We start from the raw sequence: 57,671 nt of genomic DNA, 5'->3' as shown, positions 1-57,671 counted from the left end.
ATTGAATGCAAAAGACAGAGCAGCAATCTCCCGGGTACCAGTGCTTTCCAATCTGACAGTCAGATCACCAGTACCATTAGAAAAACTTCTCAATGAATTTGTAACACGCAGGAGGGAATCTGAAACACCGCGCTGAACAGGAATTGATATTCCAATAGACAAACAAATACTAACCAACCCCAACACAACGCCTTGTGAGATTACTTTTTCACTTTTTGAACGCGCTAATTGGATATTTGCAGTAAGATTTTGATTTATTTCGTTGCGATAACTCGCATATTCCGTCTTGAGCGTCTCTAACAGCTCATTCATTTTCGCTCTATCCTGACCTGTCGGGATATAACCTGAATCTGAACTATCAATCAACGCCATCACCAGGCGTTTCGACAACGCAAAATAGTTTTCAAGAGCGTTTACCTGGCGTGAAAGAAATTCACTTCTTTCCAAATCCAAAGAGATCAAACTGTTGTTGACTTCTGATAACTCACTATAAAAAGCCTCAGCTGTAGCAACAGCATCCGAATCTGCAGTGATAGCTGCTGAAACAAAGCTTTCAGAAACACTTTTAAGTAAAGCTACTCGCTTTTCTGCCAATTGAAGTTTCGGATAATCATTTGATTCCAATGAACTCAATAATGCGCTGGAAGCTAAGCCATTAACTGTCACGCTGATTAAAAAAATCAAAAAACATATCACTCCAACAGTAGGAATAATATAAATACGTGCGGCAATACTATTGATTGTAAACTTTGGCTTGGCCATTTGATTTTCGTTCCTGAAATTGTCCCGGGAAAGGTAACAATCTTGAGGCACACCTAAAATCACAGATAGTTCAGAAAACATAGCCAAAAGTTCAAATTAAAGTAAAAGTTAAAAATCCCCCTTAAATTCGGTAACAATACAAACCAAAGTGTAATTTTTTACACTCATAAAAACTTAAATTCAACTCGAGGAATAACGAACCAATACTAGAACTTTATAAATTGTGATCATTGCAACATAAATAAGATATCAACAAATTTAACTGTTAATATTTGTGCAATAAAAAACAACGCCAAATGCGAATAAGTTAGGTAGGAAAATAAATCCAGGAACAGAAATGACCAGAACTTCGGACAATCGGGTAACCACGGCTTCCGCTCCAACACCGATAATTTTCGATTCACCGTTTAACAAATGATTTAAACTCTCTACGATACTTATTGCTTCACGATTGTCAGCGTCTATTTTGATATATGTAGGTAGGATACCGAGAAGTTTAATAGTCAGCGGATGTTGAAACAGCAATACACCACAAATCATTTTTGTCTGCGCGCCACCACCACCAAACGTCAATGTCTCATAACGTGCAGAAACAGCTTTTATTGGTAAAGCATTTAGATTGGTATACTGTTGACAAGTACCATCAGAAAGTCGATGACCTTCGCCTTTAGGAAACAGTATAAAATCCCCGTACTCAAATCAAATGTTTCACCTTCAATCTCAAAATGACTCTTTCCACTAAGCACAAGGTGAAACATCATACAGTTCGGCATGGCGGGCAAATCTATACTCCATGGACTGGAAAAACTAGAATCCGTAAAAAAAGTCCGCTCCATCTTTAAACTATCAAGAAGCTTTCCGATTGGTTCATCACTAATATGAGTTTCAATTCGTTTTTTATATTCAAACGTCATACTGCTTCCCAAATCCTTTCTGAGTTAAGAAAGTAAATGATTGAATAGTAGCTTCGATACGATGAATGAGAACGGTTATAACACCAACAGAAATCCAGTCATAATCGCGGCAACAGTTCGAATATTATTCCAAAAAGTCCATTTTTCAAGGTATATTTGCCAATAATTAGGACTGTTGGTCTGGCCATGTTCTGACTGTAGCGTTTTATTTAATGGCACATTTTTAATGACGGTTACAAATGTTGTACCTAGCAGAAAAACCACACCAGCAACAATATCACCAGTATTTCCAAACGAAATAAAATACAGAGAAGCAATTGCTGATCCCATAAAAAACAACAAAAAGACAGGATTTATAATCTGCTTGTTTATTTCCACCATTACCACTGCACCATTGTCTGATCTTTTTAAAACATTCATAACAGTGTTTGAAAACACAAAATACAAGCCAATCATTGTTAGCATGGCAAGTTTCAATACTGCTTCTACAATCGGTATTCCATCAACTGCCATAGTGTTACCCTTCCTTTAGAAAATACGCAGCATTATCAATGATAAACTGACTGAAATTTTTTGGCTGCCTGCCAAGAGCCTCTGTAATTCCATTTTTTATACTCTCATTTCGTCCATCGAGCACCTCTGTGAATAGATAGCTGAGCGCATCTATAGTGTTTTTTTCAACACCACTCCTTGCCAGGTTATTTTGGTATGCAGACAAACTAACTTGCTCAAAAGTGATAACTCGGTTCAGTCTTTGACTAAAACGCTCCGCAATTTGTGCAAAGCTCAATAATTCTGGACCTGTAACTTCGTATAATTTGCCATTGTGTTTGTCCGTAGTTAACGCTGCCACTACTATCTCAGCGATGTCGTCAATATCGACAAAAGGTTCTTTTGTCTCTCCGACAGGTAAGGCAATTTTGGATTGCTGAATATATTGCCTGAATAACCCTTCACTAAAATTTTGGTTAAACCAGGCGGCACGAACAATTGTCCAGCTGATGCCTGATTGTTTGACTATATTTTCAGATAGTTTCGCCGCAGGCTCGCCTCTTCCGGAAAATAGCACGACACGCTGTACCCCTTTAATCTTTGCCAGAGCAATAAATTGCGAAATATCTTCAGGAGCTTTGGGTACCGCCAGATCAGGGTAATAAGTTATATAAACTTGTTTAATTCCGGTAAGTACTTTGGCCCACGTTACAGGTTCGTCCCAATTAAAATAAACGTGCGATGATCAGGAAGCGCATCTGGGAGAATATCCCATTTCCCGCAATTTTTGTTCGACCCGAACACCCGTTTTTCCTGTAGCGCCGATAATCAGATGTTCATTAGATAATTTAACCATAGCATTCAGTTCACTAAAAAAGACAAATAGTTATTTTATTTTACTGCTCCCCTATCAAAATTTATTGCTTAGAGTTCAACAAACATTGCAGAACGGTTGTTTAATTGAGCGAGTAGTATTTCAGTGTTTAATCCAGGCCCAAAATAGCGTCATATTCATTTTCGTCGTGACAGACCAGGTCCATGGTTTTTAGTACTAAGAGGTAATCAGCACCGTTTTCAGGTACGCAGTGCAGGTCATGTATTTGCACTGGTTTAATAGCAACAGGCTCTTTTACAGCGCCTGATTTTGACAGGTTAAAGCCACCCAACTCTGACATAATATTTTCCTCGTTTTCAAATCATCAATCACAAGAAAAATATTAAATTATCAGAGACTTAAAGCAATATTATACGATTATTTAATAACCACCAAACCCTGACTCATAGTGCAGCCTCGCGGTATTCTGGTCAGCTTTTTTCGGGTAGCTTTGAAACTATCAAGTGCACTGATAATTACTCATCAGCAACGAAGTTCAAGGGGCTCATATGAAGAGTTTAGAGACGAAATACCTTTACGGAGGAATCTAATGACAGGGATACCTTATCCAGTTCCTGACTCGAATGCGTCAATTGCTCTGCAATGCTGGCAGTTTCATTGGTTAACTCGTTGATACCTTCGACGTTTTCTTCCAGGTCTGCCACCACCGTCGATTGTTCTGTAGTGGAATTTGCCACCAGCACAGTTTGCTCCAGGATATCCATAACATTACTACTGATTTTCTGTAATGCCTGCTTAGCCTTATCCGCATATTCAACAACAAAATCGCTGCGTTCACGGCCTTTTTTAATGGCTTCAACAGCTTTGCCAGAGTCGTCTTGCAGACGATTAATCACCGTCTGAATTTCCTCGGTTGATTCTGTGGAGCGATTTGCCAATTTGCGCACTTCATCCGCCACAACGGCAAAACCACGGCCTTGCTCCCCGGCCCTGGCGGCCTCAATCGCGGCATTTAAGGCCAATAGGTTAGTTTGTTCTGAAATCCCTCTGATGGTATCAAGCATTGCACTGATATGATTCACGGATACAGCCAGGGACTGCACCACATCTGTGACTCCGTGCAGCTCATCCGCCAAGCCTGAAATATAAACCCGGGTTTTGGCGACGATATTATCGCCTTCGTGACACGTCAGTTTTGCTTTTTCGGCCAGGTCAGCACTAATAGCCGAATTGCTTTCCACCTCTTTAACCGTAACGCTGAGCTCATTAATGGCGGTGGCCACCTGTGAAGTGCGATCTCGTTGAAACAGACAGTTGTCACCTGTGCTCTTTGCCAGTTCTGCGGTGGCTTTAGTGGATATGGTCAGCGCTTTTGAGTTTTGCTGTAGATTAATCACCGCATTTTTTACCCCTTTCAGGAACGCATCAAAGCTGCTGGCAATTTGTGCCAGTTCATCCTTGCCTTTTAATCCTATTTGTTCTGACACCGACATAGTGCTTGCGGCTCTGGCCATGGATTCCCTGATATGCCCCACCCGAATGCGCAACTTATTGGCAATAAAAAAACAAATCAATACACAAAATAAAAGCGACAACCCGAGAATCAGCACTGTGCTGCGCAAAGATTTCTCGTATGCTTCGGTACTTTCAGCGTTCAGTTTTTTAGCCTGTTGCAGTAAGGTATCCAGGATGTCGTTGTTGGCTTTGCGCATCGCAATATAGGAACTGGCGTATTGTCGATAATAACCACTGGCTGCTTCCATATTTTCTCTGGACAAGGCATCCAACATTGGATTTAGCTCCGTCACCACCATATTTTCGAAAATATCTGTCAGTGCAAGCGCCTTCTGTTTGAGCCTCTCATCCACCTGAGTTTCCACGGCTCTTGCCAGTTCTTTACGCATGATGGGAATGTCTTCTATTTTAGTTTCTTCAACCCGGGTATGAATGCCTCTTGCATCTTTAAGTGGCGTCATTTGTAAGAACATCATATCTATTCCCACCCGCATACGTGGGATCCTTGATGCAATTGTAGCAACAGCCCGCATCGGCTCAGCGGTATTCAGATACAATTGCTCAGTATGGTGAATTAGCCGGGATTGATAGACTGCACCAATCACTCCAATGCCCAGCATGGCAGCACAAGGAATCAATATGGCCAATAACAACTGATTTCGAATGGTAATGTTGGATAAATTCATGGACACCTCACAACCTATACTAAAAATTGCAAATACCAGAGCCTGTTAAGTTTTGATTGTTTGTAAAGCGCTGCTCTCAACAGAGAAAAAACAGCGCCCAACACTCACTAACTAACGGCTAAACAGAGCAGCACCAGGGCTGCCGCCGAGAAGATAAACCACAAGGGCAATACAAACTTGAACCAACGTGTCCATGAAATGCCCGCCGTGGCCAGATAAGCCAACAAAGTGCCAGAGGTGGGGGTCAGCAAATTGGTAATGCCGTTACCAAATAAAAACGCTGTGACGGTTTGCTGAGAAGTAACACCAGAAAGTTGCCCCAAAGGGCTCAGAATTGGAATACTTACGGCCGCCTGTCCGGATGTTGATGGGATCAACACATCCAGTAATAACTGGCTAACAAACATACCGGTAACAGCGGCGTATTTATTCCCTTCGCCAATGAAGCCAGACATCCAGTTCACTATGGTATCCAACACATAAGCATCACTGAGCACGATTGCCACTGCCGAAGCTACACCAATTAAAAAACTGGCTAACAGCACTTTTTTCATGCCCTCAACAAACACTTGGGCCGCTTCCGATGGCTTGTAACCACTGATCAGCGCCAAAAGAATACTGATCAGAATGTAGTAACTGGTGATTTCCTGATGCTTCCACTGCCATTGATTGGAGGCGATGGCCAAAAAGATAATGCTGATAAACATCACTGCCAACATCAACACATGGCGAAACGGAATGGTAAAATGAGGGGTATCTATACTTATCTGAGAAGCTGAATTAGCTTTGCGCAATTTATAGATCATAAAGCCAACACCCAGCACCAGAAACACCACAAAATATATGCTGCGCTGCATTGCACCGCTAAAAATGGGCAACCCCACCAGTGGTTGTGCAATCGTGAGTGGCAGCGGATTCAGAATAGACGCGATGTAACCCACTTTGACTGAAATAGTCAAAATGGCAAAACCGTATATGGGATCCAGCCCAACCTTTCTGGACAGCGCCACCATAATGGGGATCACTAACAAATACTCAGATGCCAGCCCCAGCATGGTGCTGCCAAAACTAAAAACCGTCATCAAAATGATGGTCAGCGCAAATATGTTGCCCTTAACCAGTCCGATAAGCTTGTGTAAACCGTTATCAATAGCGCCTGATGATGTGAGAATGCCAAACATGCCGCCAATCACTAACACCATGAAGATAAGTCCGGAAGCCTTATCCAGCCCTTTGGGTATAGCCTGTAACAGATCGGCAACACTGGCCGGAGTAGCGCCCTCAATTTCCTCTTTATCCCTCACCGACAATAAATGGCTTAAGGAGGTATCTTTTTCAATGAGCTGAAAGGTGCCGGGAATAACCACCTTACCATCGCGTTGATAGCTCCCCGAGTTCACCAGGTAAGTGAGCGCACCGGCAATAAGTAAAATAAATAACAGAATAACCAGCGGATTTCCTTTTACAGAAGGCTCCTTTGCTACCTGACTGTCAGTATCAACGGCACTTTGACTTTTCATTAGGGAAATCTCACTCATATCAATACACCCACCCGGGATATTTAAAACAACTATCTAAAATCACAAAACGAAACTTTGCGGATGGGTTTAAAATAACCCACCCGCCGTGGTTTCGGCTTTAAAAGCGATAACTCACCTTGGTATACATAAATCGACCAATGGCGTTGTAAGTGTTTTGATCAAAATTAATGTTGGCATTGGTTCTGGATGTAGGTGGTTGTTTATCACCGATATTGTTCACCCCTACAGTCCACGTCCATTGCTCATCAAACTCATATACAGCATTAATGTTGTGATACACAGTAGTACCTATGTGCAGCTCCTCACCCTGGAAGGTTTCTGTTGTATCACCGATATGGCGCAGCGAGTAAGCTAACGTCATAGGCCCTCTCTCATATCTTGTCGAGAATGAACTGCGCCATTCAGGATAAGCTTCGCGGCTGCGCGCTTGCCCCAACTTGTCATCCACCACGGTTGAACCATCAGACAGTACCGAGGTTTCTTCATAAGTGCTTAATTTTGAAATGGTTAAACTGAAATCCCAGTCACCCTGCCAGAATGAATCGGTATAGCGGATCACGCTATCCACTCCAGCCACTTTGAGGCTGTTCAGGTTGATAGGACCGTCGATAATTTCCAAGATTTCGCCACTGCCATCACGGGTAATTGAGTCACAGGCCCGCCCGGTATTAGCACAGGTATCCAGAATGCTTTGTGCCCCCACAGTGGTAATAGAGTTATCGATTTCAATATCAAACCAATCCAGGGTAATGCTAAAACCGTCAATTGACGCCGGTTCGTAAACGATACCATAGGAAATGTTTTCTGACGTTTCAGGTTGCAGTAAACGATTGCCCCCGGTTCTTAATTGCACGTTGGAATCGGGCTGAACATAGGAAGCGGGTACACCTGCACACCCCACCGAGGAATTATTGCCGGAGCACGGATCAATTACCGCAGAAAAAGTAAAGCGCTCTCCTTCATATAACTCAAGAATTGACGGTGCTCTAAACCCCTCAGCCCAGGTGGCACGCAAAGAGACATCTTCGACGGGCTTGTATTGAATACCCGCTTTACTGTTCGTCGTGCTACCAAAGGTACTGTAGTCTGAATATCGGGTAGCAACAGATAACTCTAAATACTCTGCCATGGTAACTTCGCGCAATAAAGGGATCGCCAGTTCGACATAGGCCTCTTTCAGATTGTAACTGCCATCTGTGCCGTAGCGCGGCGATGAGGAGGTAGTTCGGTAAGTGTTGAGTAAAGGCGCATCATTAATTGTGCTGTCAGGGGTATCCACCCCTTCTTCCCGACGGTATTCGATACCGGCCGCCAGAGCCACTTCACCGGCGGGTAACTCAAACAACACACCTGAGATGTTAGCGGTAAAATCCAGTTGTTTTGCTTCGTTCTCGTCTCTTCCGGTAAAGTTGATGTAATCAATCACTTCATCAGACAACGGGTTAAACAAATTAATCGGTACACAACCCTGGGCCAAACTGCCTACATCAACATCAAAAGCAGATGCGTCACAGGCTTGTAAACCCAATGCCAGTTTATCTAAATGCAATTGATTGTATGAAGTAAACTCACCTTTGTTACTGGCCACCGACAAAAACGCATCCCAACTCCAGAAATCGCCCAGGTCCACCTCACCTTCAAGGCCAACACCAAAACGCAGCGTTTCCACAACCTGTGCATTAACCCGATAATCATTTTCAGTGATAAAGGAAGTATGCTGAAAATCACTGCCACTAAACTCCACACCAAATGGATTAACCAGCGGATTGTTAGGGATAGAAAATCCTCTGGAGCCTCTTACCACAGATAACACAGGGGAAAACTGCTGGTCAGATTCGCGACGATTGTACAGTGCTTCGACGCGCATTTCGGTGCTGTCAAAGGGTATGATGGCTTGCAGGTAAGTAGAGAACAACTCCTGTGGCCCTACTACGTAGTTATTATCGTAGCGATTGTAGGTGTCACCAGAAGTGGCCGCACGCCAGGAGTCCAGGTCACTGCCATCCTGACCAGCGTTTCTGGTGATCCCAAGTGTCGGAATCTCGAAATCTAATACTGATGCTAAATTAGCTTCTCTGAAAAGCCCTTCTGGTGTTCCAGATGATAAACCGTTAAGAGGAACTGCTGTTAATTCCCGAGCTTGAGTGTAAACCGGCTCACTGTCTGAATAGCTCATCGAAAAGAGTACATTGGCATCACCGATGTCATTGCCCCAGAGCATATCCAGGTTCAGCGTTTCTTTGTCACCATGACTGGTTTCGCCATAATAAGCTGATATCTCGGCTCCCACATATTCATCATGGGTGTAAATGTTCATTACGCCGGCAATAGCGTCCGCACCGTAAATTGCGGTAGCGCCGTCTTGCAACACTTCAACCCGCTTTACAATCGCCTTAGGAATGGTATTTAAATCAACAAAATCCCTAAAACCCCGGGTACCGGCACCATTTACCCATCGGTGGCCATTTACCAGAATCAGCGAGCGGTTTTCACCTAAACTACGCAAATTCAAACTACTTGAACCATGACTGGTGCCCGCTGAACCATTGCCGTTCAGACTGGCACCCACTGAGGGTAACTCCTGCAGAATTTCTCCCAGAGAAACAACACCTTTTTGATTCAAATCTTTCAGCGAAATATCCTGCACAGGACTGGGTGAGTCACTACTTCTTTTGATGCGGCTTCCTGTCACCTGAACCCGCTCTGGTGCATCTTCATGGTTTTGACCATGCTCAGCAGCAGAAGTACTTTCCTGAGCGAATACGCTGTTGTTTAATCCCAGCAAAATACTCAGGGCAATGATACTCAACCGAGGTTTACGTACATTCATTTTCTAACTCCGATTTGGTTGTGTTGTTTTTCTGTTCGTTTCACCGATTAAACCGAATATAGAAAACGCAAAAACCTCATGCAATAAAATTAATTTACATCATAACTTGATAACTTTTTGTTATACACGAAAAGTCAGTGAGCTTAAGCCAACCTCACTAATTAAGGATAACAACTACCCACGACCTCCATACCGGCCTCTCGTTCAACATTGAAATTCAACTTACACTACCGATAACTTTTTATCATAAATCAATCAATATAAATCATATTATTGAATAGAAATATGACAGGGCTAACCTAAATAGTACGATTAACAACCAGTGTTTTTCTTTATTAAAAATACTGGCATAAACGCAGTTATCGGCACTGAAAAAGCAACCATTGCAGGCCACAACAATAACCTGACAACGCACAGTGTGGAATGACTAAAACACCTGAATAAGGTGGCGTAAGACATTTTAGTTAGGTAGTAGCAAATGGAAAATAGTGTTATTCAAGACAGTGGTAATCCCCAATTTAACGAGGGGATGAAAAGCTTTGCAATCATCCAACCTGAAACTGATGAATCTGTCATTCCGCTGCTTATTGACAGTCCACACAGTGGCCGTGTTTTACCCGACAACTTTAAAACCAGTGCCTCTAACAACGCACTGTTATCCGGATGGGACGCCTGGATAGATGAGCTATTTGGTGATTGTAGCTATTTTGGCGCCACCCTTATCCATCAACACATATCCAGAATGGTGATTGATTTAAATCGCAAGTACGACGATATTAATCCTGAATTACTCAGCGACAACGCTGCAACAAGTGGACTGGCTATTAACCCTAGCGCATACAGCACAAGAGGCATGGGACTTATCCGTCAATTTGCATTGCCTGGCATTCCTGTCAGTGAGGGAAAGCTGTCCGCTCAGGAAGTAAAAAGCAGAATTGATGACTATTACTTCCCCTATCACAACGCGATAGAAAGCAAACTAACCAACTTCAGGCAACGATTTGGTGCTGCCTGGCATATTGATTGCCACTCCATGAAATCCATTGGCAATGCCATGAATATTGATGCGGGCCTGCCGCGTGCAGATATTGTGCTTAGCGACAGAGACGGCGCTACGGGTGATCCAGCGCTGATGAATTTAATGGCTTACCACTTTCGTGACCTGGGTTATCAGGTTGCATTAAATAACCCCTACAAAGGTGGCTACCTGGTACAAGCCTATTCTGATCCCCAAAACCGTATTTATTCAATGCAAATTGAATTAAACCGGGCCCTGTACATGAACGAACAAGCGTTCAGCAAGAAGACAGAGTACGAAGCTCTCAAAGCTGATATCAATAACGTTTTACAGCAAGCTGCAAACTATATAAAACAGGCAATATCATAGCAATGTCACTCGTAAACCGATTAATAAGTGCAGTTATGCTTTTGCTCGCCTTCACTGCGAGTGCCAACCAGAAGGACATTACTTTTGCCTTCTCAGAGCAGCCCCCCTATGTAGTGCTAGACAAAAACGGATACCCCTCCGGAGACTATGTTGAGCTGGCAATGGCAGTAGCGAAATCACTGAAACTCAACTTCGGGTTCTGGAGTTGCCCTTTTGAACGCTGCCTTGAGCTCATAAAAAATGCAAAAGCAGACATTATGATTGGCCTCGAAAAACACCCGGAAATGCAGCGCTATATGAGTTTTATCGCATTTTCAGATAGCCCCTCTGAAACCCTGTATGCATATTATCAAAAAAGCTCACAGCCCTTTTCTCTATACCTTGACGATTATCTTGAAGTAAGGCCAAGAAACCTGCCAGGCGGAGCACTGTATTTTCATCATAATGGTAATAATATCAGCTATTACAAAAGCCTCAGCGCCACCACCATTCCTCAATACTTCAGGTTACTGGCTTCCGGCAAAATAGACATGATAGTCAGCGCCAAAAGCATAGGTGATTATCTGTTAAAACAACCTTTGGCAACACAGGATGTATACGCGTTCCCAATCAGTAACGCCACCTGGCAAACTGTGCCGATGATAGGCATAGCCCGTAATTCGCCACTTCATCAGCAAATGCCGGATCTGCAAGAGCAGTTTAACAGACTACGTTCTAAAACCGTTGCGAAGAATGATTTTGCTTATGCTGATATAGGTCAGTAGCATCCGGTATTATTTCGTTGCTGGACGCAGGCATATCACTTAACATCGGCAAAGGCTTTAAGCAAGTACACCAGATAAGCAGAGCGAATCACGAGACTTTCATGAAACTAAACAGCAACTTAAACCTCAAAAGTCTGGAAGCCTTTACCACAATCGTAGAAACGGGTTCGGCAACTGAAGCGGCGCGTGTTCTGGGTTTAACGCAACCTGGTATCAGCCGGCAACTGGCCAGCCTGGAGGAAGTTGTGGGGTTTCAGTTGTTTTATCGCGAAAAGAGTCGCTTACTGCCCACCGAAGAAGCCCATATTCTCTATCAGGAAGTCACCTTATTCCTCAATGGTGCCAACCGCCTGACAGAGCTGGCGCACAATCTGTTTTTCTCCAACTCGGGAACCTTGAGAATTGTTGCTCCCAGCTCCTTTATCACCGGTCCGCTGCAAGACATAATCGCGAAGTTCATTGTGAATAACCCAATGGTAAAGTTTGTACTAGATACACAAAGCCCGGCCTCCGCCAGAGAGCTAATAGCCAGACGCTCGGTAGATTGTGGTTTTGTACAATTACCCGAAGAACACCCCGGCATAAAGACCGAACCATTAATCGAAAGTAAGGCGGTTTGTGTATTGTCAAAAGACCATCCACTGGCCAGCCTGGAAAAGATCTCCATTGAAAATCTGCGGGGCCAAAACCTGATCGTACTGGGCAAAGGCAGAAGCTCGCGGGAACGCATCGACGTGGAATTCAGAAAGCTCAATGCCCGCATGAAAATCATCCTGGAAGCACACACTGTCGCCGTCGCCTGTAGCTTCGCCAAAAAAGACTTGGGTATTGCCCTGGTCAATGAACTACTGGCACAGCAATACCTGAATGACGACCTCGTAGCCCGTCCCTTGCTGCCCACCATCAAATACAGCTACGGCTTCGCTACTTCTGAACAAGGTAAAATGAGCCGCCTTACCGAATCATTTTTAAAATTCTGCCAGTCGGAGTTTAAGCAACAATAACCAGCAACCTTATTTAACTGCATAACAACAGGCAATCAGATTTGGTTGCATGATTGTTATACCTATTTACTCCGCAGCAGTGCTCCCACGCTCCCAGATATTCCTATCCAAAACCACTGATACTCAATTTGGCAAAGTGCCATATAGTAAACTGTAATTTGCGATATTTAGTGGCGACCCACGTCACAAAAGGTATTTATTTTTACCAACACAATGCGTATCTTGAACTTCCGTTTAAGTTGTCACCAGTTAAAAAAGGATTTTTTGCAATGATAGATTCAACCAGCACGACATCAGAAAAACCAAATAAGCCAATAACCCGATTCAGGTTAATTAAGCACAAAGAAGTACTTATTCCACTGATAACGGCAGTGCTTGCTACCTATATTCATTTTTGGGGATATGCCTATCTGAAAGGAAAGCTGCAAATGGTCGGACTGGGTGATATTGAAATTCAGTTGTCCATTTTGGAATCTGTGTATCAGGCATCACTGTCCTTCAGGGATATCGTCAAGGGAGTGATAGGGATTGAGTTATCTACAGTACTCCTGACACTTCTTGGCGTTATATCTGCTTTTTTAGTTTATGCCTTAATGTTTTCTTTAGGTGATTTCATTGGTGATTTTATCAAGGAAAAGCAAAAACAAGAGCCAATAAATACTGATGGTAGCAACGGCATAATTAAGGCCATGAAAACAGGAACGACAAAGAGTTTCGAGGTTTGCGCAGTCTTTGTCATTCTGGTCTTTTTATTCTTTGTTTTTTCCTCAACAAGCTCTCTGCTCTTAAACATCCCCAGAAGCATCGGACAAGCAACAGGCAAAGCCTTAATAGAAAACCCGGTATGCAAACCCGTGCCATGGAAGGAAATGGAAAAAGACAGATTAATCTCCTGCACCCGACTCAAAACACAAGATGGAGAACAACACTCAGGTGTGATTATTTTTAAAAACAATCAATACACTATCCTGGTTTCTAATCAGAAAAGTTTATTGCTGGGCCCTCAAAATAAAATTATTGCCTGGTCTGAAGTTTTTGAGCGCCCTGACAAAACTGAATGAAGCAATAGACAGCACCGTTGGAGCACTCCTAAGTGCGTAGTGAGCAAGCATCCCACTTCATTTGGTTTTTCAAATCACATTTTGATTTGATTAGGACAGTTAATCGCATCACAAAATGATGCGATTAGCTGACCTACCCACTATCAACGACTAAAACAAACGCAATAAAAAACCAGGGCTAAATGGCCCTGGTTTTAAAATGGCTTTGAAGTAGCGTTTTGGTCACTACCACACAATTGTAAATTATCGCTTATGAGAATCTGTGTGTTTCACTTCTTCAGGTTTATATTTATCTCATAAATAGAGCGGAATACCGCCCGCCTCCACGCGCTTCATTTCAGCAATAACGTAAGGCCAAAATGTTTGGCTTACCTTTCAAACCAATAAGCTAATTCGTTAGTCAGTCAAAAGTTTTAATTAAGCAACACAAACTTCATTCGAAACTGACAAACGGTTGCCAAAATCGTTTTGTATTTAATGCCTTTCTTGTCGCCCAACCGTAATATAGTTCCAAACTTCTCGTACACTTCTCGCTTAATTGATTTGCTAAAAACCTACTGTTACTTACTGATATCAGAATCAATATTTTTAACTCTAGCTTGATGCTTTTCGGGGGCGAGGTTGCTAGACAAAATCCCTACAAAAACCACATTTCTGTCACGTTTGAGGTAATAAAATACATGTTTACCGTCGGGGAAACGGTAAGCGTTGCTGGAAACTTCTTCAATCAACAATCCGGATTCAGGATTATTTGCCAAGGATTGCATCCGGTTGCGCAAAATTTCCTTGTATTTTAACCACTGGGGCTTACCCCACTTTCTAATTGTGTATTGGCGAATTGATTCTAAATCCCGCCGGGCATGGCCTCGCAGTAAAAAAGGGATGTCTCCCACTAGTCGTATTTCCCGGAATCTAACTCATCCAGAAAACGATTACCTTCCTGCAAATCATCTTCATCAATATTCTCAAAGCGAGATTTTACCAACTCCATCTTTAATGTTTCCATGCGCTCGTACTCCGCAGTTGAGAGGACAACTGCGACTGCAGTTCCGTTCTTTTTAATCTCTACCGGCTCAGATTGTACTTTTAGAAGCATCTTACCGAAGTTGGTTTTGGCCTCGTTAGCATTTAAGGTAAACATAGAAAAACTCCTAATAGGATTTCCACCATATTACCTCACAACACGAAAAGTTCAAATCGAACGATTCAACCGAAGTTATATTTGTAAATTTGGTGACTCATCATTGGTGACTATTAGTTTATTCCGGTTAATTAAATCACCTTTTGATGCAATTAGCTGCCCTACCCGCTAACTACGACTAAAACAAACGCAATAAAAAACCAGGGCTAAATGGCCCTGGTTTTGGGAAGATTTCGAATAAGCGAATCGCTTATTCTTCTCTGTACGTCTCTACACTCGGGCAGCTACATACCAGGTTTCTGTCACCGAATACGTCGTCGATGCGGTTTACCGTTGGCCAGAACTTGTTGCGGGCCACGGCTTCGGCTGGGTAAGCAGCCAGCTGTCGGTCGTAGCTGCGGTTCCAGTTACTGTCGCAGATGTCGGCCAGGGTGTGTGGTGCATTGTGCAGTGGGTTGTCGATGGCATCCCACTCGCCGCTTTCTACTTTGGCGATTTCTTCGCGGATGCTGATCATGGCATCGCAAAAACGGTCCAGTTCCGCTTTGGCTTCAGATTCAGTGGGCTCAATCATCAGCGTACCCGCTACCGGAAAGCTCATAGTTGGCGCGTGGAAGCCGTAGTCATTTAAGCGTTTGGCCACATCCATTTCAGTCACACCGCTGGCTTCTTTCAGCGGACGCAAATCAATAATACATTCGTGGGCTACGCGGTCGTTGCGGCCACGATACAAGACTTCGTAATGTCCGGTAAGGCGTTTGGCGATGTAGTTAGCGTTAAGCATTGCCATTTCAGTGGCTTTTTTCAGGCCTTCGCTACCCATCATCTGAATGTACATATAGCTGATTGGCAGAATTGATGCACTACCCCATGGCGCTGCCGAAACGGCACCGTTGCCTTTATTGCCTTCTACCACATTGATTACGGCGTGGTCTGGCAAGAATGGCGCTAAATGGGATTTAACACCTATAGGTCCCATACCTGGGCCGCCACCACCGTGTGGAATACAGAAGGTTTTGTGCAGGTTTAAGTGGGAAACATCTGAGCCAATCAGACCAGGCGAAGTAATACCTACCTGGGCGTTCATGTTGGCTCCGTCCATATAAACCTGACCACCGTGCTGGTGCACGATGTCGCAGATTTCTTTGATGGTTTCTTCGTAAACACCGTGAGTAGACGGGTATGTCACCATAATACAGGACAGGTTTTCGCTGACCTCTTCGGCTTTGGCCTTCAGGTCTGCCATGTCGATATTACCGTTCTTATCACAGTCAACCACCACTACTTTCAGGCCAACCATGTTGGCAGACGCTGGGTTAGTGCCGTGTGCTGAGCTTGGAATTAAGCAAATGTCACGGTGAGCATCACCACGGCTTTGATGATACTTTTGAATCGCTATCAAACCAGCGTATTCGCCCTGAGCACCGGAATTTGGTTGCATACACAGGTTGTCGTAACCAGTGATTTCAATCAGCCAGTTGCTCAATTCGGTGATCATCTCCTGATAACCCTGAGTCTGATCGACAGGGGCAAATGGGTGAACGCTACCAAACTCAGGCCAGGTAACCGGGATCATTTCGGCAGTGGCGTTCAACTTCATGGTACATGAGCCCAGTGAAATCATAGAATGGTTCAACGCCAGGTCTTTGTTTTCCAGTGACTTGATGTAACGCAGCATTTCAGTTTCTGAGTGATACTGATTAAAGACTTCGTGGGTCAGGATATCGCTGGTACGCTTCAGCGCTTCAGGAATTGATTTGCTACCCTGAGACACAATGCGTGCATCCAGTGCGCCCACTTCCAGACCGTGATTTTCACCACAGAATACGTTGAACAGATCTTCCACGTGACGGCGAGTGGTGGTTTCATCAAAACTCACACCCAAAGCGCCGTCTACGTCGGTTCTTAAGTTAATACCGGCATTTAACGCGTTAGCAATAATGCTGGCTTTTTGCTCTTCGCTGACGTTAACACTGATGGTGTCAAACCAGGTGTCATTGCGCAGCCCGAAACCTTTTTGAGTTAAACCTTCAGCCAGAATGTCAGCAAAGCGATGAGTACGGTTGGCGATAGTTTTCAGGCCTTCCGGACCGTGGTATACCGCATAAAACGACGCCATGTTGGCTAACAATACCTGTGCTGTACAGATGTTAGAGTTAGCTTTTTCGCGACGGATGTGTTGCTCGCGGGTTTGCAGCGCCATACGCAGTGCGGGACGACCGCGGGTATCTTTAGAAACACCGATAATACGGCCCGGCAGTGAGCGCTTGTGTTTGTCACTGGTGGCAAAAAATGCGGCGTGTGGACCGCCATAGCCCATAGGTACACCAAAACGCTGTGCTGAACCTAACACAACATCAGCACCGAGCTCGCCAGGCGCTTTCAGCAGTACCAAACTCATGATATCCGCAGCAACTGCCACGATACCTTTATTGGCCTGAACGGCAGCAATCAGGCTGGATAAATCGGTAATTTCACCAGTGGTGCCGGGATATTGTAATAAGGCACCGAAATAATCACCGTCAGCGGCTTTTTCAGCAGCGGCGATTTCCACTTCAAAACCGAACATTTCAGCACGGGCGCAAACTACGTCGATAGTTTGCGGATGCACGTTGTCAGCAATAAAGTAGGTATTAGATTTTTTGTTTTTGGAAACACGTTTAGCCAGTGCCATCGCTTCAGCTGCGGCAGTCGCTTCGTCCAGCAGTGACGCAGAAGCCAGCTCAAGCCCCGTTAAGTCGATGGTAAGTTGTTGGAAGTTTAACAGTGCTTCTAAACGGCCCTGGGCGATTTCTGGCTGGTAAGGCGTATAAGCGGTATACCAACCTGGATTTTCCAGTACGTTGCGCAAAATAACGTTGGGTACCTGCACATCACTGTAACCCATACCGATGTGAGAGCGGAAAAGTTTGTTCTTTTTAGCGACCTGCTTGAGGTTAGCCAACGCCTGCGCTTCGGTTATCGCCTTGCCCACGTCCATGGGTTCAGGTAAACGGATCGAACCGGGCACCGTTTGTTGCATCAAATCGTCCAATGACTCTGCACCTACCGTGGCCAGCATTTCGGCGGTTTCAGCCTCGCTCGGGCCAATGTGGCGGCGAATAAAATCTTCGGTTTGTTCTAATTGAGATAATGAGAGAGATTGCTCAGACATGATGCTACTTCAGTTTCCTATGGGTCAGACCCGTTTTGTTAAAGTTTCAAATTTGAAGGTCAGAGCCATTTAAAAAGTAGCTCTGACCTTGTCATTCTTTTACGCGCTTACTAAGAAAAAGGGCCAGAGATGTTTAAAAACGGCTCTGACCCCATAATCACTTGACGATTAATCTTCGTCGATGCTGGCTTCGTAGCCTTCGGCATCCATCAGGTTTTCCACTTCAGCTTCGTCTTCGGCTTTGATTTTGTATAACCAGCCGTCGCCGTACGGGTCAGAGTTAACCAGCTCTGGAGAATCTTCCAGGTCTTCATTAACCGCTACGATTTCGCCGCTGATTGGTGCGTATACGTCAGAAGCCGCTTTTACAGATTCAGCTACCGCAACGTCGTCACCAGTGCTGACTTCGTCGCCCACATCTGGCAGATCGACAAATACCATATCACCCAATAATTCCTGGGCGTGCTCAGTGATACCCACAGTGAAGACACCATTACCTTCAGGGCGAACCCACTCGTGAGTAGTGGCATAACGTAATTCAGCAGGAATGTTACTCATTGTTTTTCCTCGGATAGTTCTTTAATAATTTGATGAATTAATCGGTTCTATAACGGTTCAGTTTAGCAAAAGTTAAATTATAAAACTGACTTACCGTTGCGCACAAAACTGGGTTTAACCACATTTACTGTAACCCACTTTTTGCGCATTTCCACTTCAACTGTGTCGCCAACGGTTTTAGGTACACGTGCCATCGCAATACTGTGCCCTAAAGTAGGTGAAAATGTACCTGAGGTAATAACGCCCTCACCGCCTTCGGCTTTTACTTTTAAGCCTGCCCGCAGCACGCCTTTTTCAGTCATCACCAGGCCCACCAGCTTTTCGTTACCGGTTGCTTTTAATTCGGTTAACGCTGCTCGACCTACAAAATCACGGTCTTCCGGTTCCCAGGTAACTGTCCAGCCCATGTTAGCGGCAAGAGGAGAAATGGTTTCGTCCATATCCTGACCATACAGATTCATGCCCGCTTCCAGACGCAAGGTATCACGCGCCCCCAAACCACAAGGTTTTACACCTGCCGCTAAAAGCTTGTCCCACAATGCTGCGGCCTGGTCTTCAGACACAATAATTTCGTAGCCAGCTTCGCCGGTGTAACCCGTAGTAGCAATAAATAAGTCTTCAGCCTGAACACCGAAAAACATTTTCATGCCTTCGACGGCTGCTTTTTGCTCATCAGATAAAATGCTGCCCACTTTTGCTTTGGCGTTTGGCCCCTGCACCGCGATCATCGCCAGCTCAGGACGCTCAGTGATAGATACGTCGAAACCTTCAGCGTACTTGTTCAGGTGGTTTAAATCTTTTTCTTTGGTAGCAGAGTTAACCACAACGCGATAATCCTGCTCGTTGAAATAATAAACAATCAGGTCGTCTACTACACCGCCCGCTTCGTTAAGCATGCCGCTGTACAACGCTTTACCTGCTACCTGTAATTTATCAACGTCGTGAGTCAACAGATAACGTAGATACGCTTTAGCATCAGCACCTTTTACATCCACGATAGTCATGTGAGATACATCAAACATACCGGCGTCCTGACGCACAGCGTGATGTTCTTCGATTTGTGAACCGTAATTTAGAGGCATTTCCCAACCGTGAAAGTCCACCATCTTAGCGTTGGACTCAAGGTGTTTGGCATGTAGCGGAGTTGTTTGCAGCATGGCTTGTTCTCTCGTTGTATTCTGCTTTGCTTGAGGGCATTTAGTGGCGCAAATTATAGGCGCTTAACCGGCAGGCAACAAATTGCTTTTACAAATACACTCATAATAATTTTAAATGCATTTAAGCCATGACATTTAACTATTTAATAGTTTTAAATCGAATAGTGTTTCAAAAAAGAACAAAAAGCCCAATGTAAGAAGGACTAAGCGCAATTTATTGAAATAAAAATAGTATAGGAGGAATAAACAGGAGCCGGTATTCGTCTATTTTTTAAACGAATAAAAAAGCACGCAAGATAATACGTTAACCAACGTTTTCGATAATTAAGTGACACACTTGCTAACTGCGGGCTTTTTGGCGTCCGGCACAGGCCGGACGTTTTTTCTTTATTAATGGGGTTATTTTTTCGGGAGTAGAGTTGTTGACACTCTTATTCAATTGGCGCTGAACTGAATTGACGCGTTTTGCCCCAGTAACTCCAATGATTCTGAACTGGACCAACTGGTATCCGGAAAAAAGGAAGTACTAAAGCCGCCTTTTCCGTCTCTGGAAACCTGCAACAATCTGTCACCGTGTAACTGATATTGGGTTTCTCTTTCCAACCAGGCGCTGACACTCATCACGATATAAGCCCGGCCTTTACCATTAAACGAGATGCGCGAACGCAGCGGCGTGCCATCTTCTGCTACCGTTACCAAAAACTGCCCTTCAAATTTGTCCACATAGCTTCGTGTTTGTTTGTCATCAATAATGGCTTCCAGTGGCAAATCGAATTGCAGTATGGTTTCGCCTTCTGTCGCTTCATCTGATTCCATCACCCCGACATATTCACTGGTTAATATGGCGCGCTCTAAACTGTTGGCGGCTGAAATCATATTTTGAAAATCAATAGCATCGAGATTTTCCAGGGCCATCATAGTGGGTGTGTTGATCTCTTCGTTTTCAGTTTTTGCCAGTTGTTCTTCTTCTACCTTCACCAGCAAACCCTGGGAGTATCGAACCTGCAAGCCACTGCCGTCATCAGATAAGGCCAGACTGGCCTCGCCGGTTCTGATACGCTGCTCTTTGCCCTCACCTCGAATATTCTCAATCTGATTACTAAATTGTGCATTAATGGGTGTAGTTCCCTGCAATTCGGTAAGGCGCTGTTGTAATAATTCCAGCGAGCTGGCGTGGCTATAAACGCTGAATCCGAACAACGCTATGGCAGCAAAAATGGGCGACTTTTTCATGGGTTCCTTTGATATTTTATTGGCAACGCAACATTAGTGTGGAGCTGAGTGTAAAAGTTCCCTGTTTTTAAAGGAAGCCTCAGGTACAATTGCTAACAATTTTGCCGACTGCCAATCAAGGGTCAGATTTTGCGATGAAACAACTGTCACTGGAAAACCTGCGTACATTTGTGACTGTGGTGGAACTGGATGGCTTTTCCAGAGCCGGTGAGGTTTTGGGGCGCTCTCAGCCTGCGGTGAGCTTGCAGATCAAAAAGCTGGAAGAGCAATTGGGCACCCGGTTGTTTCAAAAACAAGGACAACGTCAGGTGGTGAATCACGCCGGACAAAAACTCTATGAGCTGGCAATTCCTCTGCTTAAACAAAACGATCAGATCTTTCAGTTTTTTGCGCAAAAACCTGTCAGCGGTAACCTGAGACTGGGCATTCCCAGTGAATTCGCCACGCAACTTTTACCCTCTATTATTGGTTCATTCAACAACATGTACCCGGATGTCACGCTGGAAGTGACCTCATCACTTAGCGCCTCGTTATTGCAAAAACACCGCAGCACGCCCTTTGATTTACTCCTGACTATTGCTACCGATACGCAAAATGAGGCCAGTGATTTTACTTTGTCGGATGATCTGGTGTGGGTGGGCTCAGATAAACACCCCAGGAACAGCAATTCTGTAGATTTGGTAGTTGCCCCCGAAGGCTGTCGTTATCGACAACGGCTGTTGGTGGGGCTGACGCAAGCAGGGTTGCACCACCATATCCGCTATACTATTTCAGATATCACCGGCATCAGTGCAGCGATTCAGGAAGGCCTGGGGATCACGGCACTGGCCCGAAGCACCGTACCCAATCACCTCAGTATCATTGAAGATAGCACCTTGCCGCAGTTGGGTAAGATCGCTATTCAGCTTACCGTACGCCAGCAACGTAACAAGGATGCGGTCAATAAACTGGCGGAATTTATTCAAAGCCGCCTTGCCGTAAACCTCAGCCACTAAGCGCATTTACACATTGAATCTCAGGCCATGGATTGTTACGCTACTGCAATAACTATTAGTGTATCAAGATGAGTAACCGAAACCCTCTGGCGCTGGACAACCAGCTTTGCTTTGCCCTGTATTCCACGTCTCTGGCCATGACTCAGGCATATAAACCTTTGCTGGACCCATTGGGACTGACCTATACCCAATACACCATTATGCTGATTTTGTGGGAACAGGATGGCGTCACCTTAAAGTTTGTGGCGGAACGTCTTGGACAGAAATCAGGCTCTCTGACCCCGGTAATTAAAAGAATGGAGTCACAGGGACTGGTTAAACGCATACGCGGAAAAGAAGATGATCGCGCGCTCAGCATCGCACTCACCGAAAACGGTAAACAACTTAGAGAAGATGGATTGGCGGTTAACCGCTGTCTGGCTGAGACTTGCGGTATTTCACTTGAAGAAGTTGCAGCGTTGAAAACACAGCTTCTTGCCCTGAAAGATCGCATAGCAAAAAATTAACTTGCATAATAATTGTTATTGCGATAACTTAAACACGTAAAAGCTCTCCGGAGCTTTTTTATTCAACACATTGTTATCGCAGTAATGTTTATTTAACTAACCTAAATGGCAGGAGATCCCATGAATCCAGTTTATACAACTTCAGCAACTTCAACCGGTGGCCGTGATGGTCAGTCAGTGTCTGAAGACAACCGTTTATCTGTCACCCTGAGCACACCTAAGGAGTTGGGCGGCGCCGGTGGTGACGGTACTAATCCTGAGCAATTATTTGCAGCAGGTTATTCTGCCTGTTTTATTGGCGCCATGAAATTTGTCGCCGGTGCAGAAAAATTGAAATTGCCAGAGGACTTGTCGGTAAAAGCCACCATAGGTATTGGTCAAAATGATAAAGGCGCTGGATTTGCCATTAGCGCAGCCTTGTCTGTCAGCTTGCCAGGAGTAGAAAAAGAAGTGGCGGAAGCATTGATTGCCAAAGCCCACCAGGTTTGCCCATACTCCAATGCCACTCGCGGTAATGTGGATGTGCAGGTAACACTGGCAGCATAAAAGGTAAACCCAAACTACAAAAAAGCGGCGTCGAGAAACTTGTAGAAATACCACTTTTCAAGGTGAAATCAGGTCGCTTATCGTAGTTTGGGCACCTTCATCACGGGAGCAGTATCCCGCCTATTCAGTTTTATTCAGGTCAATTTCACCCTCGCCAGCTTAGCCTGTATTCAATTGAAAGACTGACTGAAAAATAAATAATTTTTTAAAACTACCGATAAGAGAAATATGACAGTCAGTTAACCAAACTTGCAACCAGGAAGGTCTACTGATGAACAAAACCTCACAAAACCTTGCCTTCAGGCGCAATGTTAACGATGTTAAACAGAAATTATCGAGCCTATTCGGGCCTGTTAAAAAGCAGCATCACCGCTCCCATGTTAACGATAAAGGCCCACTATCGAGGCTGGGACGGTTAACTATTTCAACCTTAGGTGAGCTGGCTTTTCGGGTACTGCAACTGGGCGTATGTTGTTTAATGCTGTTGGCATTACTTCGGGTACTAGTCAAGTCGCTGGTATTTCGACAATCAAGTAGATAACGATCTGCTTATTCTGAACCGCCCGTTCGTTGGCCATTGGCATCCAGAATCATCTCTCCGTCTTCTTTGAAGTAAGGCCCTTCTGGCCAGTCGTCTAACAAAGACAACACGGTTTCACTGGGACGGCATAAGCGCACACCCTTTGGAGTCGCTACGATGGGGCGGTTTACCAGTACCGGGTATTCCAGCATGGCTTCCAAAATCACCGCATCTGAAACACTTTCCTCCAGTAAGCCTAACGCTTCTGCCGGAGACTTAGTAGTACGCAGTGCCGTTCGGGGGGTTAACCCGGCGGCGGCAAACAGCGCCTGTAATTGAGGCCGGGTCCAGCCCTGTTGCAGATACTCGACAACAACGGGTTCATAACCTGCGTCATGAATGATTTTAAGTACGTTTCTTGAAGTACCACATTCAGGATTGTGATGAATAACTACCATGAATCCACCTCTGTTTGACTGGGTTTACATATTGCGTTGATTAACTCGCTGCATTAGTTTTTCAGCGGTTTCCACCCGCTCAGAATAGCGATCAACAAAGTAATCTTTATTACCACGCAACAATAAAGTGAACTTCATCAGCTCTTCCATGACATCCACGATGCGATTGTAGTAACTCGACGGTTTCATGCGATCATTATCATCAAATTCTAAAAAGGCTTTTGCCACTGAAGACTGATTGGGAATAGTCACCATGCGCATCCAGCGCCCCAGTTGTCGCAATTGCTGTACGACATTGAAGGATTGTGAGCCACCGCACACCTGCATCACCGCCAGGGTTTTACCCTGCGTGGGGCGCACCGCGCCTAAAGACAAAGGAACCCAGTCAATCTGGCTTTTGAAGATACTGGTCATGGAACCATGACGCTCCGGCGAGCACCACACCTGCCCTTCAGACCAGGTCATCAGCTCTCTTAATTCCTGAACCTTGGGATGATCCACTTCTTCTGTGTCGGTTTGAGGCAAGCCATGGGGATCGAAAATCTTCACTTCTGCGCCAAAGTGCTCAAGAATTCGGGCACATTCAGCAATCACCAGACGGCTAAAAGAACGCTCCCTGAGCGAACCATGCAGCAATAAAAACCTGGGAGGGTGCGGTAAATCGACCGGTTTCACCTGTTCAAATGTTGGGGTTTGCACTTGCGCCATATCCATATTTGGCATGTTTTTATCCGTGATATTCACTATTTAGCTCCCAATTTGGCCAGTTCTGATTTTAAAGTCTCCGGACTATGATTTAGCGCGGCGACTTCGGCCAGCGACAGCACCCGGGTTTTGATCTCTTCGATACAGTTCATAAACGCCTGCTTAATTTCTGCTTCACTGCCCTGCAGTTTTGACGGATCGGATAATCCCCAATGGACTTTTACTGATTTTCCAAACCACACCGGACAACTCTCTCCGGCGGCAGAATCACACACAGTGATCACCACATCAGGCGCAAAATCTTCAAACTCATCCCAGGACTGGCTTTGCAATCCCTCGGTTGCATAGCCAGCTTCGCTAAGATACTTAATAGAAAGAGGATGAACCTCACCAACGGGCTGGCTGCCGGCACTACGGGCTTCAATCAGGCCATGGGCAAGTTCATTGGTTATCGCTTCTGAAAGGATGCTTCGACAGCGATTATGGGTGCAGATATAAAGAATTTTCATAGTTAATCCTGTGGGCAACAATTTATCTGAGATTGCAGGCGTTGCAGACTGGTTGCATAAAAGTCAGGGTTGTCACTGGCTGCCAGTGCCAGTACATCTTTGGCCCAGGAGGCCAGGTTTGGGTGTAACCGGTAATAAACCCATTTACCACGGCGCTCGTCCTGTACAATTTCACAGCGTCGCAGATCTGCCAAATGTCGGGATATCTTGGGTTGCTCCAGATCCAGCGCATGCATCAAATCGCATACGCAAGCCTCTCCCACCTGCTGAATTAACAGCAATGATTTCAGGCGGGTTTCATCCGCAAGGCATTTGAAAAACTTTAATGGATTCATGACTAAACACATATGTTTTTTTACATATATGAATATTCACATATATTGAAACTTGCGTCTACGAAAAATTTTGCAGCAAAGGTCAGCATGTTCTAACGGAACGCGCTTTTATGTGCTGAATTTCTGTCTCATCAATGCCAAGGCTTTGTAAAAACCGGGTATGTGCCTCTGGTTCGGCACGTTCAAATTCCCGATGCCATTGCCACATAGCAGCATCATCCATACCGCAATTGCGTAGAATGGCTACCCACTGCGCTTTACTCATAATTTGCCCTGACTCTCTTAAAGGAGGACTATTTAACATCTCAAGCAGCCGGTGTTGTTGCTGTTTTAACTGGCTTATTTGCTGACTGATGAGTTGGCAGCGCTGCCGTAAGATTTCACTGGTATCGCCCCCTTTCTCCAGCAACAATCTGATTTCATCCAGTTTGAGACCGCTATTCCTGTAATGACAAATCTGCTTTAATCGCGCTCTGTCCCGCTCAGAATACAAGCGATAACCGGCATTGCTTCGCCCCGATGGCGATAACAATCCAATGCGGTCATAGTGAAGCAGTGTCCCTCTGGATAAGCCATGTTCACTGGCCAGTTTGCCTATGCTATACATTCTGCTCCACGTTCTTTTAGATCTGGATAAAGGATGGAATTTCGCGCCTTGTCACTGTGTAACCTGTCAGCCTGATAGTATTGCAGTACTAAGGCTTTGTTATCGTAGATTATATCTGGATTATTCGTCGTAAAATCAGCCCAATTAGTGCCAGGCTTTGTAGTCAAACGACTGGCTATCAATTGCACCATAAACCAGCTTAACGTTTTGTGAAACTTGTCTTTTGCGCCCAGCGACTCGGCATAAGCTTTGATGCCAGTTAACACCTTTTCAGTGGCAACTTCCTGAGGATAACGCTGTAACATCAAAAATGTCAGTCGGATATGACCAAGATGGTCAAATTGCTCTGCAGGCAAACTACAGTTTTGGAATTGTTGAACGAATATCTCTTCGTCCCGGGTAAATTGATAAGGCTGATGCATAGGGTTTTCTCTCAATAAAAACCCTATACTGAACTGTATAGCGGTGATCAGGTAAACTGAAAATAAAGAAATCCGATAAACACCAAGGTAAATGCCCCGGCCATGGGATACTTATAGCGTTTAAACATTTTGCCAGCAGCCGGACCAAAATAATAAACCAGTAGCGCCAGACCAAAATAGCGGATACCGCGAGCCAGGAGTGTGGCGAGCAGGAACAACATGAATGGATATTGCGCTACGCCCGCCCCCAACATTGCCACCTGAAAGGGAATGGGTGTAACACCAACAGCCAGAATATAAACAAAGCCCTGAGCTTCGATGGCGCTGATCACCTGGTTAAAGGTTTGTTTATCGCCAAATAAACGGTAAAGATGTTCAGCCCACTGCTCGTAAAACAGCATTCCCACCAGATAGCCGGTGATGGCACCAATAACACACCCCAGTAAGGCACAAGCTGCCAGCCAGTTTATTTTTTCCCGGTTGTTGTGCATCAAAGGGATCAGAATGGCTTCCAGTGGTACCGGAATTAAAATAGATTCCAGAAACGAAACTAACACCAACACCGGATAAACCATTTTAGAACGCGCTAAAGACAAAAGTTTATCGGCAAGATGAGTATTTACCTGGTTCATAAAATTTCAGAGCCCAAAATCAGCACCTCCAACGAGGTTACGACGCCACCCTGAAGCGACTCACACCACACCATAGCAACAAACACAAACCACCAGCTATAACGCCGACAACCAGAGAATTTATTAAAGATACAAGCCCGGCCCAAAAACCGCTAGTGCCCACTACGCCAGATACAGTTTGCATTAATGCTTCTTCCATGTGATGCAAAAATGGGACATCGTGCACTAAAATACCCCCGCCCACCAAAAACATCGCCAGGGTTCCCACCACAGACAAGGTCTTCATCAAAAAAGGCGCAAAGGCCAATAATCCCCGTCCAATGGCGGTTTTAAGTTTATTGCCCGATTCCAGCAAATACAGTCCTAAATCATCCAGTTTCACAATACCGGCTACAAGACCATATACGCCTACGGTAAATGCCAGCGCCAGCCCACTTAATACCAATATTTGTTGCAGCATTGGCTCATGCTGCACCGTGCCTAACACGATAACAATAATCTCAGCTGACAAGATAAAATCAGTGCGTATTGCCCCTTTAATCTTTTTCTGCTCAAAAGCCTTTAAGCTCTCTGCTGAACTTTTTGCCGCCTGCAATAACGCCTGATCATGCTCTTTGTCCTGCTGAGCGTGGAACAGTTTATGAAAGACTTTTTCAAAGCCTTCAAAACACAAATACAAGCCGCCTATAACCAGCAGTACAATAATAAGCGGTGGATAAAAGGCGCTGATAAGCAGTGCCGAGGGTACCAAAATAAACTTATTAAGGAATGAGCCTTTTGCCACTGCCCACACCACAGGTAATTCCCGCTCGGATTTCACGCCTGATACCTGTTCAGCGTTCAGAGCCAGATCGTCTCCCAGTACACCAGCGGTTTTCTTCGCAGCCATTTTGGACATCACCGCCACGTCATCGAGAATAGTGGCAATATCGTCAATTAACGCTAATAAACTACTTGCTGCCATTGTGTTGTTCCTTTCAGACCTTTACCCAGACCAGCATGAGGTTGTTGGCGGGCATATTAATTATCTCTTTGAGTGTCAGACCCTGTCCCTGAACCCAAGTTTTGAGTTCATCAATATCCCGATAGCCACCGTAACCTTGCGCGATCAGTTGTTGATGAAACGCTCTGTTGCTGTCACTGCTGAACTGGCCCTGCTCAGTGAATGGCCCATATTGACAGAAGACCCCGCCGGACGGTAAATGTTTTGCTACCAGTTGCATTAGCAGCCGGATTTCTTTCTTTTGCATAATATGGGCGGTATTGGCGGAGTAAACAGCATCAAATAAGCGCTCAGGCCATTCATCCTGCCCGATACACAAGGCAACTGGTGGCCTCAAGGTTTCGCAGTGTGCCTCCGCCAGCCAGGCGTTAATACTGGGATGGTTTTCCGGAACGTCAGAGGTTTGCCATATCAGGTGTGGCAGTTCGGGCGCAAAATAACTGGCATGCTGTCCGGTGCCAGAGCCAATTTCCAACAAATGTTGTTTCCCGGCGAGATATGTTTTTAATTGGGTAAGAATGGGAAGGCGATTGTTTTCACAAGCCTGACTAAAGCGTTTTTGCATGGCGGCTGAGGTTTCCCGCTTGATTATTAGATTGCAACTGAGGATAACGCATCAACAGGCACACCACTATGAAATTTAAAATCTTCATCGGGAGAGCTGATCAGTTGTGCCTCCACTTTACCAAAATAGTCGATGCGTTCAGATATATCACACCCGGCAATATCTTCAGCCAGCGTGAGATAATCCTGATAGTGTCGGGCCTCGGAGCGCAACAGGGAAATGTAAAACTCACCCAGGCGCTCATCCACTAAGGGCGCCAGTTTCGCAAAGCGTTCGCAGGATCGGGCTTCGATATAAGCGCCGCATATCAGTTTATCAATAAAGGCATCTGGTTCGTGGTTTTTGGTGTGACTTAACATGCCTTTTGCATAGCGACTTGAACTGACGTACTCATACTCGTATCCCAGATCATGGATGATTTCTAAGACCTGATAAAAGTGGTGTAACTCTTCTTTTATTAGTAACACCATTTTGTCGATAAGCGACTGACTAAAAGGCTTATCGCCTCGGGGCACCATGGATTTGTTGAGACGATTGTGCTCCGCCAGCGTCCGCCAGTCACCTTGTTTGCGATAGGTAAAATCTTCAAAGGGCTTAAGCCAACTTAACAGGGCCTGAGTACTTTCAGGATCCACTGCATATTTACGAATGAGCAACATGGCAGATTGTGCTGCTTTTAACTCGCACACCAGATGATCTAACAAGACGGTATGTAAATTTTCAGGTTTAGTGGCCTCATCCAGCCAGCTTTGCGGAGTTTCACAATGTAAAAAGCCATGAATAGGAGCTAATAACTCTTGGTATTTCTCAAGCATGTCTGCCTCAACGACGCCGCTGTTACACCAATTCAAGAGTTGCTCGACTCTGTGGGAATTGAAATGGTACTTCAGCCCAAATACAAAGGCGGCAACTTTACCTTATGGATTGCTCAATTTCCACCGATGCCCGCACCAGCCCACCATTGGATAAAAACTCACCCAAACCGAATAAACCTGTTGACGATTAAGCTCTGGTCGATGAAAATCTCAACAACCGTTAACATTTTGTTAACGCCATAATAACAAGAGGTTAAAATGGTACTGAATCATTTGTGGGGCATATACGCTCATCCCAAAGAAGAATGGCATACCATCGAAAAACGCCATGAGAGCCTGAAGTTCAGCCTTTCTCACATCGCCATTATTACTTTTATCCCGGCTATAATGGCCTGGTTTTCTGCGAGACACCTTGGCTGGAGTATTGGTGTCGGTGACCGCATCTATCTTAATACCAATGAATCCTTGTTATTGGGAATTATTATTTACTCAGTCTTGCTGGCAGGTATTTTCGGTTTAACTTACATCATTCACTACATGGGTAAGCATTATGATTCCAAACCTACCTGGGCACAATCATTAGAACTGGCCTCATATACCGCTACACCGCTATTTATGTCGGGACTGGCGGCATTTTATCCGGAACTTTGGTTTTTCAGCTTTATTGCCATGGGCGCACTGGCTTACTCTATATACCTGCTTTATGTGGGTACACCGATTATCATGCGCATCCCGGTTGAAGAAGGATTTGTTTACGCCAGCTCAATTGTAACAGCCGCGATTTTACTGCTGGTTGCCACTATGATTGCCACAGTTATTGCGTGGGGATGGTTGTTTCATCCTGTTTATTATTAAACAGCTCACACCGGCCACTTTGCATGGTCGGTGGTAATTTTAATCCAGATACTCCAGCAAAGTATCCAGACCGCCAAAGCGAATTGCCACACTGGCCTGCTGTCGCACTACGGGTTTAGCATGATAAGCCACACCAAAGGCGGCCGCTTGCATCATTACCAGATCATTAGCACCGTCACCTACAGCAATAGTTTGCGCCGCCGGTACGTCGAATTTTTGTGCCAGGCTTTCCAGCGTTTGTGCCTTAACATTAGCATCCACGACGGCACCGATCACTTCGCCGGTCAGTTTACCATCTTCCACTTTCAGCACATTTGATACCGCATCAGCCAGGTTCAGGCGCGCCTTCAGGTAATCAGCAAAAAAAGTAAAACCGCCGGAAGCAATGGCGATTTTCCATTGATGACGATGCAGATGACTGATGAGCTTAGAGACACCTGGCATCAGCGGTAAGCGATCGCGAATACCTTCCAGTAAACTTACATCGACCCCTTTGAGACAAGCAACCCGGTTATACAGGCTCTCCTTGAAATCCAGTTTGCCCTGCATGGCCAGTTCAGTGATCTCGGCAACTTTATCGCCGAGCCCTGCCAGTTTAGCAATTTCGTCGATACACTCCACCGCAATCAGGGTGCTGTCCATATCCATCACCATTAAGCCACCCTGAGTAAGTACCGGTGGTGTATCCACAAGGGCGATTTCAACATGCAACTGGTTGGCAATGTCATCCAGTTTTGCGTTAATGTCAGACTTCGTTCCCGTTACACAGGCTTTGGCAACAACCCCTATACCGGTTGCCCGTGGGCTAATTTGCCATCCGGCAAAGGCCAACTGCGCTGTCAGCGCATTTTGTACTTTCACCAGCTTTTCCAGATTCAACCCTTCGCCTAAAACCACCAGCTTCTGCGACCGGACAGGTAAATTAGGTAAGATTTCGCCGGTGATATCCTGGTATTGCAGTGAATCAGTATTAACTGAGGCTTCTGCAGAAAATTTTAACTGGCTATCAGTCAGGTTATATAGTGTGGTTCTGGCATTGGCCAAAAGCTCTAACAGGTGAAAATCAAAAAGGTTTTGCTGAGACAAATTAGCGAGATACAATTTTTCAGGTCCTGGATAACTTTTTGTGAAATTCTACCCTTTAACCGCCCTAAAGTGATACTCTCAGATTCATAATAAATAAACATGACCCAGAACTAAACAGCCAAAACGCCTATGCCACTGGTAGAAATTCTCAGCGAACAACAACGTAAAAAACGCGTCTGGAAACGGGTATTTAACCTGCTGATCGCAGTGTCACTGTTGCTTGTGGGATTTTATCTGTACGTGGTGGAACGCAACTACCAAACCGAAAAATGGCACGACTGGGTACACATCACCGGCGAGCGGTTGCTCAATCAATATACCGAGTTATTATCGGTGGCCATCAACGACAAAGATAATGAAGCTATCACCACCCTGCTAAACAGCATCGCCAGTCAGGCCGGTGTGATAGAAGTGGTGTTATTTGCGCCTGATGGGCAAGCCGTGTTCAATGAGCAATGGCAACCGGCACAACAGTTGTTATACGACAACCGGGCGCTTTCACCACAAATCTACATTGCTGATTTGATAGTTAATGGCAAACATCAGGGCTTTTTACGTATAACCTTAAGTCGCAAAACACTGATGGCGCAATTACTGCCGGTGATTCAGGCCAATTACCGTCCGTTTGTATTTGCCGCAACCCTGTTGCTGATAATTGGTTTTATTGTGGGCCGTAAATTTACGCTGTGGCGAAACAGAAATTAATAACACGCGCATTCACCTGCTGAGATAACACTGTTAACGCAGAAATAATCGCTCAAAATTGTCTGTTGTTTGCCTGCTTATGCTATCAGCGTCCTGGTTAAACAGCGTTGCCAGAACAGCGGCAATTTCAGGCAAGTACTCCGGCGAATTGCGCAGCCCTTGTTTACCGTGTAAAGGCATAGAAGGCGCATCGGTTTCCAGCAACAAATGCTCCAGCCCCACTGCCAGCAAGGCGTTTCGGGTTTTATTAGCCCGCTCATAGGTGATAGTGCCCCCGACACCTAACTTAAAACCGGCTTTAACATAGCTTTCAGCTTCATAGCTACTACCGGAAAAAGCATGAATAACGCCGGCAACATCAGGATAGCGTTTCAGTAAGCGCAAAATGTCGTTATGGGATCTACGGTGATGCACTATCACCGGCAGGTTAAAGTGTTGCGCCAGTGTCAGGTGTTGCTCAAACACCCGCAATTGCAAAGCCGGTTCAACAGCTATGTGAAAATCCAGTCCGGTTTCACCGATGGCGATGCGTTTAGGATCGCTTTGGGTATCTTGCAGCAGTTGCTCCAGCGCATCCAATTCAGCACAGCTTTGCTCATTGAGAAACCAGGGGTGTAAGCCCAGTGCGTAGTAAAAACCCGCTTGTTGTTGTGCAATTGATTGTAGATGTGAGAAGCGCGAAGCCTGAGTACCAGGCAGCAATAGCCCTGTCAGACCTTTGGCTTGCGCATTGCGCCAAACCTGAGGGCGGTCGGCGTCAAATTCTGCAAAGTCCAGGTGACAGTGACTATCAATCATTTGATAGCCGTTATGGCATCAGACGCTGTTTTTGCCAGTTGCCATCCACCAGATTAAAGCAAATACGGTTGTGCAGACGGTCTGCCCCGCCCTGCCAAAATTCGATTTCATGGGCTTTCACCCGATAACCACCCCAAAATTTTGGTAAGGTTAAATCGCCTTTAGAGAAGCGTTGTTTGGTTTCTTCCAGCTTTTGCAGCAGCATTTGGCGAGAGGATACAGGCCGACTCTGGGCCGATGCCCAGGCTGCCAGTTGGCTGCCTTTAGGTCGGCTTAAGAAGTATTTGGTGGCTTCGGCAATGCCGACTTTCTCTGCGACACCACAGATTTTCACCTGACGCTCCATATAGTGCCAGGGAAAGTGCAGACTGATCTTATTATTGTGGGATAGTTCCTGGGCTTTGCGGCTTTCGAGATTAGTATAAAAAACAAAACCGTCAGTGCTGACGTCTTTCAGCAACACTATACGCTGTGAAGGTTGTCCACTGCTATCTACTGTCGCCACTGTCATGGCCGTTGGGTCGGGAATACCGGCATCAATGGCATTTTGCAGCCACAGCTCAAAGATCTGAAACGGATCCTCACCCAATTCACTGAGATCAGATTGGTTATTGCAATAATCCCGTCGAATATCAGCTAAAGACATGGTGTAACCTCTGTTTAAATCGGCTAATTCTAATTGTCGTCGTATCCTAAACTACGCAAAGCCCGATCATCATCAGACCAATTAGATTTAACTTTAACCCATAATTCCAGAAATACTTTATTATCGAACAGGGATTCCATATCCTGACGGGCTTCCACCCCAATGCGTTTGAGCTGTTGACCGCCCTTGCCAATCACCATTGGCTTTTGCGAATCCCTTTCAACCAAAATCAAGCCATTGATTTGAAATACGCCGTTTTCTGCCATTTTAAACTGTTCAATTTCTACGGTAACAGAATAAGGCAGTTCATCACCGGTAAAGCGCATCAGCTTTTCACGAATAATTTCAGCCGCCATAAAGCGTTGCGAGCGATCTGTAATGTAATCTTCCGGGAAATAATGCTCTGACTCAGGCAGCGTTTTAAATATTTCGCTTCTCAATTCCTCAACCGCAGTGCCTTGTTTGGCAGATACCGGAATAATCTTTTCAAATTTGTACTTTTCCACCAGCTGTTTGAAGTGCGGTAACAGCTCGTCTTTGTCTTTGATTTTGTCGGTTTTATTGACGATTAACCAACATGGCACAAATGAGTGCTTAATTTTTTCCAGCACCATTTCATCATCTTCGGTCCAGCGAGTGCCTTCGACAACGAACAGGATCAAACCCACATCCGTCAACGAGCTGCTGGCGGCGCGATTCATTAGTCGGTTGATGGCGCGTTTTTCGTCCTTGTGCAAACCGGGGGTATCCACAAAAACGGCCTGTTTATTGTCTTCGGTATCAATACCCATGATGCGGTGGCGGGTGGTTTGTGGCTTACGCGAAGTAATACTGATTTTTTGGCCAAGTATTTTATTTAGCAGTGTGGATTTCCCGACATTGGGGCGACCTACAATCGCCACCATGCCGCAATATGTTTCATTCAATTTCTAGCTTCCTGATGACTTTCTGAGCTGCGTCCTGCTCGGCTTTGCGTCTGCTGGCCCCCTCGCCTTCAATCAGGTGATTCAGTTCCTGTACTTTACAGCTCACAAAAAAACGTTGATTGTGGGATTTACCCTTTATCTGAGTGACTTCGTATTCCGGCAACGGTAAATGTTTCGACTGTAAGTATTCCTGCAGGCGGGTTTTGTTGTCTTTAGGGTGGTAGTTAGGATCCAGTTTTTCCAGTTTTTTGTGCAACCATTGCAGTACCACTTCTTCAGACTGCTGCATTCCGGCTTCCAGATAAATGGCGCCGATCAGTGCTTCTACTGCGTCTGACAAGATTGAATCCCGCGAGAAACCACCACTTTTCAGCTCGCCAGGACCCAGCAGGATCACTTCCCCCAGCTCCATTTGACGGGCGATAGTCGCCAAAGTTTCGCCTTTTACCAGGGTAGAGCGCATCCGGGTCAATTTACCTTCAGGCTGCTCCGGGAAACGATTGTACAAATACTTGGCAACAATAAACCCGAGGATTGAGTCACCCAAATACTCCAGACGTTCATTGTGTTCATTGGCGGCACTTCTGTGCGTCAACGCCTGCACCAACAAACTGCGGTCCTGAAACTGATAACCTATTCTTTTGGTCAGTTGATTAAAACGGATATCATCCATTTACTGAATTCCACCTACCCTTTCAAATCTTACGCCGGTAGGCACGAAGCTGGGTAACCAACTGCCTTCCTCGCGTTCGAACTCAAAACTAATCCAGATTGCTACCGCTTTACCTACCAGGTTTTCTTCAGGCACAAATCCCCAGAAACGGCTGTCGCGGCTGTTGTCGCGATTGTCACCCAACACAAAATAATGCCCTTCCGGTACTACCCATTCATTGATGGCGGTTCCGGGTTGGTCAAAATAGGCCATTTCCATCGATGGACGATCCGGATTTTGCAAAACCTGGTGCGTCTTGCCATCAATGGTTTCACTGAATTTGTTCAGACGACTAAAATGAAACTCAAATTCATTGTTGTTTTCAAACTTCAGATCCACAGGCTTCAGAGTACATACATCGCCATCGGCACACGCCTGCTGGATGTAAACGCGTTTATTGCGATACACCACGCGATCACCTGGCAACGCCACTACCCGTTTAATATAGTCCACCATGGGATCTTCCGGGTATTTAAACACCACAATATCACCACGCTCAGGTGTGCCAACGTCGTAAAACTGCTTTCTGGCGACCGGATCTTTCAGACCGTAAGTAAATTTCTCCACCAGGATGAAATCGCCCACTAACAGTGTTGGCATCATCGAGCCGGAAGGGATCTGAAAGGGTTCATACAAAAATGAGCGCAATACCAGCACAAACGCAATCACCGGGAATATCTGCTGAGCTGTATCAACCACCGAAGGAATAGGTGCGATTTGCTTAAGGGTTTCATCGTCGATGGCGTTGCTGGTATTCGCCCGGGCAACGGCCAGTTTCTCTTTGCGTTTAGGTGCCCATAAAAGGGCATCTGCCAACCAGATCAGTCCACTGCCTACCGTCAGTATCACCAGAAATATGGAAAAGTAATTCGCCATCTAACTATCAACCTTTAATACCGCCAGGAAGGCATCCTGCGGCAGCTCAACATTGCCTACCTGCTTCATACGCTTCTTCCCTTCTTTTTGTTTCTGCAACAGCTTCTTCTTACGGCTGACGTCACCGCCATAACATTTCGCTGTTACGTTTTTACGCAACTGTTTTACTGTACTTCTGGCAACAATGTGGTTGCCTATCGCCGCCTGAATGGCAATGTCGAACATCTGTCTTGGGATCAGCTCTTTTAGCTTGTCCACCAGATCACGACCGCGATACTGAGCGTTTTCTTTGTGGGTGATGATCGCTAAGGCATCAACGCGCTCGGCGTTAACCAGAATGTCCAGGCGCACCATATCTGCTTCCTGGAAGCGCTTGAAGTTATAATCCAGTGACGCAAAACCGCGGCTGGTAGATTTCAATCGGTCGAAGAAATCCAGTACCACTTCCGCCATAGGCAAATCATAAGTAACCGCTACCTGATTACCGTGGTACACCATGTTAGTTTGCATACCGCGTTTTTCCACACACAAGGTAATCACGTTACCCAGATACTCCTGTGGTACCAGGATGTTAGCCTCTACGATGGGTTCGCGGATGTTTTGAATGTCGTTCACTGCAGGTAATTTGGAAGGATTATCCACCTGCAATATCTCGCCTCTGGTGGTTTCTACTTCATAGATTACTGTTGGTGCTGTAGTGATAAGGTCCAGATCGTATTCACGCTCCAGTCGTTCCTGAACGATTTCCATGTGCAACATACCCAAGAAACCAATACGGAAACCAAAGCCCAAAGCAGTGGAACTTTCTGGTTCATAGTACAAAGACGCGTCATTCAGGCTCAGCTTTGCCAACGCATCACGGAAATCTTCGTAGTCGTCTGAACTAATGGGGAATACACCAGCGTAGACCTGAGGTTTTACCTTTTTAAACCCTGGTAGTGCTTTATCTGCCGGATTCTTTGCCAGGGTAATGGTATCGCCCACTGGCGCACCGTGAATTTCTTTAATTCCGGCGACAACAAACCCTACTTCGCCGGTTCTTAACACGTCGGTATCTGTGGCTTTTGGCGTAAAGATACCCACTCTGTCTAACTGGTGAACCTGGCCGTTAGACATAATCTTAATTTTATCGCCTTTTTTCAGCTCACCACTGACCACCCGCACTAAAGACACAACCCCCTGATAGTTATCAAACCAGGAATCAATAATTAGTGCTTTTAGCGGACCATCAACGTCACCTTCCGGCGGTGGAATTTGGTTAACAATCACTTCCAGAACTTCATCAATGCCGACGCCGGTTTTCGCTGAGCAGCGCACCGCGTTCATGGCTTCGATACCGACAATATCTTCGATCTCTTTGGCGACTCGTTCAGGATCAGCTTGTGGTAAATCGATTTTATTTAATACCGGCACCACTTCCATATCCATCTCAATGGCAGTGTAACAATTAGCCAGCGTCTGTGCTTCTACGCCCTGTCCGGCATCCACGACCAGTAAGGCACCTTCACAAGCGGCCAATGACCGGGATACTTCATAGGTAAAGTCCACGTGTCCGGGGGTGTCGATGAAGTTTAACTGATAAGTTTCCCCGTTCTGAGCCGTGTAATTCAGGGTCACGCTTTGCGCTTTAATGGTAATGCCGCGCTCTCTTTCTAGGTCCATTGAGTCCAAAACCTGCGCCGCCATTTCGCGCTCAGTCAGGCCGCCACAATGCTGGATAAGACGGTCGGATAACGTGGATTTGCCGTGGTCGATATGGGCAATGATCGAAAAGTTACGAATATGCTTTAGTTGCATTGAATAAAATACTACCTACAAAAAACGTCGGTTTCCGGGGAACGATTCAATAATTTTGACAATCTCAACCCGGAAAAAGTCAATATGGATTTTTTCAGGCGGCGATTTTACTAATTTCCGCTCAGGAAAGCGAACTTAACCGCAAAGAAAGCGTTAAAAATCGTGTCAAAATTGAACAAATTGAGGAATTTACGGTGTCGCGACGAATTTTACCGGGGTTTCGTCCGGTTGGTACACCTGGATAATCTCAGGTTCTCTGATTTCAAAGCGCTGCGTACGAATGCCCTGACGCAACACAATAAACCAGCTGACACAGGCAACAACACAAATTAGTATCAGCCAGATTTCCCCTAAAGCGGGAAACAATGCCGTTAGCAAGGTGGCACTCAGTAGCAAAATAACAATGGGCATAACATAAATTGCAAAAGCCAGTTTCAGCAGCAATGATTCAGGCAGACCTATTTTAACCTGCTGCCCTGGTCGCAACGGATGATGAGTGTGTAACCTGAGATTTTCAGGCTTAGGCGCCAAATAGCGGGCCAGTAAACCAGTGCCGCAGTGGCTGCTTTGTTCGCAATGGTTACAGGTATTCTGCACCCGGGTAGATACCTCTGCAACACCATTGTGATAGCTAACAACCTGAGCGATTTCTTCCTGCATAGTGTAATTCCCGGTTACGAGGAGCGCACAGGGCCAACAGAAGAAGCAATCATATTGGCGGTTTCCGGGGGAATTTTCCCAATTACCGTCACCATAATATTGCCATTGCTGATGGATAGCAGGGTGTCCGAACCATGAAATAGCCAGCCCCCTTCTTTAACGGTGCCATCGTCTTTGCTGATATACACAGAAACATCCACCAGACCATCGCTTAACATCAGGTATTCCACCACGTCCCGTGATGAAACCAGACGACGACGGTCTTTTTGAATAATTTCCATGCCCTTGGGAATAAAGTTTAGTTGCCAGGAAAACTGTAGATCAGGATTGTTTGGTAAATTAGAAATTTCAGGCAGACGGGATTGCTCGATCTTTTCAAAGTATTCGTCAGGCGCTTCGGTCACGTCCAGTGAAGTAACCTGCAATTGCTCCAGCAAGTCCCCCTGAGCGTTATTCACGTCCATTTTGAGCAACAGACCGGTTTCCTGATCCAACCAAAGAGTGGTGTTGTAGCGGCTTCCATCTTCGCTGACGATGCGAATTTGCTGTGCCGCTCGTCCGGATACGCGGGTGCGTCCCACCACCACAAAACTGTAGGCTTCAGCCAGCTTGATCGGCGATTCAAAAAACGTCAGTGGCACCGGGCCATTGATATGGCTGCTCTGCAGACTAAAGGCCACACTGTTGGGTTCAAAGAAACTGACCTTGTCGCCGATGCGAAAAATTTCACTTCCCGGGCCATTTAACTGACTCAGATGCTCCATGGAAATACCATCGACTATGCCGTGTCGCCAGATATAAGGCCGGGTTTCTGCGTTGCCACGGGTAACCACAAACGACAGGGTGAAATTGAGATTGTGTAAGGCATCACGGAATTTTTGCAGCCAGACCTCGGCACTGTTGGCAGGGTAACTTACCCCGTCAATCACCTTTCCCTGTAATGCCATTGCAGGCAAATTAAGCAACAGGGACATGACCAGCAAAATACGAATTAACATTGATTCTCCATGGAGTAGAAATGACAAAGGCCGACAATATCGGCCTTATAGTATATTCGGAACAACTAAGCGTTGACTATAGCTGACAACAGAAAGCTTACTTTGGCTCCTGCTGTTGGCTGTCTTCATCCGTTTCCGCTTCGATTACCGTTTCATCATCGGCGGTTTTCAGCATCATACGTTGTTGATGGTCTGCCAGTAATGCATTGAGCTTACGGCGCTGCTCTGCAACATTCGCTTTAGGCACTGCGCGGTCCTGAGACAAGCTCACCGGTGACATACCGCTTGGAATACCAGAGATTGCTTTTACCGGCGCAATGTTTAAATCAGAATCCTGGGTGGTTTGATTGAACTGCTGATAACCCAGAATCACGGCTACCGCCACCGAAGCGGCTATTGCAAATTGCCCACCCTGACGGAATAAAGGCACAACATTTCCCCAAACAGGTGACTTTTTGTCTTTTTGGGTTTTCAGGTTAGGAGCAACAATCGCCGGCTCGTTTTCAATTGCCTCAGCCACAGCGTCTGCGATGTTCAGATTCAACGAATCTGGTAACTCGCCTCGCAAACCATCTTTGATCAGATGGTAACTCTGCCAACGGGATGCTAATTCAGCGTCGCTCGCCAACTCGTCCAGCAGTTTGCTGTCAGTTTGCTCGCCATCCACCAGGGCAGATAAGTTTTCAATTTTAGACTGCGTCATATTGCCTCTTCGCTTTTATTTTGCTTCCGATATTCCACTGCGCTGTTTTATTCAGTCGCACAATTCTGCCATACCAACCCTAATGGGCGTCAAGTAATGGCTGAATTTCCTTATCTATTGCTTCACGAGCCCGGAAAATTCGCGACCGCACTGTCCCCACCGGACACTGCATTACGCTGGCGATTTCCTCGTAGCTCATGCCTTCAATTTCTCTTAAGGTAATTGCCATTTTTAAATCTTCTGGCAATTGTTCTACCGTACTAAATAAAATCCGTTTAATTTCATCTGAGAGCATTTCCCGTTCAGGGGTTGAATTCTCTCTCAAGGCTTCACTGCCATCGTAAAAGTCTGCTTCCTCTGCGTCAACATCATTTGCAGGCGGTTTACGCCCCTGCGCCACTAAATAATTTTTGGCGCTGTTCACTGCGATGCGATACAGCCACGTATAAAACGCACTTTCACCCCGAAATCCAGGGATGGCTCTGTAGGCTTTGATGAAGGCTTCTTGCGCCACATCCGCCACATCGCCGGAATTCTTTACATATCGTGAGACCAGATTGACGACTTTGTGTTGGTATTTCTGTACCAACAAATTAAACGCATTCTTGTCCCCACGCTGGACTCTTTCAACCAACTCTTGGTCTGTAAACTGCTCACTCATTAGAGCCCGGTCTCCTAACTACTCTTTCCGTTACTCGCTGTTGGCTCCAACAAGCACTTAAGTAGACTGCGATGAAATAAAAAAGTTCGAAACATTTTTAAAAAATTTGAAAAAACTTGAAAAATCGCCCCCATAAAGGGCTGGTCAGCCTTCTATTTGGGCTAAAAAGCTATTCTACAAGTTTTGTCACGGAGAAACAGGCTCCTTTAGGGGCTTCAACTGAAAATTTGTTATTTTTGTCTGTTTCACTTGTAAGATGTTAGTATTTCATGATTTTTCTTAACAGAGTTGTTTCGGGTATATGAGCGAAACCAGTCAATACAGTTGTGATGTGTTAATCGTCGGCAGTGGTGCTGCCGGACTCAGTCTGGCACTAAAGCTCAGCGCTGACCTGAACATCATTATCGTCAGCAAGAGTAAATTGTCTGAAGGCTCCACTAAATATGCCCAGGGTGGCGTTGCTGCCGTATTTGATGAGAACGACAGTATTGAGTCTCATATTCAGGACACTATGATTGCCGGTGGAGGTTTATGTGACGAAAACACCGTACGCTACACTGCAGAACACGCCAGAGAGTGCATGGAATGGTTAATTAATACCGGTGTGCCCTTCGACCAGGAAGAAGACTCACAAGGCAATACCCGCTTTCACCTTACCCGCGAAGGGGGTCATTCGCATCGTCGCATTTTGCACGCCGCAGACGCCACAGGCAAAGCCATTCAAAAAACTCTGGGGCAACAAGTAAAAGAACATCCCAACATTGAAGTGATGGAGCGCTTTAATGTGGTGGATCTGATCAAAAGCAAACAAAACACGAAACGGGTGTTGGGTGCCTACGTCTGGAACCGCAATGCCGAAAAAGTAGAAGTCATTAAAAGTCAGTTCGTGGTTTTGGCCACAGGTGGTGCCAGCAAAGTCTACCAATACACATCTAATCCGGATATTGCCAGCGGTGATGGTATTGCCATGGCCTGGCGCGCCGGTTGTCGGGTGGCTAATATGGAATTTAATCAGTTTCATCCCACCTGCTTATATCACCCCGAGGCAAAGAACTTTTTAATTACCGAAGCACTGCGCGGCGAAGGGGCCTGGCTATGCCATAAAGACGGCACCCGCTTTATGCACAAGTTTGATGAACGCCTGGAACTGGCTCCCCGGGATATCGTAGCCCGCGCCATCGACTTTGAAATGAAACGCCTGGGTGCCGATTGCATGTACCTGGATATCAGCCATAAACCGGCTGAATTTATCATTAAGCACTTTCCCACCATTTATCGCAAATGCCGTTCTTTAGGTATCGATATCACCAAACAGGCGATTCCGGTGGTGCCTGCCGCTCACTATAGTTGTGGCGGTGTGATGACCGACCTGAATGCCAAAACTGATTTGGATAACGTGTACGCCATCGGCGAAGTGGCCTATACCGGATTACACGGTGCCAATCGCATGGCCAGTAATTCACTACTGGAATGCGTGGTATTCGCCTGGGCTGCGGCGCAATCTATCATGGCACAAAAACAAATCAGCCTGCCTGACGAACCGATTCAGGCCTGGGATGAAAGTCAGGTGTGTGACTCTGACGAAGAAGTGGTGATTCAGCACAACTGGCACGAGTTGCGCCTGTTTATGTGGGATTACATGGGCATAGTACGTACCGACAAGCGGCTGGAGCGTGCACTGCGCCGCATTCAGTTGTTACAACAGGAAATTCAGGAATATTATGCCAACTTTCGGGTCAGCAACAATCAGTTGGAACTGCGTAACCTGGTGACTGTGGCAGAGTTAATGGTGCACTGCGCCCTGGCCCGAAAAGAAAGCCGTGGGCTGCACTATAACCTTGACTGGCCGGACGCCTTGCCTGAGGCTATACCAACAGTTTTAACACCGGGGCAACTGCCGGAATATCTGAATTAACGTTTACGGCTCACTTTCTGCTGAGCAACGCTGGCTAAATCAGACATTGCCGTCGGATTAAATGCCACCCTGCCAGTCCGCAATCAATACCTGGGCATTAACGCTAATGCCGCCTGAGGTATTTTATCTGGGTGAATTTCAACGCCCAGCTTTTGTGCTTCTTTTGCGATAATGGCTCCCACCAAATCAGGTCTGTCCGGATTTTGTTTTTTGATCTCAGCCACCACATTGTCAAAAAAAGACGCGAATTCTCCAGGCGATACCACCAGCAATAACCTGGCCGGTTGCTCAGAATCATTCCAAAAACCGTGTAATGATCCTCTGGGTAAAACCACCAGGCCTCCCTTTTCCACTGGAATGATTTTATCCTCCTGTAAAAAATCCACTTTACCTTCCAGGACATAAAAGTGTTCGTCTTCATTGAGATGCACATGTGGAGGTGCCCCAAACGACTTTGCGGGTAATTCAAGTTCCAGTATTGCCACTTCAGAGGGGCTATCATCAGCTTTGGTTAAGAGCAGGGTTTTGTGTCCCGGAAAAGGAATAGCTTCAACCGCGCCAGGTGGCACCACTTTGGGCGCATGAGCAAAAGCGCCCTGGCAGATGATGAACAAAATTAAACAACTGATCTTTTTCATACCGATATCCCAAAGTCTGATATTGCAAAGTAAGAATCAAATACGGCTAATTCTCGCAACACCTTAGCTGATTGAATTTTAACCGACAAGAACAGCATCAGCTATCCAACGCGTTTAAGGTCTCGGTAATTTCACTGAATCGCGATACAAATTCACGGTGGATAGATTCACAAAGCCATTGCGGATTGTCAAAATCAGGGGTTTTCTGAATTACTATTTCAAAAATGGCGTATTCAGGCATGGTGCTGGAATTCACCCACTTAGTTGCCGCCAATTTATGCCAGTAATCACGCTGAGTGTCTTTGGTTTGCCCCAGCAACCAGAGTTCAAACTGCACTTTTTGATGGTTTAATACAATGGCCAGTTTGAGCTTGCGCTTTTTCAGAAAGTCATTTTGTATATAAAAATAGGTAAAATCGATGTAGCCATGCATGACACTCGCTACCGACATCTCAGCCTTATAGGTATTGTGAAACTCAGTTCTGATGCGTTGTAACTCAGCAACCAGCCTTTGATGTGTTGCCTGAATCTCGCCGCTGGCAAATACCTCTTTATAAGCCTGAATTCGGTTATTGAGACTGTCTTTGTTCATCTTCCCTGCTCCTGTTACAAACCAGTTAATTAAGAGGTAATTTGTAGATCACCACAAGCATGCACACTGTCGCCACTGATTAATCTGAATGCTGTGCAATTGGCATCAGCATCTGAACACAAAGTAATATTCGCTGGTAAAAACACCGGTTTACGAAAGGCGATATTTGCCACCACCGGGTCACTGTCGTTATCTTTTAGTAATGTACTCAAGGCCCTGGCTTTTAACAACATTCCGTGAGCAATGTGACGACGAAAACCAAAAAGTTTAGCTGCCAAAGGAAACAGATGAATAGGGTTATAGTCCCCCGAGGCCGCTGCATACTCACGCCCAGCCGAAGATAACAGATGCCATTCAGTGTTTGTCATGAGCGAGCCAGCAGCGGTATCGCTTTCTGCTACCTTTTGCTTGGTTGCTTTTCCCTTTTGCGCAGACTGAACCACCAAATTGCTAGCCTTGCCCTGATAAACCAATTCATTGTTTGACAGTGCCTCCAATACAATATCAAACAGTACGCCCTTGGTGTGTTGTCGATAATTGTCCAAACGGCACTGCAATTGGTACGTTTGGTTCACGGGTAACGGCTTATATAAAGTCACCCTGTTTTCAACGTGCACCAGCCCCAGCGGTGAAAAAGGAAATTGTTGATCGGACAGGAGGTTCAGATACATGGGCATCGCTGCCACCTGTAGCCAGGTAGGTGCTAAATACGATGACGACTGCCAGCCAACCACCTGATTAAATTGGGTTACTTTGCCAGGCTTTGGCGTTAACTGGGCCGTCAGGCATTCACTACCATTAAGGGTATCGGCCCCCGTCACTGTATTGCCTTTGAACAGACTCTGCAGCAAGCGAAAGCGATTTAACGTCAGCGAGTTTCCAATGAGGGTATTGATGGCCACAAGGTTATTTCCTGATGATCTGATTAACAATGCGACAAAGGTGCCGCCAGTCAGCATCGCTGACACTGTCTTTGAACAACATCCGGTGCTGACGGGGAGAGGTCATGGGGCTTTCCAGCACCAACCAATGCCACCAGCCGTTAAATCGGGAACGGGAAGAGATTTGCCAGCTGATATCAGATTGCGGTTGTAACCAAATCACCCTGCCATCCTCATCAACCTGGAAGATTTGCTCTTGGTCCTTTTGACAAAGCTTAGGCCAAAAATAAAGGCCCAGGCACAGCGTAAATAAACCCTGTATCCACTGTTGATACACAAAAATATCCGACTTCCAACTCCAGACAGAGGCTACCATCAACAGTAAAATCGCCCCGTTCAGGTAGCGCCGGTAATGGGAGTCGCTTACCTGTATCCTAAACTTTGACACGGTTCAGAATAATACTCACCATGCGTGCTAACTCGTTGTCATCACATTTCTGATGCCCCATAAACCAGGCATAAAGATCCGGATCATCACAGGTAAGCAAGCGTTCGAACAGTTCTTTGTCCTGATAACTCAATTCTTCAAATGCCTCATCAGCAAAGGGCATAAACAAGACATCAAGTTCTAACATGCCGCGGCGGCAGGCCCACTTCAGACGGGAAAATCGTTTCTTCTCAAATTCCATACTATTTAACATCTATTCAACACTGGCGGGATTCTAACAATTAACGTCGCGAAATGCTTGCATGTTGATACATCATCCCAATATATGATCGCCATAAAACACAGTTTCAGATTAGGGCATTATGGCAACATTAACTCCACTCAGCACATTTGGCGTTTTAAAGTTTGCAGGACCAGAGGCTAAAACTTATCTGCAAGGCCAGATAACCAGCGACATAAGCAAACTTACTGAAGACGCGGTACAGTTTACCTGTCAGTGCGACTCCAAAGGAAAAGTGATCAGCAGCTTTTATCTGTTAGCTCAGGATGACGCCTATTTATTGATTGGATTTACACAAAGTCTGCAGGCCAGTCTGACGGCATTCAAAAAGTTTGCGGTATTCGCCAAGGTGGATATTACCGATATCAGCGATGATGTCACTCTGTATGGCTTTGATGGTGACGGTGCTACCCGGTTGGATAACGATGCAATTGCTGCGCAGTTGCCCACGGAAAAAATGCAGCTTGCCCGAGTCGCGGACAAGCTCGTTTTTAAACTGCCGGACAACAGCGCCAGATTCATCTGTCTGACGTCCCAATCGCTGCCCGCAGAAAACCATACCGGCTCAGAGCAAGACTGGCTAGTGGCCGATATACAGGCCGGTATTCCCCACCTGCTGGGCAATGTCAGTGCTGAATACATTCCGCAGATGTTAAATCTGCAGGCTCTGGACGCCATCAGCTTTACCAAAGGCTGCTACATGGGTCAGGAGACGGTTGCCAGAGCTAAATACCTGGGCAAAAATAAACGCGCCGGCTATATATTACAGGGCCAATTAACGGATAAGGTGCCGCAAGACGACACCATTGAGATGCAATTGGGAGAAAATTGGCGGCGAGCCGGCACAATTGCTAATATAGTCAGCAGTGAGCAAGATGGTACTACCTGGGTATTTGCCGTTTTGCCAAATGATATTGAAAATGACGCCGTGTTGAGGTTTAAGTCTATGCCAGATTCCAGACTCAGCATCCACTCACTCCCCTATTCAGTCGAATAGAATAAATCCTGACAGGATCACAATGAATATTGAAAACAATCATGTAGTTACCATGCATTATCTCGTCTCCACCAGTGATGGCACTGAGTTGGACAGTTCTTTTGATGGCGAGCCATTAGTCTTTATCCACGGTATGGGCTTTTTAATTCCAGGTCTGGAAGATGCGTTAATCGGCAAAACCGCCGGTGAAAAATTTGATGTTGCCGTTGTAGCGGCTGAGGCCTATGGCGAAAGGCACGATGCACTGGTTCAGGTAGTGCCAAAAACCATGTTCGAAGGTATGGAAGTAGCTCCGGGCCTGCAATTCAGAGCCACCACAGACCACGGTGAGCAATCGGTAATGGTTATTGATGTTACAGACGAAGGTGTTGTTATTGATGGCAACCATCCGTTAGCGGGTCAGGATCTGTCTTTCTCGGTTGAAATAGTGTCAGTCAGAGAAGCCACTGCCGAAGAACTGGAACATGGCCATGTTCATAGTGAAGGTGGCTGCGGACACCAGCACTAATCCACACGATACATTAATGAGTATAAAAGCCGCATTACACAATGCGGTTTTTTCATATTAGCCCCGGCTAAATCCAGGTTAATATGAGACAGCATTTCTCAACATAAAGACAAACCGGAACAACAAAATGCAAAAAAGAATGAAAAACCGGATCCTGCAATCATTGCCCCTGCTACTGAGCCTGGGTTTAGCGCCTTTAACGACAGTCGCACAGGAACAAGCCAGCACGGCAGCAGAAGAAAGCAAAGAGTGGGACGTTTTAAATCCCCCTTTTGAATTGCAACAAACCAAGGTCAAAACAGATGAAGTCACCTGGTCCAGTCTGGATGTGACACCGGATGGTAATCGCTTTGTATTCGATATGTTGGGCGACCTCTATATCGCAGACATCCAGGGCGGTAATGCTACCAGTCTGACTCAGGATTTTGCCTGGAATATTCAGCCCAGTGTGTCACCCGATGGCAAAAAAATCGCGTTTATTTCCGATCGCGGCGGAATTTCCAATCTGTGGAGCATGAACATAGATGGCACCGATCTTAAAAAACTAAGCAACGAAGACGCCAATATTCTGCACTCTCCTAAGTGGAGTCCTGATGGCCAGTATATCGCTGTGATGAAAGGCATCATGTCTTCCCGCAGTATCCCAGCCGGAGAAATCTGGTTGTATCACTATGCCGGTGGCAAAGGTTTACCGGTAGTCAAACGGGCCAGCGGTAACAAAGAACAAAACAACATTTCCGATCCGGCTTTTTCACCAGATGGGCAATACCTGTATTACACCCAAAACACCGTCGGTGGACACGGTTTCTCATACAATCGCGATCCGCTAAAAGGTATTTTTGCTGTTAAACGTTACGATCTGGAAAAGGGTGAAACTGAAACCTACATTTCCGGCACCGGCGGCGCCGTCGTACCAACGCCCTCTCCGGATGGCAAATATGTGGCCTTTATTCGCCGCGTTAAAAACAAAACCGGCTTATTTCTGAAAAACAATAAAGACGGCACTGAAACGCCACTGTTTCTAAACCTTGAACGCGATATGCAGGAAGGTTTCGGGTCTGAGGGTTATTTTGCTTATTATGACTGGATGCCGGACAGCCAAAGCCTGGTGTTCTGGACAGGCGGAAAATTCCATAAAATTAATGTCAATGATCAATCTCTGGAAACCATTCCGGTAAATGTTGATGCCACATTGCAATACGCCGACGGCATTCGCTTCGATGTGGATGTGGCACCGGAGCAATTTGAAACCAAGATGCATCGCTGGTCGCAAAAGTCACCGGATGGCAAAAGCATTCTGTTTCAGGCACTGGGCAAACTCTACGTTAAAGACATGGCATCAGGTAAAACTAAGCGCCTGACAGACCAGGACAGTCATGATGAATATTACCCGCGCTATTCCCATGACGGTAAAACCATCGTTTACACCACCTGGCATGATCTTGAGTTAGGCTCTGTGCGCACTGTACCTGCTACAGGTGGCCGCAGTACAATTATCACCCAATATCCGGGTCACTATGTTGAACCCAGTTTCAGCACAGACGATAAGCTAATCACCTACCGCAAGTTCACCGGTGGCTACCTGTTATCGCCACAGTGGTCAGTAGAGCCAGGCATCTATGTGCACGATATTGCGGCCAATAGCAGCAAACGTGTCAGCAAATCCGGCAGTAATCCACACTTTGCGGGCGATAACAGCCGGGTGTACTTCACAGAGTCTGTCGCTGGCAGCGATTATCCGGAACGTCAGTTAGTGAGCGTTAACCTTGATGGCGAAGATAAAAAAGAACACCTGTACGGTGCAGATAACATCCTGGAATACCGTCTTTCACCGGATAAAAAGTGGGTGGCCTTTACTCAGCAATATAAACCTTATGTTGCTGCCTTTGCTGATCTGGGAATGCGCCTGAGCATTAACGCTGGCACCAAAGATATTCCGGTAAAACAAATTTCTGAGGAAGCCGGTGAGTATTTATCCTGGTCATCGAAAAGTGACGCGGTGGGCTGGTTTCACGGTCCCCGGTACTACGAGCGCAGCCTGGACAGTTCTTTTGATTTCCTGGCAGAGTCAGAGTTAAGTGGCAAAGAACAAGCCAGCAAGACTAATTTATCCATGCCTCAAACCAGCTACAAACCCAGTGGTCATGTAGCCCTGGTTGGTGGCACCGTTGTCACCATGCGCAATGCCGACAATCAAAAAGAGGTATTAGAAAACGCCACAGTCTTGATTAAAGATAACCGCATTGTTGCGGTGGGTGCTGAAGCCGATGTCATTATTCCTAAAAACGCATTGCAACTAAACGCAAAGGGAAAAACCATCGTTCCAGGTCTGATTGATGCCCACGCCCATGGCAGTCAGGGCAGTGAAGAAATCATTCCACAGCAAAACTGGGAAATGTACTCACTGTTAGCCTTTGGTGTCACCACTATCCACGATCCGTCCAACGACACTACGGAGATTTTCTCAGCTTCGGAATTACAAAAAGCCGGTAAAATCGTCGCCCCCAGAATCTACTCTACTGGCACTATCTTGTACGGCGCGGAAGCACTGGGTTACAAAGCCATAGTCAACAATTATGAGGATGCCCTGTTTCATCTGCAGCGTTTAAAAGACGTAGGTGCAATATCAGTGAAGAGCTACAACCAGCCTGCCCGCTCGCAGCGTCAGCAGATACTGGCAGCCGCACAGGAGCTGGGCATGATGGTGGTGCCTGAAGGCGGTGGTAAGTTGCAGCAAAACCTGAGCATGATGGTAGATGGCCACACCGGACTTGAACACTCTTTACCGATTGCCCGTGGATACTCTGATCTGACCCAGCTTTGGTCCGCCACCAAATTTGGTTATACCCCCACCTTTGTGGTGTCCTATGGCGGTATGATGGGTGAAGAATACTTCTACGATCGCACCGAGGTCTGGAAAAATCCGCGCCTGTTGCGTTACACCCCCAGCTATTTACTGGATGAGCGTTCTATCCGACGCCCAACGGCACCGGATAATCAATATAACCATGTAGCTGTCGCCGAATATGCCAAAGAGCTGCGCGATAATGGTGTAGGTGTACACATTGGTGCCCACGGTCAGCGCGAAGGTCTGGCAGCTCATTGGGAAATGTGGATCATGAACCAAGGTGGATTCAGTGCCTGGGAAGCCTTGCGCGGCGCAACAATAGACGGTGCTAAACACCTGGGTATGGATAAGGATATCGGCAGTATCGAAACCGGAAAACTGGCGGATCTAGTGGTCATTGAAGGTGATGTACTGAGTGATATCCGCCTGAGTGAAATGGTGCAATACACCATCATTAATGGTCGGGTTTTTGATGCGGCTACCATGAGTGAGTTTGGCAAAAAAGGTAAACGCAATAAATTCTTCTTTGAAGATGATAATGAAGCCTTTATGCCGGAAGCCACCAGAGCGGCCATCGAGGCCAAATCAGAACGTCATCATTGGGTGCATTAAGCCCAATTTAAGATACCTTACTAAACAAAAATCCAGCTCCCTGAGCTGGATTTTTTTATACTTGCATTGACGTTAGCACCATCTTTGTAGCCAATCTTCAGGTTTTATTCTGCATTTATCCAGGAGGGCTGTGAGCCGTTTTTAACAACTTGGTATAAACCGGAACCATCGACATTGATAATATGGATATCATATAAACCTTCAACATTATCAGAGACAAAAGCTATTTTCGCGCCGTCAGGAGACCATACAGGATCCCAATCAGACAATTCATTGTTGGTCAAACGCCTTTCATTTTCTCCATCAATATCCATTACATAAATTTCTCTATTGCCATCCCTGTCTGACATAAAAGCAACGTGTTTTCCATCAGGGGAAACCTCCGGATGCCAATCTTCAGCATCATTGTTTGTCAGTGTTATGATTTTGCTACCATCTCGATTTGCTATGCTTATTTCACTGGCTCCGGTTTTAGAGTGAAAAACTATTCTCCCATCAGGCATGAAAGACGCTCCTCCCCCGCTCAGTCCCTTAATTTGTTTTTGCTCACTTCCATCGGCATTCATAATCCAAATCTCTTCGTGTGTATTACCATCCTGGCTTTTTTTGTTTCTCGAGAACAGAATATGTCGGCCGTCTGGCGACCACGAAGGGGCAGCATCCCATACGTTTTTATCTGTAGTTAGCCTGACAACATTACTGCCGTCAATATTAGCCGTATGAATAGACCAGGTTTTGTAGCCATCATATTTTCCATAGAAAGCGAACTTGCTTCCATCAGGCGAAACAACCGGGTAACCATCTGACAATGTGTAACTGGCCAATTTGGTTCTCTTTTTTCCAGTAATATCAGTAGAAAAAATCTCACGACTTTTTCCTTCAAAAGACGAGTAAATAAGGGCGTGAGAATCAGCCTCTGATGCTTGAGCCTGGGAGATAAATAAAAGCGACAAAGCCACTAACCTCAAAAAACTGTGGTCACAGTGGTCAAATTTGAAAATTTTGTTCATTTTAGTCCTTACGAAACCAGCATTAGTTTTGACAGCTAAGAAACCGAAACTATTACTGTTAAATTAAGCGAAGAGTTTAAATTGTTCGAACCCAAAAAGTCTCTGCTACCTGACGTAAAAAACACGCTCCTGGTCTGATTAAAAAGGAAAGCGATGCCGTTGTCCTTCAGGACATTTCATACACTTGTGCTCTGTAAAATCCATACCAACCTACATTGTTCTCCTGCTCTTTAAGCTGGGCGAAGTTTAAGTTGGGTGTCATTGTTAGAATTTCGAAAGCTGTATAGTTCAATACTCGGGTCTGAGATTTTCAATAACTTGTGCGTCCACCCACATTATTTCCAAATCAGGCATCTTGCAGCGGCGACAAAAAAACAAATATTTACCATCAGGGGTGACATTTGCCCCTCCGTCTTCCCCTTCGGTGTTAATTTCCGGCCCCAGGTTAATGGCCTCTCCCCAGGAACCATCAGGTTTACGGAAACTGACATACATGTCACTGGAGCCAAACCCGCCTTCCCGTTCGCTGTCCCACATCAGGTAAGATTCATCCGGGGCAATAAAGGGATGAGCAGTCCATTTTCCAGCGTTAATCTGTTTGCCGAATGGTTTGGGGTCTTCGTGCTTACCATCCACCAGGCGAGAATAGCGAATCTGGCCATCGCCGCTTCGGCTCATCTCATCGAACACATAGGTGTCATTGCTTGAGGCAGTTAAACGCATAATACGGAACGCTTCAAAGGCAGGCCCGAGGCTTTTCAGTTCTGACCAGCCATCTGCCGTGCGTTGCAGATAGCGATACCCTGAAAACATGGTGTTACCATCGGGTGAAATCGACTTACCCATATGAAAATCCACTTCAGAAAGGGTCCACTTATTGTTTGTGGCAGTGAACACAAAACGTTTGTTTTCGCCAGTTTCCAGCATGCGTCTGCCAAAGTAGTACTGCGACATATCCGGAGTAAAGCTTCCTCCCCAGTCTCGGTAATCATCAGAAGGAACAGCGGGCGCAAACCGTTTTGGTGTTAAACCCGGTGGCGTTTGCCCAACATAAGGGCCTTGTAAAACCGGGGTTGAGTCCTGGCTATAACTCTCATGACTAAAAGTTATACCTGCAAGAAGAAGTAGAATTGATGTCCCAAGGGCTTTCATTATGCATCCATTTTTATTTTAATTTAACCTTCAATACACTACAGGCAAATCAGTAGAGTAAAATTAAAATCAGTTGGTTATACGATAAATTGAGGTGAATTGCAGGCTATCTGGACGTTTTTGTACCAGATGTGTAGCCACTGTTGCCTGTGGTTTCATTCTGATGTCCGAATTATGGATAAAATAATATTAAAAACTACTGATGTTATGGTGTAAATTTAATAAAAAGTGCGAAAGTAAAGTCAGATTTCTTTGTGAACAAACCCGAGATTGCATTTTGAAACGCTGTGACTTCCGGGGTTAATGTGTTTCTGCCTGGCATGATTGACGAATTAAAAAATCTGGCTAAATTTCAAACACCCTCTTTTGGTTAAGCGCCCTGAGGTTGCGCCTTTGGAGTGGGGGCTTCTTAAATCAATGAAGTTCGTCTGTGTTAGACTTGAGCTGAGTTAAATAAGGCTTAATTGTACAGCTTATAATTGTCAGTTGAACTGACATCACTGCAACGGTCCAACTAAACTCAGCAAAAATCTACTTCCCGAAACTAAAAAACCCGGTTAAAAGAACCGGGTTTTTACAAGCAAAATCGATGATGTTTACATCTTATCCAGGGTGTCTATACCCAGCAAATCCAAGCCGGTTGCAATGGTCTTTGCGGTAGCGGCTGCTAACATCAAACGACTCATCTTCACCTCTTCTGCCACATCAGACTTGAGCATAGGACACGCTTCATAGAAAGACATAAACAAGCTGGCCAATTCATACAAGTAGGTACACAGAACATGCGGTGTCGCTTCTGATACAACCTGGTCCAGCGCCTCAACGAACTGTCCCAGCTTTAAAGCCAATGCCAGCTCTTGTTCTGCCTGCAGATTCACCGGAGCAGAAATTGTTTGCAGCTCGATACCGGCCTTTCTGAAAATACTGACAATACGGGTGTAAGCATATTGCAGGTAAGGTGCGGTATTCCCCTCAAAACTGAGCATGGTGTCCCAGTTAAAAATGTAGTCGGTAGTACGGTTTTTACTCAGATCAGCATACTTAACCGCGCCGATACCGATTTTGGCAGCAATGTCTTTGCACTCCTCTGCAGTCAGATCAGAATCGCGTTCAGCCACCAGCTTTTCGGCGCGTTCAATGGCTTCATCCAGCAAGTCAGCTAATTTAATTGTGCCACCGGTACGGGTTTTGAACGGCTTACCGTCCTGGCCCAGCATCATGCCAAATGGGCAGTGCTCATAAGTGGTCTCAGGACGGCTAAAGCCCGCTTTGCGTCCTACGATTTCGGTTTGCTTAAAGTGCAGTGCCTGTCTGGCATCAGTGAAAATCAGGTTGCGATCTGCGCCTAACTCAAATGAGCGATAACGCATAGCAGCCAGATCCGTGGTGGAATATAAATAACCACCACCGGATTTTTGTACGATATAAACCGCAGGGTTGCCTTCCTTATCAGCCAGCTCTTCAATAAACACCACAACAGCGCCCTGGTCGTCAACCGCCAGTCCCTGCTCTTTCAGTTTACTGACCACATCAGCCAGTTGATCGTTATAAGCACTTTCGCCCATCACATCGTCGCGACTTAGCGTAACACCCAGTTTGTGATACACCTCTTCACTGTGCGCGATAGAGATATCGATGAACTGCTGCCACAACGCCATACATTGAGCATCGCCACTTTGCAGTTTTACAACCTGTGAGCGAGCGCGATCGGCAAAGCCCTCTTCTTCATCAAAACGGACTTTGGCTTCGCGATAAAAATCTTCCAAATCTGACAGCGCGGTTTCAGCCATTTGGTTGTCTTGCAACTTATCGCTGAAGTGCGCCAGCAACATTCCAAATTGCGTTCCCCAGTCACCCATGTGGTTTTGTCGGATCACAGTGTGCCCTAAAAACGCCAGTGCGCGTACCACGGCATCACCGATAATCGTTGAACGCAGGTGACCTACGTGCATTTCTTTCGCCAGGTTAGGAGAAGAATAATCCACGACCACTTTCTGTGATTCAGGTAGTACAACACCGAGTTTTGTCTCGTTGTTGATGCAGGTGACGCGACTGGCAATAAAATCCGGGCTTAAATGAATGTTAATAAAACCAGGACCGGCGATTTCCAGCTTTTCAGCAATGCCATCCAGGTCTACTGCATCCACGATGGACTGAGCGATATCTCGAGGCTTTTGTTTCAGGCTTTTGGCCAGTGCCATTGCGCCATTAAACTGATAGTGACCAAATCCGGCGCGGGTACTTTGCGTTAACGGCGCAGGTGCGTCTTCTGGCGCGCCAATGGCAGCAAGCGCAGCTTTAAAACGGGCTAAAAGTTGTTGTTGAATATTCATTTGTTCACTCAGTTCTTAATGTTCACGAGTTTGATGGAAAACCACATCAGGATGACGTTCCTGAGTTATTGACAGGTTGACCATAGTAGGCGCAATGTAAGTCAGGTTATCACCACCATCTAAGGCCAGATTGGCCTGTGCTTTACGGCGTAACTCTTCCAGGTGCTTTTCTTGTTTCGCTGAAACCCAGCGAGCCGTCGTCACATTAACGTGCTCATACAAGGCGTCCACATTGTATTCCGCTTTAAGACGCGCTACGACCACATCAAACTGCAGCACACCGACGGCGCCCACGATTAAGTCATTGTTCATTAGTGGTCTGAATACCTGAACCGCACCTTCTTCGGACAGCTGGATAAGACCTTTTAACAATTGCTTTTGCTTTAGCGGATCACGCAGACGAATGCGTTTAAACAGTTCCGGGGCAAAGTTGGGAATACCGGTGAACTGTATCTTTTCACCCGAGGTAAAGGTATCCCCTATCTGGATTGTACCGTGATTGTGCAATCCGATTATGTCACCGGCATAAGCTTCTTCCAGTACCGAACGGTCACCCGCCAGAAAGGTTACGGCATCAGAGATGCGTACGTCTTTGCCAATGCGGGTGTGGTGCATTTTCATGCCCTTTTCATATTTACCGGACACGATACGACAGAAGGCGATACGGTCGCGGTGTTTGGGGTCCATATTCGCCTGAATCTTAAAAATAAAGCCGGTAAACTTGTTTTCTTCAGAAGCAACTTCACGTTCATGGGTTTGACGCGACTGTGGCTTAGGTGCCCATTCCGTCAATCCATCCAGCATGTGGTCAACACCAAAGTTACCCAATGCGGTACCGAAGAATACCGGCGTTAATTCGCCACGCAAAAACTCTTCCTGATCGAATTCATGGCTGGCCCCTTGCACCAGTTCCAACATTTCCCGTAGTTCTTCGGCGTAACTGCCAATGGCTTCATCCAGTTCCGGATTGTCCAGTCCTTTGATGATGCGGCTGTTTTGAATGGTATGCCCCTGACCGGTTTTATACAGAATGGTTTCATCCCGCAGCAGGTGATAAACACCTTTGAATTCCTTACCCATGCCAATCGGCCAGGTGATAGGCGCACATTTGATGTTAAGTACATCTTCCACTTCATCCAACAATTCCAGCGGGTCGCGAATATCCCGGTCCAGCTTGTTCATAAACGTGATGATGGGCGTAGTACGCAGACGGGTTACTTCCATTAATTTTATGGTTCTGGCCTCAACACCTTTCGCGGAATCGATAACCATCAAACAGGAGTCAACCGCTGTTAAGGTGCGATAGGTATCTTCGGAGAAATCTTCGTGTCCGGGTGTGTCCAGCAGGTTGACCAGGTTGTCACCGTAAGGAAATTGCATTACCGAGGTGGTCACAGAGATACCACGCTCTTTTTCCATTTCCATCCAGTCGGATTTAGCATGCTGACCTGATTTTTTGCCCTTGACCGTACCCGCTGTTTGCAGCGCGTTTCCGAACAACAATACCTTTTCGGTAATGGTGGTTTTACCGGCATCAGGGTGAGAGATGATAGCGAAAGTCCTTCGCTTATTGATTTGATTAAGAAAATCGGCGTTTGCCATGTATCCAAATTCCCATTTTGTACGACGGATGTACAAAAAATAAAGTTAACTCTAAGCCCCGATGTATCGCTCAATAAAGAGTCAAGTAGTCTGCCAAGGCCTACAGCCAGCATAACCTCCCATCAAAGCATTGATAAAATTGAGCGCTATTCTAGCAAAATGCCTAAGCGCTATAAATCACACACCTAATACTTTTTTTAGTTTTTCTAACGCCAGCTTATGTTTTTCGTCAGACATGTTAGACAGGTTAACTTGTTTCCACTTAATGGCCGGCAGCTCGCTAACACCGCTCAATTGGAGTAGCGACCAGTCTGGCTCACGGTTTTTAAACGACACTAAAAACGTTTTTTCACTTTCATTTAGTCCCTTATGAATAAGCTCAACCAATCGCTCCCTAACAGCTTCAAGCTCTTTCAGGGGAACATCTGTTTCTGCCATGTTGGCAAATTCACCTGCATAAATGGCCGAAATATCCTTAAATTTCGGCGCTAGCAGCTCGGCCATCGGTCTATTGTGACTTGAGAGATACACCAGCAAAGCTATACGGATTTCGTCAGTTAGCCCTTCATTTTCCAAAAGCCACTTAACATCAAACAAATCTCTTGGGTGCTGTCTATCCAATGCAGCACATATTTTACCGGCATACAGATCAGCCAAAGCGACGACAGGAACTTCAACATAACCGAATTCATCTTCTACTGTGGCCGGCGTTTTTCAAGGTAGTTGTCGCCTAAGCCGTTAAGCTGCTTCTTTTTTGCTCTCCGGATTAAGTTCCACAAC

57 protein-coding genes and 2 pseudogenes (1 of these 59 running past the window's edge) are annotated in these 57,671 nt (G+C 45.8%); 14 read left to right on the top strand and 45 right to left on the bottom strand.

Going from position 1 to position 57,671, the window contains the following annotated elements:
* The 8 genes and pseudogenes from AC0J20_RS16775 to AC0J20_RS16740 form a co-directional block, all read right to left on the bottom strand.
* Positions 1–762: the beginning of a methyl-accepting chemotaxis protein gene (locus AC0J20_RS16775; protein WP_229527932.1), read on the bottom strand. The gene continues 867 nt to the left of window position 1, outside the view; only the first 762 of its 1,629 coding nucleotides appear in the window; the start codon lies at positions 760–762; the stop codon falls past the left edge of the window.
* A gap of 258 nt (positions 763–1,020) precedes the next feature.
* Positions 1,021–1,598: pseudogene (locus AC0J20_RS16770) on the bottom strand (cupin domain-containing protein).
* Between the two features lie 153 nt (positions 1,599–1,751).
* Positions 1,752–2,189 (bottom strand): anthrone oxygenase family protein, encoded by a 438-nt coding sequence (locus AC0J20_RS16765; protein ID WP_473022610.1) that lies wholly within the window; start codon positions 2,187–2,189, stop codon positions 1,752–1,754.
* 4 nt (positions 2,190–2,193) lie between these two features.
* The gene (locus AC0J20_RS16760) at positions 2,194–2,745 is read right to left on the bottom strand and encodes an NmrA family NAD(P)-binding protein (RefSeq protein ID WP_473022609.1); all 552 of its coding nucleotides are present in this window, start codon (positions 2,743–2,745) and stop codon (positions 2,194–2,196) included.
* 406 nt (positions 2,746–3,151) lie between these two features.
* Positions 3,152–3,343: a hypothetical protein gene (locus tag AC0J20_RS16755; RefSeq protein WP_473022608.1), complete on the bottom strand. Its 192-nt coding sequence runs from the start codon at positions 3,341–3,343 to the stop codon at positions 3,152–3,154.
* Positions 3,344–3,560: 217 nt separating this feature from the next.
* Entirely contained in the window at positions 3,561–5,204 is a 1,644-nt protein-coding gene (locus tag AC0J20_RS16750) for a methyl-accepting chemotaxis protein (RefSeq protein ID WP_473022607.1), read from the bottom strand.
* A 107-nt stretch (positions 5,205–5,311) separates the two neighbouring features.
* Complete coding sequence (locus AC0J20_RS16745) at positions 5,312–6,742, bottom strand: YfcC family protein (protein WP_473022606.1); 1,431 nt, start codon at positions 6,740–6,742, stop codon at positions 5,312–5,314.
* A 100-nt stretch (positions 6,743–6,842) separates the two neighbouring features.
* Positions 6,843–9,575 carry a TonB-dependent receptor domain-containing protein gene (locus AC0J20_RS16740; RefSeq protein ID WP_473022605.1) on the bottom strand — a complete coding sequence of 911 codons (2,733 nt, stop codon included), beginning with the start codon at positions 9,573–9,575 and terminating at the stop codon, positions 6,843–6,845.
* Positions 9,576–10,053: 478 nt separating this feature from the next.
* On the opposite strand from AC0J20_RS16740, the gene AC0J20_RS16735 reads away from it, so the two are divergent.
* From AC0J20_RS16735 to AC0J20_RS16720, 4 genes are all read left to right on the top strand, one after another.
* The gene (locus tag AC0J20_RS16735) at positions 10,054–10,962 is read left to right on the top strand and encodes an N-formylglutamate amidohydrolase (RefSeq protein ID WP_473022604.1); all 909 of its coding nucleotides are present in this window, start codon (positions 10,054–10,056) and stop codon (positions 10,960–10,962) included.
* 2 nt (positions 10,963–10,964) lie between these two features.
* Complete coding sequence (locus tag AC0J20_RS16730) at positions 10,965–11,726, top strand: transporter substrate-binding domain-containing protein (RefSeq protein WP_473022603.1); 762 nt, start codon at positions 10,965–10,967, stop codon at positions 11,724–11,726.
* Positions 11,727–11,827: 101 nt separating this feature from the next.
* Positions 11,828–12,730: a LysR family transcriptional regulator gene (locus AC0J20_RS16725; protein ID WP_473022602.1), complete on the top strand. Its 903-nt coding sequence runs from the start codon at positions 11,828–11,830 to the stop codon at positions 12,728–12,730.
* Positions 12,731–12,900: 170 nt separating this feature from the next.
* On the top strand, positions 12,901–13,791 hold the full coding sequence (locus AC0J20_RS16720; RefSeq protein WP_473022601.1) for a DNA translocase FtsK 4TM domain-containing protein: 891 nt from the start codon (positions 12,901–12,903) through the stop codon (positions 13,789–13,791).
* A 560-nt stretch (positions 13,792–14,351) separates the two neighbouring features.
* Here AC0J20_RS16720 and AC0J20_RS16715 read toward each other — a convergent pair.
* The 6 genes from AC0J20_RS16715 to AC0J20_RS16690 form a co-directional block, all read right to left on the bottom strand.
* Entirely contained in the window at positions 14,352–14,684 is a 333-nt protein-coding gene (locus AC0J20_RS16715; protein ID WP_473022600.1) for a type II toxin-antitoxin system RelE/ParE family toxin, read from the bottom strand.
* Positions 14,684–14,932, bottom strand: coding sequence for a type II toxin-antitoxin system Phd/YefM family antitoxin (locus AC0J20_RS16710; protein WP_473022599.1), 249 nt, complete (start codon positions 14,930–14,932; stop codon positions 14,684–14,686). Before AC0J20_RS16710 ends, AC0J20_RS16715 begins: the two co-directional genes overlap by 1 nt.
* 250 nt (positions 14,933–15,182) lie before the next feature.
* On the bottom strand, positions 15,183–18,086 hold the full coding sequence (gene gcvP, locus AC0J20_RS16705) for an aminomethyl-transferring glycine dehydrogenase (RefSeq protein ID WP_473022598.1): 2,904 nt from the start codon (positions 18,084–18,086) through the stop codon (positions 15,183–15,185).
* A gap of 168 nt (positions 18,087–18,254) precedes the next feature.
* A complete protein-coding gene (gene gcvH, locus AC0J20_RS16700; RefSeq protein ID WP_229527950.1) occupies positions 18,255–18,644 on the bottom strand; it encodes a glycine cleavage system protein GcvH in 390 nt (129 codons plus the stop codon).
* A gap of 77 nt (positions 18,645–18,721) precedes the next feature.
* Positions 18,722–19,801 (bottom strand): glycine cleavage system aminomethyltransferase GcvT, encoded by a 1,080-nt coding sequence (gcvT, locus tag AC0J20_RS16695; protein WP_473022597.1) that lies wholly within the window; start codon positions 19,799–19,801, stop codon positions 18,722–18,724.
* Positions 19,802–20,236: 435 nt separating this feature from the next.
* Positions 20,237–21,034 (bottom strand): hypothetical protein, encoded by a 798-nt coding sequence (locus tag AC0J20_RS16690; protein ID WP_229527952.1) that lies wholly within the window; start codon positions 21,032–21,034, stop codon positions 20,237–20,239.
* A 134-nt stretch (positions 21,035–21,168) separates the two neighbouring features.
* Here AC0J20_RS16690 and AC0J20_RS16685 point away from each other — a divergent pair, with 134 nt between their 5' ends.
* The 4 genes from AC0J20_RS16685 (at position 21,169) to AC0J20_RS16670 (ending at position 23,622) form a co-directional block, all read left to right on the top strand.
* Entirely contained in the window at positions 21,169–22,029 is an 861-nt protein-coding gene (locus AC0J20_RS16685) for a LysR family transcriptional regulator (RefSeq protein ID WP_473022596.1), read from the top strand.
* 68 nt (positions 22,030–22,097) lie between these two features.
* Positions 22,098–22,535 (top strand): MarR family winged helix-turn-helix transcriptional regulator, encoded by a 438-nt coding sequence (locus tag AC0J20_RS16680; protein WP_473022595.1) that lies wholly within the window; start codon positions 22,098–22,100, stop codon positions 22,533–22,535.
* 120 nt (positions 22,536–22,655) lie between these two features.
* Positions 22,656–23,081, top strand: coding sequence for an organic hydroperoxide resistance protein (locus AC0J20_RS16675; protein WP_229527955.1), 426 nt, complete (start codon positions 22,656–22,658; stop codon positions 23,079–23,081).
* Positions 23,082–23,352: 271 nt separating this feature from the next.
* Entirely contained in the window at positions 23,353–23,622 is a 270-nt protein-coding gene (locus AC0J20_RS16670; protein ID WP_473022594.1) for a hypothetical protein, read from the top strand.
* An 8-nt stretch (positions 23,623–23,630) separates the two neighbouring features.
* On the opposite strand, the gene arsC is transcribed toward AC0J20_RS16670, so the two are convergent.
* The 10 genes from arsC to miaE form a co-directional block, all read right to left on the bottom strand.
* Positions 23,631–24,059, bottom strand: a complete 429-nt coding sequence (gene arsC, locus AC0J20_RS16665) for an arsenate reductase (glutaredoxin) (RefSeq protein WP_473022593.1) — start codon at positions 24,057–24,059, stop codon at positions 23,631–23,633.
* A gap of 24 nt (positions 24,060–24,083) precedes the next feature.
* Entirely contained in the window at positions 24,084–24,773 is a 690-nt protein-coding gene (gene arsH / locus AC0J20_RS16660; protein WP_473022614.1) for an arsenical resistance protein ArsH, read from the bottom strand.
* A 29-nt stretch (positions 24,774–24,802) separates the two neighbouring features.
* On the bottom strand, positions 24,803–25,273 hold the full coding sequence (locus AC0J20_RS16655; protein ID WP_473022591.1) for an arsenate reductase ArsC: 471 nt from the start codon (positions 25,271–25,273) through the stop codon (positions 24,803–24,805).
* Between the two features lie 2 nt (positions 25,274–25,275).
* On the bottom strand, positions 25,276–25,608 hold the full coding sequence (locus AC0J20_RS16650; protein ID WP_229527959.1) for a metalloregulator ArsR/SmtB family transcription factor: 333 nt from the start codon (positions 25,606–25,608) through the stop codon (positions 25,276–25,278).
* 82 nt (positions 25,609–25,690) lie between these two features.
* Positions 25,691–26,215 (bottom strand): MerR family transcriptional regulator, encoded by a 525-nt coding sequence (locus AC0J20_RS16645; RefSeq protein ID WP_473022590.1) that lies wholly within the window; start codon positions 26,213–26,215, stop codon positions 25,691–25,693.
* Positions 26,203–26,637 carry a hypothetical protein gene (locus AC0J20_RS16640; protein ID WP_473022589.1) on the bottom strand — a complete coding sequence of 145 codons (435 nt, stop codon included), beginning with the start codon at positions 26,635–26,637 and terminating at the stop codon, positions 26,203–26,205. The genes AC0J20_RS16645 and AC0J20_RS16640 overlap by 13 nt, the downstream gene beginning before the upstream one ends.
* Before the next feature lie 47 nt (positions 26,638–26,684).
* A complete protein-coding gene (locus AC0J20_RS16635) occupies positions 26,685–27,269 on the bottom strand; it encodes a YqaA family protein (protein WP_473022588.1) in 585 nt (194 codons plus the stop codon).
* Between the two features lie 37 nt (positions 27,270–27,306).
* Positions 27,307–28,233 (bottom strand): DUF808 domain-containing protein, encoded by a 927-nt coding sequence (locus tag AC0J20_RS16630; protein WP_473022587.1) that lies wholly within the window; start codon positions 28,231–28,233, stop codon positions 27,307–27,309.
* 13 nt (positions 28,234–28,246) lie between these two features.
* Positions 28,247–28,837 (bottom strand): DUF938 domain-containing protein, encoded by a 591-nt coding sequence (locus tag AC0J20_RS16625; protein ID WP_473022586.1) that lies wholly within the window; start codon positions 28,835–28,837, stop codon positions 28,247–28,249.
* Between the two features lie 26 nt (positions 28,838–28,863).
* Complete coding sequence (gene miaE, locus AC0J20_RS16620) at positions 28,864–29,652, bottom strand: tRNA isopentenyl-2-thiomethyl-A-37 hydroxylase MiaE (RefSeq protein WP_473022585.1); 789 nt, start codon at positions 29,650–29,652, stop codon at positions 28,864–28,866.
* 258 nt (positions 29,653–29,910) lie between these two features.
* Here miaE and AC0J20_RS16615 point away from each other — a divergent pair, with 258 nt between their 5' ends.
* A complete protein-coding gene (locus AC0J20_RS16615; RefSeq protein ID WP_229527965.1) occupies positions 29,911–30,507 on the top strand; it encodes a Yip1 family protein in 597 nt (198 codons plus the stop codon).
* Between the two features lie 39 nt (positions 30,508–30,546).
* On the opposite strand, the gene serB is transcribed toward AC0J20_RS16615, so the two are convergent.
* A complete protein-coding gene (gene serB, locus AC0J20_RS16610) occupies positions 30,547–31,608 on the bottom strand; it encodes a phosphoserine phosphatase SerB (protein WP_473022584.1) in 1,062 nt (353 codons plus the stop codon).
* 114 nt (positions 31,609–31,722) lie between these two features.
* Between serB and AC0J20_RS16605 the strand changes: the two genes are divergently transcribed.
* A complete protein-coding gene (locus AC0J20_RS16605) occupies positions 31,723–32,298 on the top strand; it encodes an AhpA/YtjB family protein (RefSeq protein WP_473022583.1) in 576 nt (191 codons plus the stop codon).
* A gap of 33 nt (positions 32,299–32,331) precedes the next feature.
* Here AC0J20_RS16605 and AC0J20_RS16600 read toward each other — a convergent pair whose 3' ends face one another.
* From AC0J20_RS16600 to rpoE, 10 genes are all read right to left on the bottom strand, one after another.
* Positions 32,332–33,096 (bottom strand): TatD family hydrolase, encoded by a 765-nt coding sequence (locus tag AC0J20_RS16600; protein WP_473022582.1) that lies wholly within the window; start codon positions 33,094–33,096, stop codon positions 32,332–32,334.
* A gap of 10 nt (positions 33,097–33,106) precedes the next feature.
* The gene (gene pdxH, locus AC0J20_RS16595) at positions 33,107–33,742 is read right to left on the bottom strand and encodes a pyridoxamine 5'-phosphate oxidase (RefSeq protein WP_229527969.1); all 636 of its coding nucleotides are present in this window, start codon (positions 33,740–33,742) and stop codon (positions 33,107–33,109) included.
* A gap of 29 nt (positions 33,743–33,771) precedes the next feature.
* Complete coding sequence (gene era, locus AC0J20_RS16590; RefSeq protein WP_229528049.1) at positions 33,772–34,647, bottom strand: GTPase Era; 876 nt, start codon at positions 34,645–34,647, stop codon at positions 33,772–33,774.
* A 13-nt stretch (positions 34,648–34,660) separates the two neighbouring features.
* The gene (gene rnc, locus AC0J20_RS16585; RefSeq protein ID WP_229527970.1) at positions 34,661–35,341 is read right to left on the bottom strand and encodes a ribonuclease III; all 681 of its coding nucleotides are present in this window, start codon (positions 35,339–35,341) and stop codon (positions 34,661–34,663) included.
* Positions 35,342–36,256 carry a signal peptidase I gene (gene lepB / locus AC0J20_RS16580; protein WP_473022581.1) on the bottom strand — a complete coding sequence of 305 codons (915 nt, stop codon included), beginning with the start codon at positions 36,254–36,256 and terminating at the stop codon, positions 35,342–35,344.
* Complete coding sequence (gene lepA / locus AC0J20_RS16575) at positions 36,257–38,053, bottom strand: translation elongation factor 4 (RefSeq protein WP_229527972.1); 1,797 nt, start codon at positions 38,051–38,053, stop codon at positions 36,257–36,259. It abuts the gene before it with no gap.
* 189 nt (positions 38,054–38,242) lie between these two features.
* Positions 38,243–38,713, bottom strand: a complete 471-nt coding sequence (locus AC0J20_RS16570; protein WP_473022580.1) for a SoxR reducing system RseC family protein — start codon at positions 38,711–38,713, stop codon at positions 38,243–38,245.
* Positions 38,714–38,727: 14 nt separating this feature from the next.
* Positions 38,728–39,711 (bottom strand): MucB/RseB C-terminal domain-containing protein, encoded by a 984-nt coding sequence (locus AC0J20_RS16565; protein WP_229527974.1) that lies wholly within the window; start codon positions 39,709–39,711, stop codon positions 38,728–38,730.
* 97 nt (positions 39,712–39,808) lie between these two features.
* Positions 39,809–40,414, bottom strand: a complete 606-nt coding sequence (locus AC0J20_RS16560; RefSeq protein WP_473022579.1) for a sigma-E factor negative regulatory protein — start codon at positions 40,412–40,414, stop codon at positions 39,809–39,811.
* A gap of 79 nt (positions 40,415–40,493) precedes the next feature.
* The gene (gene rpoE / locus AC0J20_RS16555) at positions 40,494–41,075 is read right to left on the bottom strand and encodes an RNA polymerase sigma factor RpoE (protein ID WP_473022578.1); all 582 of its coding nucleotides are present in this window, start codon (positions 41,073–41,075) and stop codon (positions 40,494–40,496) included.
* A 301-nt stretch (positions 41,076–41,376) separates the two neighbouring features.
* On the opposite strand from rpoE, the gene nadB reads away from it, so the two are divergent.
* On the top strand, positions 41,377–42,990 hold the full coding sequence (gene nadB / locus AC0J20_RS16550; protein ID WP_229527977.1) for an L-aspartate oxidase: 1,614 nt from the start codon (positions 41,377–41,379) through the stop codon (positions 42,988–42,990).
* An 83-nt stretch (positions 42,991–43,073) separates the two neighbouring features.
* On the opposite strand, the gene AC0J20_RS16545 is transcribed toward nadB, so the two are convergent.
* From AC0J20_RS16545 to AC0J20_RS16525, 5 genes are all read right to left on the bottom strand, one after another.
* A complete protein-coding gene (locus tag AC0J20_RS16545; protein WP_473022577.1) occupies positions 43,074–43,628 on the bottom strand; it encodes a cupin domain-containing protein in 555 nt (184 codons plus the stop codon).
* A gap of 97 nt (positions 43,629–43,725) precedes the next feature.
* The gene (locus tag AC0J20_RS16540) at positions 43,726–44,220 is read right to left on the bottom strand and encodes a DUF7000 family protein (RefSeq protein ID WP_473022576.1); all 495 of its coding nucleotides are present in this window, start codon (positions 44,218–44,220) and stop codon (positions 43,726–43,728) included.
* A gap of 29 nt (positions 44,221–44,249) precedes the next feature.
* Positions 44,250–45,122, bottom strand: a complete 873-nt coding sequence (locus AC0J20_RS16535) for a MaoC family dehydratase (protein ID WP_473022575.1) — start codon at positions 45,120–45,122, stop codon at positions 44,250–44,252.
* 4 nt (positions 45,123–45,126) lie between these two features.
* Positions 45,127–45,549: a protein YgfX gene (locus AC0J20_RS16530; protein WP_473022574.1), complete on the bottom strand. Its 423-nt coding sequence runs from the start codon at positions 45,547–45,549 to the stop codon at positions 45,127–45,129.
* The gene (locus AC0J20_RS16525; RefSeq protein WP_229527982.1) at positions 45,536–45,802 is read right to left on the bottom strand and encodes an FAD assembly factor SdhE; all 267 of its coding nucleotides are present in this window, start codon (positions 45,800–45,802) and stop codon (positions 45,536–45,538) included. The genes AC0J20_RS16530 and AC0J20_RS16525 overlap by 14 nt, the downstream gene beginning before the upstream one ends.
* A 109-nt stretch (positions 45,803–45,911) precedes the next feature.
* Here AC0J20_RS16525 and ygfZ point away from each other — a divergent pair, with 109 nt between their 5' ends.
* From ygfZ to AC0J20_RS16510, 3 genes are all read left to right on the top strand, one after another.
* Complete coding sequence (ygfZ, locus tag AC0J20_RS16520) at positions 45,912–46,826, top strand: tRNA-modifying protein YgfZ (RefSeq protein ID WP_473022573.1); 915 nt, start codon at positions 45,912–45,914, stop codon at positions 46,824–46,826.
* Between the two features lie 22 nt (positions 46,827–46,848).
* Positions 46,849–47,334 (top strand): FKBP-type peptidyl-prolyl cis-trans isomerase, encoded by a 486-nt coding sequence (locus tag AC0J20_RS16515; RefSeq protein ID WP_229527984.1) that lies wholly within the window; start codon positions 46,849–46,851, stop codon positions 47,332–47,334.
* Between the two features lie 127 nt (positions 47,335–47,461).
* A complete protein-coding gene (locus AC0J20_RS16510; RefSeq protein WP_473022572.1) occupies positions 47,462–50,794 on the top strand; it encodes an amidohydrolase family protein in 3,333 nt (1,110 codons plus the stop codon).
* A 104-nt stretch (positions 50,795–50,898) separates the two neighbouring features.
* On the opposite strand, the gene AC0J20_RS16505 is transcribed toward AC0J20_RS16510, so the two are convergent.
* The 5 genes and pseudogenes from AC0J20_RS16505 to AC0J20_RS16485 form a co-directional block, all read right to left on the bottom strand.
* Entirely contained in the window at positions 50,899–51,804 is a 906-nt protein-coding gene (locus AC0J20_RS16505; RefSeq protein ID WP_473022571.1) for a TolB family protein, read from the bottom strand.
* Between the two features lie 288 nt (positions 51,805–52,092).
* Positions 52,093–52,956, bottom strand: a complete 864-nt coding sequence (locus AC0J20_RS16500) for a TolB-like translocation protein (RefSeq protein ID WP_473022570.1) — start codon at positions 52,954–52,956, stop codon at positions 52,093–52,095.
* A gap of 596 nt (positions 52,957–53,552) precedes the next feature.
* Complete coding sequence (argS, locus tag AC0J20_RS16495) at positions 53,553–55,289, bottom strand: arginine--tRNA ligase (RefSeq protein WP_473022569.1); 1,737 nt, start codon at positions 55,287–55,289, stop codon at positions 53,553–53,555.
* A gap of 15 nt (positions 55,290–55,304) precedes the next feature.
* The gene (prfC, locus tag AC0J20_RS16490; protein ID WP_473022568.1) at positions 55,305–56,891 is read right to left on the bottom strand and encodes a peptide chain release factor 3; all 1,587 of its coding nucleotides are present in this window, start codon (positions 56,889–56,891) and stop codon (positions 55,305–55,307) included.
* Positions 56,892–57,068: 177 nt separating this feature from the next.
* Positions 57,069–57,578 (bottom strand): annotated as a pseudogene (locus tag AC0J20_RS16485) (nucleotidyl transferase AbiEii/AbiGii toxin family protein); the annotation flags it as partial.
* Between the last annotated feature and the right edge of the window lie 93 nt (positions 57,579–57,671).

The organism is Planctobacterium sp. R6, assembly GCF_055755215.1.
This window is presented reverse-complemented; position numbering and strand designations above follow the sequence as displayed.

Excerpts from the sequence above, each read along its gene's own strand:
- AC0J20_RS16765 (WP_473022610.1), bottom strand. The coding sequence starts at position 2,189 with ATGGCAGTTGATGGAATACCGATTGTAGAAGCAGTATTGAAACTTGCC.
- AC0J20_RS16755 (WP_473022608.1), bottom strand. The coding sequence starts at position 3,343 with ATGTCAGAGTTGGGTGGCTTTAACCTGTCAAAATCAGGCGCTGTAAAA.
- AC0J20_RS16750 (WP_473022607.1), bottom strand. The coding sequence starts at position 5,204 with ATGAATTTATCCAACATTACCATTCGAAATCAGTTGTTATTGGCCATA.
- AC0J20_RS16745 (WP_473022606.1), bottom strand. The coding sequence starts at position 6,742 with ATGAGTGAGATTTCCCTAATGAAAAGTCAAAGTGCCGTTGATACTGAC.
- AC0J20_RS16740 (WP_473022605.1), bottom strand. The coding sequence starts at position 9,575 with ATGAATGTACGTAAACCTCGGTTGAGTATCATTGCCCTGAGTATTTTG.
- AC0J20_RS16735 (WP_473022604.1), top strand. The coding sequence starts at position 10,054 with ATGGAAAATAGTGTTATTCAAGACAGTGGTAATCCCCAATTTAACGAG.
- AC0J20_RS16730 (WP_473022603.1), top strand. The coding sequence starts at position 10,965 with ATGTCACTCGTAAACCGATTAATAAGTGCAGTTATGCTTTTGCTCGCC.
- AC0J20_RS16725 (WP_473022602.1), top strand. The coding sequence starts at position 11,828 with ATGAAACTAAACAGCAACTTAAACCTCAAAAGTCTGGAAGCCTTTACC.
- AC0J20_RS16710 (WP_473022599.1), bottom strand. The coding sequence starts at position 14,932 with ATGTTTACCTTAAATGCTAACGAGGCCAAAACCAACTTCGGTAAGATG.
- gcvP (WP_473022598.1), bottom strand. The coding sequence starts at position 18,086 with ATGTCTGAGCAATCTCTCTCATTATCTCAATTAGAACAAACCGAAGAT.
- gcvH (WP_229527950.1), bottom strand. The coding sequence starts at position 18,644 with ATGAGTAACATTCCTGCTGAATTACGTTATGCCACTACTCACGAGTGG.
- gcvT (WP_473022597.1), bottom strand. The coding sequence starts at position 19,801 with ATGCTGCAAACAACTCCGCTACATGCCAAACACCTTGAGTCCAACGCT.
- AC0J20_RS16690 (WP_229527952.1), bottom strand. The coding sequence starts at position 21,034 with ATGAAAAAGTCGCCCATTTTTGCTGCCATAGCGTTGTTCGGATTCAGC.
- AC0J20_RS16685 (WP_473022596.1), top strand. The coding sequence starts at position 21,169 with ATGAAACAACTGTCACTGGAAAACCTGCGTACATTTGTGACTGTGGTG.
- AC0J20_RS16680 (WP_473022595.1), top strand. The coding sequence starts at position 22,098 with ATGAGTAACCGAAACCCTCTGGCGCTGGACAACCAGCTTTGCTTTGCC.
- AC0J20_RS16675 (WP_229527955.1), top strand. The coding sequence starts at position 22,656 with ATGAATCCAGTTTATACAACTTCAGCAACTTCAACCGGTGGCCGTGAT.
- AC0J20_RS16670 (WP_473022594.1), top strand. The coding sequence starts at position 23,353 with ATGAACAAAACCTCACAAAACCTTGCCTTCAGGCGCAATGTTAACGAT.
- arsC (WP_473022593.1), bottom strand. The coding sequence starts at position 24,059 with ATGGTAGTTATTCATCACAATCCTGAATGTGGTACTTCAAGAAACGTA.
- arsH (WP_473022614.1), bottom strand. The coding sequence starts at position 24,773 with ATGGATATGGCGCAAGTGCAAACCCCAACATTTGAACAGGTGAAACCG.
- AC0J20_RS16655 (WP_473022591.1), bottom strand. The coding sequence starts at position 25,273 with ATGAAAATTCTTTATATCTGCACCCATAATCGCTGTCGAAGCATCCTT.
- AC0J20_RS16650 (WP_229527959.1), bottom strand. The coding sequence starts at position 25,608 with ATGAATCCATTAAAGTTTTTCAAATGCCTTGCGGATGAAACCCGCCTG.
- AC0J20_RS16645 (WP_473022590.1), bottom strand. The coding sequence starts at position 26,215 with ATGTATAGCATAGGCAAACTGGCCAGTGAACATGGCTTATCCAGAGGG.
- AC0J20_RS16640 (WP_473022589.1), bottom strand. The coding sequence starts at position 26,637 with ATGCATCAGCCTTATCAATTTACCCGGGACGAAGAGATATTCGTTCAA.
- AC0J20_RS16635 (WP_473022588.1), bottom strand. The coding sequence starts at position 27,269 with ATGAACCAGGTAAATACTCATCTTGCCGATAAACTTTTGTCTTTAGCG.
- AC0J20_RS16630 (WP_473022587.1), bottom strand. The coding sequence starts at position 28,233 with ATGGCAGCAAGTAGTTTATTAGCGTTAATTGACGATATTGCCACTATT.
- AC0J20_RS16625 (WP_473022586.1), bottom strand. The coding sequence starts at position 28,837 with ATGCAAAAACGCTTTAGTCAGGCTTGTGAAAACAATCGCCTTCCCATT.
- miaE (WP_473022585.1), bottom strand. The coding sequence starts at position 29,652 with ATGCTTGAGAAATACCAAGAGTTATTAGCTCCTATTCATGGCTTTTTA.
- AC0J20_RS16615 (WP_229527965.1), top strand. The coding sequence starts at position 29,911 with ATGGTACTGAATCATTTGTGGGGCATATACGCTCATCCCAAAGAAGAA.
- AC0J20_RS16605 (WP_473022583.1), top strand. The coding sequence starts at position 31,723 with ATGCCACTGGTAGAAATTCTCAGCGAACAACAACGTAAAAAACGCGTC.
- AC0J20_RS16600 (WP_473022582.1), bottom strand. The coding sequence starts at position 33,096 with ATGATTGATAGTCACTGTCACCTGGACTTTGCAGAATTTGACGCCGAC.
- pdxH (WP_229527969.1), bottom strand. The coding sequence starts at position 33,742 with ATGTCTTTAGCTGATATTCGACGGGATTATTGCAATAACCAATCTGAT.
- era (WP_229528049.1), bottom strand. The coding sequence starts at position 34,647 with ATGGTGGCGATTGTAGGTCGCCCCAATGTCGGGAAATCCACACTGCTA.
- rnc (WP_229527970.1), bottom strand. The coding sequence starts at position 35,341 with ATGGATGATATCCGTTTTAATCAACTGACCAAAAGAATAGGTTATCAG.
- lepB (WP_473022581.1), bottom strand. The coding sequence starts at position 36,256 with ATGGCGAATTACTTTTCCATATTTCTGGTGATACTGACGGTAGGCAGT.
- lepA (WP_229527972.1), bottom strand. The coding sequence starts at position 38,053 with ATGCAACTAAAGCATATTCGTAACTTTTCGATCATTGCCCATATCGAC.
- AC0J20_RS16570 (WP_473022580.1), bottom strand. The coding sequence starts at position 38,713 with ATGCAGGAAGAAATCGCTCAGGTTGTTAGCTATCACAATGGTGTTGCA.
- AC0J20_RS16565 (WP_229527974.1), bottom strand. The coding sequence starts at position 39,711 with ATGTTAATTCGTATTTTGCTGGTCATGTCCCTGTTGCTTAATTTGCCT.
- AC0J20_RS16560 (WP_473022579.1), bottom strand. The coding sequence starts at position 40,414 with ATGACGCAGTCTAAAATTGAAAACTTATCTGCCCTGGTGGATGGCGAG.
- rpoE (WP_473022578.1), bottom strand. The coding sequence starts at position 41,075 with ATGAGTGAGCAGTTTACAGACCAAGAGTTGGTTGAAAGAGTCCAGCGT.
- nadB (WP_229527977.1), top strand. The coding sequence starts at position 41,377 with ATGAGCGAAACCAGTCAATACAGTTGTGATGTGTTAATCGTCGGCAGT.
- AC0J20_RS16545 (WP_473022577.1), bottom strand. The coding sequence starts at position 43,628 with ATGAAAAAGATCAGTTGTTTAATTTTGTTCATCATCTGCCAGGGCGCT.
- AC0J20_RS16540 (WP_473022576.1), bottom strand. The coding sequence starts at position 44,220 with ATGAACAAAGACAGTCTCAATAACCGAATTCAGGCTTATAAAGAGGTA.
- AC0J20_RS16525 (WP_229527982.1), bottom strand. The coding sequence starts at position 45,802 with ATGTTAAATAGTATGGAATTTGAGAAGAAACGATTTTCCCGTCTGAAG.
- ygfZ (WP_473022573.1), top strand. The coding sequence starts at position 45,912 with ATGGCAACATTAACTCCACTCAGCACATTTGGCGTTTTAAAGTTTGCA.
- AC0J20_RS16515 (WP_229527984.1), top strand. The coding sequence starts at position 46,849 with ATGAATATTGAAAACAATCATGTAGTTACCATGCATTATCTCGTCTCC.
- AC0J20_RS16510 (WP_473022572.1), top strand. The coding sequence starts at position 47,462 with ATGCAAAAAAGAATGAAAAACCGGATCCTGCAATCATTGCCCCTGCTA.
- AC0J20_RS16505 (WP_473022571.1), bottom strand. The coding sequence starts at position 51,804 with ATGAACAAAATTTTCAAATTTGACCACTGTGACCACAGTTTTTTGAGG.
- AC0J20_RS16500 (WP_473022570.1), bottom strand. The coding sequence starts at position 52,956 with ATGAAAGCCCTTGGGACATCAATTCTACTTCTTCTTGCAGGTATAACT.
- argS (WP_473022569.1), bottom strand. The coding sequence starts at position 55,289 with ATGAATATTCAACAACAACTTTTAGCCCGTTTTAAAGCTGCGCTTGCT.
- prfC (WP_473022568.1), bottom strand. The coding sequence starts at position 56,891 with ATGGCAAACGCCGATTTTCTTAATCAAATCAATAAGCGAAGGACTTTC.